Annotated in this window: 56 protein-coding genes and 1 pseudogene (2 of these 57 running past the window's edge); 25 read left to right on the plus strand and 32 right to left on the minus strand. The window is 70.0% G+C overall.

The genetic code is table 11. From position 1 onward, the window contains the following. Together ACIBB8_RS08845 and ACIBB8_RS08850 are read left to right on the plus strand one after the other, a co-directional pair. Positions 1-1,221 carry the 3' portion of a sugar ABC transporter ATP-binding protein gene (locus ACIBB8_RS08845; RefSeq protein WP_398949884.1) on the plus strand. Its footprint begins 351 nt before the window's first position, so 1,221 of the gene's 1,572 nt are visible here — the last part of the coding sequence; the start codon falls outside the window, past its left edge; the stop codon is at positions 1,219-1,221. Next, positions 1,218-2,258, plus strand: a complete 1,041-nt coding sequence (locus tag ACIBB8_RS08850) for an ABC transporter permease (protein ID WP_398949887.1) — start codon at positions 1,218-1,220, stop codon at positions 2,256-2,258. The genes ACIBB8_RS08845 and ACIBB8_RS08850 overlap by 4 nt, the downstream gene beginning before the upstream one ends. A gap of 176 nt (positions 2,259-2,434) precedes the next feature. Here ACIBB8_RS08850 and ACIBB8_RS08855 read toward each other — a convergent pair whose 3' ends face one another. Continuing rightward, positions 2,435-3,244 carry a DeoR/GlpR family DNA-binding transcription regulator gene (locus ACIBB8_RS08855; RefSeq protein WP_398949889.1) on the minus strand — a complete coding sequence of 270 codons (810 nt, stop codon included), beginning with the start codon at positions 3,242-3,244 and terminating at the stop codon, positions 2,435-2,437. Between the two features lie 308 nt (positions 3,245-3,552). On the opposite strand from ACIBB8_RS08855, the gene ACIBB8_RS08860 reads away from it, so the two are divergent. Beyond that, positions 3,553-3,789, plus strand: a complete 237-nt coding sequence (locus ACIBB8_RS08860; protein ID WP_398949891.1) for a hypothetical protein — start codon at positions 3,553-3,555, stop codon at positions 3,787-3,789. Here ACIBB8_RS08860 and ACIBB8_RS08865 read toward each other — a convergent pair. After that, positions 3,786-4,196, minus strand: coding sequence for a (2Fe-2S) ferredoxin domain-containing protein (locus ACIBB8_RS08865; protein WP_398949893.1), 411 nt, complete (start codon positions 4,194-4,196; stop codon positions 3,786-3,788). The two genes, ACIBB8_RS08860 and ACIBB8_RS08865, sit on opposite strands and share 4 nt — an antisense overlap. A 350-nt stretch (positions 4,197-4,546) precedes the next feature. On the opposite strand from ACIBB8_RS08865, the gene ACIBB8_RS08870 reads away from it, so the two are divergent. Then, positions 4,547-5,131 (plus strand): TMEM165/GDT1 family protein, encoded by a 585-nt coding sequence (locus ACIBB8_RS08870; protein ID WP_398949895.1) that lies wholly within the window; start codon positions 4,547-4,549, stop codon positions 5,129-5,131. 318 nt (positions 5,132-5,449) lie between these two features. On the opposite strand, the gene ACIBB8_RS08875 is transcribed toward ACIBB8_RS08870, so the two are convergent. Genes ACIBB8_RS08875 through ACIBB8_RS08885 form a run of 3 tightly spaced genes read right to left on the minus strand, consistent with a single transcriptional unit; the run spans position 5,450 to position 7,979 of the window. Next, positions 5,450-5,968, minus strand: coding sequence for a methylated-DNA--[protein]-cysteine S-methyltransferase (locus ACIBB8_RS08875; protein ID WP_398949897.1), 519 nt, complete (start codon positions 5,966-5,968; stop codon positions 5,450-5,452). A gap of 12 nt (positions 5,969-5,980) precedes the next feature. Continuing rightward, positions 5,981-7,453: an AlkA N-terminal domain-containing protein gene (locus tag ACIBB8_RS08880; RefSeq protein ID WP_398949900.1), complete on the minus strand. Its 1,473-nt coding sequence runs from the start codon at positions 7,451-7,453 to the stop codon at positions 5,981-5,983. A 49-nt stretch (positions 7,454-7,502) separates the two neighbouring features. Next, the gene (locus ACIBB8_RS08885) at positions 7,503-7,979 is read right to left on the minus strand and encodes a macro domain-containing protein (protein ID WP_398949902.1); all 477 of its coding nucleotides are present in this window, start codon (positions 7,977-7,979) and stop codon (positions 7,503-7,505) included. On the opposite strand from ACIBB8_RS08885, the gene ACIBB8_RS08890 reads away from it, so the two are divergent. Continuing rightward, positions 7,933-8,118 (plus strand): winged helix-turn-helix transcriptional regulator, encoded by a 186-nt coding sequence (locus ACIBB8_RS08890; RefSeq protein ID WP_398950102.1) that lies wholly within the window; start codon positions 7,933-7,935, stop codon positions 8,116-8,118. The genes ACIBB8_RS08885 and ACIBB8_RS08890 overlap by 47 nt on opposite strands. Before the next feature lie 22 nt (positions 8,119-8,140). Here the strand turns inward: ACIBB8_RS08890 and ACIBB8_RS08895 are convergent, their stop codons facing one another. Continuing rightward, a complete protein-coding gene (locus ACIBB8_RS08895) occupies positions 8,141-8,476 on the minus strand; it encodes a winged helix-turn-helix transcriptional regulator (RefSeq protein ID WP_398949904.1) in 336 nt (111 codons plus the stop codon). Positions 8,477-8,539: 63 nt separating this feature from the next. Here ACIBB8_RS08895 and ACIBB8_RS08900 point away from each other — a divergent pair, with 63 nt between their 5' ends. Together ACIBB8_RS08900 and ACIBB8_RS08905 are read left to right on the plus strand one after the other, a co-directional pair. Further along, positions 8,540-9,391 (plus strand): SDR family oxidoreductase, encoded by an 852-nt coding sequence (locus tag ACIBB8_RS08900; protein WP_398949906.1) that lies wholly within the window; start codon positions 8,540-8,542, stop codon positions 9,389-9,391. A 193-nt stretch (positions 9,392-9,584) separates the two neighbouring features. Beyond that, entirely contained in the window at positions 9,585-9,710 is a 126-nt protein-coding gene (locus tag ACIBB8_RS08905; protein WP_398949909.1) for a hypothetical protein, read from the plus strand. Positions 9,711-9,734: 24 nt separating this feature from the next. On the opposite strand, the gene ACIBB8_RS08910 is transcribed toward ACIBB8_RS08905, so the two are convergent. After that, positions 9,735-10,628: an NADP-dependent oxidoreductase gene (locus ACIBB8_RS08910; RefSeq protein ID WP_398950104.1), complete on the minus strand. Its 894-nt coding sequence runs from the start codon at positions 10,626-10,628 to the stop codon at positions 9,735-9,737. Between the two features lie 286 nt (positions 10,629-10,914). Here ACIBB8_RS08910 and ACIBB8_RS08915 point away from each other — a divergent pair, with 286 nt between their 5' ends. After that, on the plus strand, positions 10,915-11,328 hold the full coding sequence (locus ACIBB8_RS08915) for a winged helix-turn-helix transcriptional regulator (RefSeq protein WP_398949911.1): 414 nt from the start codon (positions 10,915-10,917) through the stop codon (positions 11,326-11,328). 270 nt (positions 11,329-11,598) lie between these two features. Here the strand turns inward: ACIBB8_RS08915 and ACIBB8_RS08920 are convergent, their stop codons facing one another. Continuing rightward, positions 11,599-12,123 carry an O-acetyl-ADP-ribose deacetylase gene (locus ACIBB8_RS08920; protein ID WP_398949913.1) on the minus strand — a complete coding sequence of 175 codons (525 nt, stop codon included), beginning with the start codon at positions 12,121-12,123 and terminating at the stop codon, positions 11,599-11,601. Between the two features lie 177 nt (positions 12,124-12,300). Next, positions 12,301-13,716, minus strand: coding sequence for a phytoene desaturase family protein (locus ACIBB8_RS08925; protein WP_398949915.1), 1,416 nt, complete (start codon positions 13,714-13,716; stop codon positions 12,301-12,303). An 86-nt stretch (positions 13,717-13,802) separates the two neighbouring features. Here ACIBB8_RS08925 and ACIBB8_RS08930 point away from each other — a divergent pair, with 86 nt between their 5' ends. Together ACIBB8_RS08930 and ACIBB8_RS08935 are read left to right on the plus strand one after the other, a co-directional pair. Then, positions 13,803-14,627, plus strand: a complete 825-nt coding sequence (locus tag ACIBB8_RS08930; protein ID WP_398949917.1) for a DUF4037 domain-containing protein — start codon at positions 13,803-13,805, stop codon at positions 14,625-14,627. Between the two features lie 44 nt (positions 14,628-14,671). Next, positions 14,672-15,076: a VOC family protein gene (locus tag ACIBB8_RS08935; protein WP_398949919.1), complete on the plus strand. Its 405-nt coding sequence runs from the start codon at positions 14,672-14,674 to the stop codon at positions 15,074-15,076. 182 nt (positions 15,077-15,258) lie between these two features. Here the strand turns inward: ACIBB8_RS08935 and ACIBB8_RS08940 are convergent, their stop codons facing one another. The 4 genes from ACIBB8_RS08940 to ACIBB8_RS08955 form a co-directional block, all read right to left on the minus strand. Next, on the minus strand, positions 15,259-16,086 hold the full coding sequence (locus ACIBB8_RS08940) for an inositol monophosphatase family protein (protein WP_398949921.1): 828 nt from the start codon (positions 16,084-16,086) through the stop codon (positions 15,259-15,261). A gap of 63 nt (positions 16,087-16,149) precedes the next feature. Then, positions 16,150-17,991: a gamma-glutamyltransferase family protein gene (locus ACIBB8_RS08945; protein ID WP_398949923.1), complete on the minus strand. Its 1,842-nt coding sequence runs from the start codon at positions 17,989-17,991 to the stop codon at positions 16,150-16,152. Between the two features lie 457 nt (positions 17,992-18,448). After that, positions 18,449-20,314 (minus strand): protein kinase, encoded by a 1,866-nt coding sequence (locus ACIBB8_RS08950; RefSeq protein WP_398949925.1) that lies wholly within the window; start codon positions 20,312-20,314, stop codon positions 18,449-18,451. Between the two features lie 294 nt (positions 20,315-20,608). Next, positions 20,609-20,806 (minus strand): hypothetical protein, encoded by a 198-nt coding sequence (locus tag ACIBB8_RS08955; protein WP_398949928.1) that lies wholly within the window; start codon positions 20,804-20,806, stop codon positions 20,609-20,611. On the opposite strand from ACIBB8_RS08955, the gene ACIBB8_RS08960 reads away from it, so the two are divergent. The 5 genes and pseudogenes from ACIBB8_RS08960 to ACIBB8_RS08980 all read left to right on the plus strand — a co-directional run bounded on the left by ACIBB8_RS08960 (position 20,805) and on the right by ACIBB8_RS08980 (position 24,361). Beyond that, the gene (locus ACIBB8_RS08960; RefSeq protein ID WP_398949930.1) at positions 20,805-21,095 is read left to right on the plus strand and encodes a hypothetical protein; all 291 of its coding nucleotides are present in this window, start codon (positions 20,805-20,807) and stop codon (positions 21,093-21,095) included. The genes ACIBB8_RS08955 and ACIBB8_RS08960 overlap by 2 nt on opposite strands. Before the next feature lie 74 nt (positions 21,096-21,169). After that, positions 21,170-21,382: a DUF4287 domain-containing protein gene (locus ACIBB8_RS08965; RefSeq protein WP_398949932.1), complete on the plus strand. Its 213-nt coding sequence runs from the start codon at positions 21,170-21,172 to the stop codon at positions 21,380-21,382. Positions 21,383-21,697: 315 nt separating this feature from the next. Continuing rightward, positions 21,698-22,813, plus strand: a complete 1,116-nt coding sequence (locus ACIBB8_RS08970) for a hypothetical protein (RefSeq protein ID WP_398950106.1) — start codon at positions 21,698-21,700, stop codon at positions 22,811-22,813. 4 nt (positions 22,814-22,817) lie between these two features. Then, positions 22,818-22,925: pseudogene (locus tag ACIBB8_RS08975) on the plus strand (IS5/IS1182 family transposase); the annotation flags it as partial. Positions 22,926-23,296: 371 nt separating this feature from the next. After that, on the plus strand, positions 23,297-24,361 hold the full coding sequence (locus ACIBB8_RS08980; RefSeq protein WP_398950108.1) for a biotin/lipoate A/B protein ligase family protein: 1,065 nt from the start codon (positions 23,297-23,299) through the stop codon (positions 24,359-24,361). Between the two features lie 195 nt (positions 24,362-24,556). Here ACIBB8_RS08980 and ACIBB8_RS08985 read toward each other — a convergent pair whose 3' ends face one another. Both ACIBB8_RS08985 and ACIBB8_RS08990 read right to left on the minus strand, forming a co-directional pair. Then, a complete protein-coding gene (locus ACIBB8_RS08985) occupies positions 24,557-25,240 on the minus strand; it encodes a response regulator (RefSeq protein WP_398949934.1) in 684 nt (227 codons plus the stop codon). Beyond that, positions 25,237-26,376, minus strand: coding sequence for a sensor histidine kinase (locus ACIBB8_RS08990; protein WP_398949936.1), 1,140 nt, complete (start codon positions 26,374-26,376; stop codon positions 25,237-25,239). The genes ACIBB8_RS08985 and ACIBB8_RS08990 overlap by 4 nt, the downstream gene beginning before the upstream one ends. Positions 26,377-26,544: 168 nt before the next feature. Here ACIBB8_RS08990 and ACIBB8_RS08995 point away from each other — a divergent pair, with 168 nt between their 5' ends. Both ACIBB8_RS08995 and ACIBB8_RS09000 read left to right on the plus strand, forming a co-directional pair. Further along, on the plus strand, positions 26,545-27,528 hold the full coding sequence (locus ACIBB8_RS08995; RefSeq protein ID WP_398949939.1) for a carboxymuconolactone decarboxylase family protein: 984 nt from the start codon (positions 26,545-26,547) through the stop codon (positions 27,526-27,528). After that, the gene (locus tag ACIBB8_RS09000; RefSeq protein WP_398949941.1) at positions 27,525-27,872 is read left to right on the plus strand and encodes a hypothetical protein; all 348 of its coding nucleotides are present in this window, start codon (positions 27,525-27,527) and stop codon (positions 27,870-27,872) included. Before ACIBB8_RS08995 ends, ACIBB8_RS09000 begins: the two co-directional genes overlap by 4 nt. Positions 27,873-27,883: 11 nt before the next feature. On the opposite strand, the gene ACIBB8_RS09005 is transcribed toward ACIBB8_RS09000, so the two are convergent. Further along, the gene (locus tag ACIBB8_RS09005; protein WP_398949943.1) at positions 27,884-29,320 is read right to left on the minus strand and encodes an amidase; all 1,437 of its coding nucleotides are present in this window, start codon (positions 29,318-29,320) and stop codon (positions 27,884-27,886) included. A 185-nt stretch (positions 29,321-29,505) separates the two neighbouring features. Between ACIBB8_RS09005 and ACIBB8_RS09010 the strand changes: the two genes are divergently transcribed. Next, positions 29,506-29,838, plus strand: a complete 333-nt coding sequence (locus tag ACIBB8_RS09010) for a hypothetical protein (protein WP_398949946.1) — start codon at positions 29,506-29,508, stop codon at positions 29,836-29,838. A 68-nt stretch (positions 29,839-29,906) separates the two neighbouring features. On the opposite strand, the gene ACIBB8_RS09015 is transcribed toward ACIBB8_RS09010, so the two are convergent. The 4 genes from ACIBB8_RS09015 to hydA form a co-directional block, all read right to left on the minus strand. After that, positions 29,907-30,260 carry a hypothetical protein gene (locus ACIBB8_RS09015; protein WP_398950110.1) on the minus strand — a complete coding sequence of 118 codons (354 nt, stop codon included), beginning with the start codon at positions 30,258-30,260 and terminating at the stop codon, positions 29,907-29,909. 278 nt (positions 30,261-30,538) lie between these two features. Then, positions 30,539-32,098: an NCS1 family nucleobase:cation symporter-1 gene (locus ACIBB8_RS09020; RefSeq protein WP_398949948.1), complete on the minus strand. Its 1,560-nt coding sequence runs from the start codon at positions 32,096-32,098 to the stop codon at positions 30,539-30,541. Between the two features lie 80 nt (positions 32,099-32,178). Beyond that, on the minus strand, positions 32,179-33,180 hold the full coding sequence (locus ACIBB8_RS09025) for a TIGR03842 family LLM class F420-dependent oxidoreductase (protein WP_398949950.1): 1,002 nt from the start codon (positions 33,178-33,180) through the stop codon (positions 32,179-32,181). 187 nt (positions 33,181-33,367) lie between these two features. Further along, complete coding sequence (gene hydA / locus ACIBB8_RS09030) at positions 33,368-34,768, minus strand: dihydropyrimidinase (RefSeq protein WP_398949952.1); 1,401 nt, start codon at positions 34,766-34,768, stop codon at positions 33,368-33,370. A gap of 606 nt (positions 34,769-35,374) precedes the next feature. Between hydA and ACIBB8_RS09035 the strand changes: the two genes are divergently transcribed. Continuing rightward, positions 35,375-36,454, plus strand: a complete 1,080-nt coding sequence (locus ACIBB8_RS09035) for a mechanosensitive ion channel family protein (protein ID WP_398949955.1) — start codon at positions 35,375-35,377, stop codon at positions 36,452-36,454. A gap of 245 nt (positions 36,455-36,699) precedes the next feature. Continuing rightward, the gene (locus ACIBB8_RS09040) at positions 36,700-38,376 is read left to right on the plus strand and encodes an alkaline phosphatase family protein (RefSeq protein ID WP_398950112.1); all 1,677 of its coding nucleotides are present in this window, start codon (positions 36,700-36,702) and stop codon (positions 38,374-38,376) included. Between the two features lie 26 nt (positions 38,377-38,402). On the opposite strand, the gene ACIBB8_RS09045 is transcribed toward ACIBB8_RS09040, so the two are convergent. From ACIBB8_RS09045 to ACIBB8_RS09060, 4 genes are all read right to left on the minus strand, one after another. Continuing rightward, positions 38,403-39,686, minus strand: a complete 1,284-nt coding sequence (locus ACIBB8_RS09045) for an aspartate aminotransferase family protein (protein WP_398949957.1) — start codon at positions 39,684-39,686, stop codon at positions 38,403-38,405. After that, the gene (locus tag ACIBB8_RS09050) at positions 39,683-40,525 is read right to left on the minus strand and encodes a nitrilase-related carbon-nitrogen hydrolase (RefSeq protein ID WP_398949959.1); all 843 of its coding nucleotides are present in this window, start codon (positions 40,523-40,525) and stop codon (positions 39,683-39,685) included. Before ACIBB8_RS09050 ends, ACIBB8_RS09045 begins: the two co-directional genes overlap by 4 nt. 322 nt (positions 40,526-40,847) lie before the next feature. After that, on the minus strand, positions 40,848-41,237 hold the full coding sequence (locus ACIBB8_RS09055) for a PPOX class F420-dependent oxidoreductase (protein ID WP_398949961.1): 390 nt from the start codon (positions 41,235-41,237) through the stop codon (positions 40,848-40,850). 10 nt (positions 41,238-41,247) lie between these two features. After that, complete coding sequence (locus tag ACIBB8_RS09060) at positions 41,248-41,628, minus strand: winged helix-turn-helix transcriptional regulator (RefSeq protein WP_398949963.1); 381 nt, start codon at positions 41,626-41,628, stop codon at positions 41,248-41,250. A gap of 132 nt (positions 41,629-41,760) precedes the next feature. Here ACIBB8_RS09060 and ACIBB8_RS09065 point away from each other — a divergent pair, with 132 nt between their 5' ends. Beyond that, complete coding sequence (locus tag ACIBB8_RS09065; RefSeq protein WP_398949965.1) at positions 41,761-42,405, plus strand: NAD(P)-dependent oxidoreductase; 645 nt, start codon at positions 41,761-41,763, stop codon at positions 42,403-42,405. A 22-nt stretch (positions 42,406-42,427) separates the two neighbouring features. On the opposite strand, the gene ACIBB8_RS09070 is transcribed toward ACIBB8_RS09065, so the two are convergent. Beyond that, a complete protein-coding gene (locus ACIBB8_RS09070; protein ID WP_398949967.1) occupies positions 42,428-42,700 on the minus strand; it encodes a helix-turn-helix domain-containing protein in 273 nt (90 codons plus the stop codon). A gap of 75 nt (positions 42,701-42,775) precedes the next feature. Here ACIBB8_RS09070 and map point away from each other — a divergent pair, with 75 nt between their 5' ends. Further along, positions 42,776-43,543 (plus strand): type I methionyl aminopeptidase, encoded by a 768-nt coding sequence (gene map, locus ACIBB8_RS09075; RefSeq protein WP_398949969.1) that lies wholly within the window; start codon positions 42,776-42,778, stop codon positions 43,541-43,543. A 102-nt stretch (positions 43,544-43,645) separates the two neighbouring features. Here the strand turns inward: map and ggt are convergent, their stop codons facing one another. Further along, positions 43,646-45,448, minus strand: a complete 1,803-nt coding sequence (ggt, locus tag ACIBB8_RS09080) for a gamma-glutamyltransferase (RefSeq protein ID WP_398949971.1) — start codon at positions 45,446-45,448, stop codon at positions 43,646-43,648. 104 nt (positions 45,449-45,552) lie between these two features. Here ggt and ACIBB8_RS09085 point away from each other — a divergent pair, with 104 nt between their 5' ends. Continuing rightward, positions 45,553-46,296 (plus strand): hypothetical protein, encoded by a 744-nt coding sequence (locus ACIBB8_RS09085; protein WP_398949973.1) that lies wholly within the window; start codon positions 45,553-45,555, stop codon positions 46,294-46,296. A gap of 235 nt (positions 46,297-46,531) precedes the next feature. On the opposite strand, the gene ACIBB8_RS09090 is transcribed toward ACIBB8_RS09085, so the two are convergent. The 5 genes from ACIBB8_RS09090 to ACIBB8_RS09110 all read right to left on the minus strand — a co-directional run bounded on the left by ACIBB8_RS09090 (position 46,532) and on the right by ACIBB8_RS09110 (position 52,309). Next, positions 46,532-47,029: a hypothetical protein gene (locus ACIBB8_RS09090; protein ID WP_398950114.1), complete on the minus strand. Its 498-nt coding sequence runs from the start codon at positions 47,027-47,029 to the stop codon at positions 46,532-46,534. Between the two features lie 203 nt (positions 47,030-47,232). Next, positions 47,233-48,669, minus strand: a complete 1,437-nt coding sequence (locus ACIBB8_RS09095; protein WP_398949975.1) for an ATP-binding protein — start codon at positions 48,667-48,669, stop codon at positions 47,233-47,235. Beyond that, positions 48,666-49,349, minus strand: a complete 684-nt coding sequence (locus ACIBB8_RS09100) for a response regulator (protein WP_398949977.1) — start codon at positions 49,347-49,349, stop codon at positions 48,666-48,668. Before ACIBB8_RS09100 ends, ACIBB8_RS09095 begins: the two co-directional genes overlap by 4 nt. A 102-nt stretch (positions 49,350-49,451) precedes the next feature. After that, on the minus strand, positions 49,452-51,140 hold the full coding sequence (murJ, locus tag ACIBB8_RS09105; protein WP_398949979.1) for a murein biosynthesis integral membrane protein MurJ: 1,689 nt from the start codon (positions 51,138-51,140) through the stop codon (positions 49,452-49,454). Continuing rightward, complete coding sequence (locus ACIBB8_RS09110; RefSeq protein ID WP_398949981.1) at positions 51,137-52,309, minus strand: lipid II:glycine glycyltransferase FemX; 1,173 nt, start codon at positions 52,307-52,309, stop codon at positions 51,137-51,139. Before ACIBB8_RS09110 ends, murJ begins: the two co-directional genes overlap by 4 nt. A 226-nt stretch (positions 52,310-52,535) precedes the next feature. Between ACIBB8_RS09110 and ACIBB8_RS09115 the strand changes: the two genes are divergently transcribed. Both ACIBB8_RS09115 and ACIBB8_RS09120 read left to right on the plus strand, forming a co-directional pair. Next, positions 52,536-53,756, plus strand: a complete 1,221-nt coding sequence (locus ACIBB8_RS09115; RefSeq protein WP_398949983.1) for an Ig-like domain-containing protein — start codon at positions 52,536-52,538, stop codon at positions 53,754-53,756. Positions 53,757-53,919: 163 nt separating this feature from the next. Next, on the plus strand, positions 53,920-54,798 hold the full coding sequence (locus ACIBB8_RS09120; protein ID WP_398949985.1) for a methyltransferase domain-containing protein: 879 nt from the start codon (positions 53,920-53,922) through the stop codon (positions 54,796-54,798). An 83-nt stretch (positions 54,799-54,881) separates the two neighbouring features. Here ACIBB8_RS09120 and ACIBB8_RS09125 read toward each other — a convergent pair whose 3' ends face one another. After that, on the minus strand, positions 54,882-54,883 hold a 2-nt sliver of the coding sequence (locus ACIBB8_RS09125) for a DUF6191 domain-containing protein (RefSeq protein ID WP_398950116.1). Its footprint extends 361 nt past the window's final position; just 2 of its 363 coding nucleotides fall inside the window; its start codon lies off the right edge, out of view; only part of the stop codon is in view: it crosses the right edge, with 2 bases visible at positions 54,882-54,883.

Here is a 54,883-nt window from a genome sequence, read left to right on the forward strand (position 1 = left end):
TACGCGGGCTCCCTGCCCCGCAAGGCCGGACGCCGCCTGGACCGCACGGAACTCCGTCGCCGGATCACCTCCGACCTCGCCCGCCTGGGCTTCGACAAGGTCATCGACCCCGATGCGCTCGGCTCCGAACTCACCCCCGCCCAGCGGCAGTTGGTGGAGATCCTGCGTGCGCTGACCGGTGAGGCCAAGGTCATCGCTTTCGACGAGCCCACCTCTTCACTGTCCGAACACGAAGTGGAAGCGCTGTTCGCGCTCATCGGCCGGCTCCGGGATCAAGGCATCGCCGTCATCTACGTCTCGCACAGGATGAAGGAGATCTTCCAGCTCGCCGACCGCGTCGCCGTACTGCGCGACGGCACGGTGGCCGGGGTGCTGGACGCCGCGCAGACGAACGAGGAGGAGGTCGTCCGGCTCATGGTGGGACGCGATCTGTCCTCCCTCTTCGTCCGCCAGGACGTCGCCGGGGACGAGGTCGTGCTCGATCTGAAGGACGTCACCACCGACGACGTGAGCGGCATCAGCCTTCAGGTACGTGCCGGAGAGGTCGTCGCCCTCGCGGGTCTCATCGGCGCCGGACGCTCGGAACTGGCCCGCGCGATCGCAGGAGACCTCCCGATCCGCTCCGGCAGCATCAGCATGAACGGCCGGAAACTGCTCCTGCGCAGTCCGAAGGACGCCATCAAGGCCGGCATCGGGCTCGCCCCCGAGGAACGCAAGGCCCAGGCACTGTTCCTCCAGCGCTCCATCCGGGACAACACCTCCCTGGTCAGCCTCGAAAGCCTGCGCCGGCTACGGTTTGTGAACAGCCGTCAAGAACGCGCCATGGCACAGGAGTACACCGACCGGCTTCGGGTGCGCACCCCCTCCATCGAGCACGAGATCGGCAAGCTCTCCGGCGGAAACCAGCAGAAGGTGGTCCTCGCGCGCTGGCTGGCCAGAAAGCCCAGGCTGCTGATCCTCGACGAGCCGACCCGCGGCATCGACATCGGCGCCAAGGCCGAGATCTACCAGATCATCGCGGACCTCGCCCGCCAAGGTGTCGCCCTGCTGGTGATCTCCTCGGAACTGCCAGAAGTGCTCGGCCTCGCAGACCGCATCGCCGTCATGCAGAACGGCCGGATCACCGGCGAACTCAGCCGAGCCGAGGCCACCGAGGAAGCCATCCTCAGCCTGGCCATGGCCGACGACCTCACCACCACCGCCCCTGGAGCCCTTCGATGACCGACACCACCGTCACCAGTACCCCGGACCGGACGGAGGATGCTCCGGCGCCGGCCGCGTCCGGCAGGCGTTTCCGGCTCGCCGTGGTCGGCGGGCAGAACCTCAGCCTGATCGGCGCTCTCGTCGTGGTGCTCGCGCTGTTCGGTTCACTCAACGACAACTACCTCAGCTGGTCGAACATGCAGGTCATCGGCGAGGCAGCAACCATCGTCGGACTCCTCGCCATCGTCCAGACCGTTGTCATCATCTGCGGCGCACTGGACATCTCGGTCGGCTCGCAGGCCGGTCTCGCCTCCGTCGTCAGCGCCATGGTCTTCACCTCCATGGGCTCCAGTGCGGTGATCGGCATCGCCGTGGCGCTCGGTATCGGCGTCCTCGCCGGCGTGCTGAACGGCGTGATCATCGTTTACGGCCGCGTCAACCCGACCATCGCCACGCTGGCCGGACTCGCCGCGTACAAGGGCATCGCCCAACTCGTCTCGGACGGCCGCGCACAGGGCTATGTCCTCAACGACAGCATCTTCGTCTTCCTCGGCCGCGGCAAGATCGCCGGTCTGCCGGTGATGATCTGGATGCTGGCCGTCGTCGCGCTCACCGTGCACATCCTCCTCAAGTACACGGACATCGGGCGCAACCTCTACGCCATCGGCGGCAACGACACCGCAGCCCGCCTCGCCGGCATCTCCATCAACAAGTACCTGATCGCCGCCTACGCCCTCTGCGGCGTCGTCGCAGCGGTCGCCGGCATCCTGCTCACTGCACGCACCGGATCGGGACAGCCCGTCTCCGGCAGCGAGGGCCTGGAGCTCAAGGCCATCACCGCCGCCGCACTCGGCGGATGCGCCCTGAAGGGTGGCAAGGGCGGCATCGGCGGCACCCTGCTCGCAGTGGCCCTGCTCGGCGCCCTCGAGAACGGTCTCACCGTCCAGGGCATCAACACCTTCTGGCAGAACGTCGCCCAGGGCGCGCTGCTGGTCATCGCCGTCGTCATCCAGCAGCGCCGCAGCAAGGAACGCCGCATAGGTCTCCCCACCTAGAAGACTGATGACAACCTTGTTGGGGCTGTCCGGCCGTGGCCCGGGCAGCCCTTGGCGTTCTGTGGTGGCCGGTGTGAGGTGCCAGGTGGTGCCGGACCGGGTGTATCCGAGGCTGATCAGTCGGCGGAGACCGAGGACGGCGGCCGATCTCTTCGGTGGTCGGAGCGGAGGAGTGGTCAGGGCCTGCTGGTGTCCGCGAGGATCAGCTCGCCCACGGACTCGGTGAGCACTGACCGCGCCTGTTCGTCGAGGCCGTCGTCCGAGACGAAGTAGTCGATCTCGGCCAGGGCGGCGAACCGGCTGAGGCCCACGACGCCCCACTTGCTGTGATCCGCGACCGCGGCGACCCGCCTGGCGGAGGAGATCAAGGCCTGGTTGGTCTGTGCCTCGGCGAGGTTCGGAGTCGTCAGGCCCGCGTGCTCGGACACGCCGTGGGCCCCGATGACCAGCAGATCCACATGCAAGGAGCGGATGGCCTGGTCGGCCAGCGGGCCGACCAGGGCGGCCGACCTGGTGGGGGCGCCGCCCGTCAGCAGCAGTGTCGGAGCAGCGGCGCCCTGTTCCCGGCCTGCGGCCCGCAGGAGATCGGCGACGGGCAGTGAGTTGGTCACCACCGTGAGACGGGGGACGTGCAGGAGTCGCTCCGCCACGGCGTAGGTCGTCGTCCCCGCGGAGATTGCGACCACGCTTCCCGGTTCCACGAGGGCGGCCGCGGCCGTGGCCACGGCCGCCTTGGCCGTGGATTCGAGTCTGGACTTGGCCTCGAACCCCGGCTCGTCGGCGGTGGTCCCGGATGTCGCCACGGCGCCGCCGTACACCTTCTCCACGGAGCCGGCGCGGGCCAGGGCGTCCAGGTCGCGGCGGATGGTCATGTCCGAGACCCCGAGCTGGTCGACGAGGTCGGCCACACGCACGGCTCCGTCGCGGCGCACGATGTCGAGAATCAGTGCCCTGCGCTGGGGTGCGAGCAGTCCTGCGTCCGTCACAAGCCCATCCCTGATCGTCTGTGTGTCGACCCCACCATGAACGTCATGATAGACACACGGAAAGCATCACAATTCAACAAATGCAGACTACCGCAAGGCAGGGCAACGTGACCCCGGCCGTCCGGTGCGGACCTCGTCAGCCGATCCGGCCGGCACCCGCCGCGGGCATTGCGCCGAAGCAGCGTGGTGCAAGGAATCCCGGGGCACTGAACACGCGCGTGAGGTCGTCCTGGATCCGCGGCGGCATCGCGGTCTCCACAAGGTGATCACGGACCCGCCGAAGCCGCCTCCGGTCATGTGCGCACCCAGTGCGCAGGCCTGGCTGCGCAAGCACACACCACCGGCACTCGTCGTCCGGGGCCATAACGACATGCTCTTCTGCCGAACCCGGCGCCCGCGCCTATCTGCGCGGTCTGCCCGACGCCGAACCGCACCTCTTCGACACCGGGCACTTCGCGCTGGAGGACCACCTCCCGGAGATCGCCCCGCTTGCGGCGGACTTCCCCGACCGCACCTGGGAGAAGGAGCTTCGGGTCGGCCCTTAGGCCCTGTCCAGTTCCTGCGCGATGCGGCGCGAGGGCCGGAACATGTAGAGGTCGAGAATGTCGGGGGCGTCCGCGAGGCCGGGGCCGCCCGCCTCGACCCAGGTGACGATGTCGGCGACGGCATCCGGGTCGTTGACCAGCCCGAGCCAGACCGGGCGGCCACCCGCCCGCCTGCCCTCGGCCGACGGCTGCACGACCATCACATTGGCCTGCTCGCACGCGTCCAGACATTCGACGGCCCGCACCGTGGCGACCTCGCCGAGCGACCGGCGCAGCGTGGCGAGCTGTCCGGCATGGTCCACGTCCGGGATCTTCGGCGTACCACAGCAGCAGCCGCGGCAGACGCTGACGGTGGGGCGGGGCGCGCCCTGGGCGGGCGCGGCGGCCTTGCGCGTGCGGCGGCTCATGCGGGAACGCTCCAGGTGGTGGCGCGGATGATCACCGTGGGACCCTATCGAGTACTCTCCGCAATCGAACACCTGCACCCCCTCTCTCGGCGGCCGAGTGAACCGGTGCGGTAAGGTGGGGGACTGCGAAGGGGAGTAGCCCCGCAAACCGGTCGTCGACACACTGGAACCCCCGGGTTCCCGGCGGCCGGGCTCGTAGATCATTACGGGCGGGCGAGACCTTCGGTCAGGTATGACACGCCCACACCCTGTGGGCGCTGCGGTCATGCCGGGCCGAGTGGTCCTCCGAAAAGCCCGAGTGGCGCTTCGCGGAAAGGCCCGGGCCCGGCTCTCACAGAAAGCCATCCGGAATGCATCTCGACCCCCTGGCGATCGTCACCGCCTTCGGGCTGATCTTCCTCGCGGAACTCCCCGACAAGACCATGTTCGCGTCGCTGGCCATGGGCACGCGCATGCGGCCGCTCTACGTCTGGTTCGGTACCTCGTCCGCGTTCCTCGTGCATGTCGCGATCGCCGTCGGCGCGGGCGGTCTGATCGGGCTGCTGCCCGACTGGATCGTCAAGCTCGTCTCGGCCGCCCTCTTCGGCTTCGGCGCGTTCATGCTGCTGCGCGACGGGGGCGGCGACGGCGACGAGGAAAGCGAAACCAGGACCGTGACCGGCTTCTGGCCGGTCTACTCGACCGCGTTCATGGCGGTGTTCATCAGCGAATGGGGTGACCTCACCCAGATCACCACCGCCAACCTGGCCGCCAGCAACGGCACCTGGTCCACGGCCATCGGGTCCGCGGCCGCTCTGATGTCCGTCTCGGCGCTGGCGCTGGTCGCCGGGCGCTTCATCGCCAAGCGGGTGCCGCTCAAGACGGTGCAGCGCATCGGTGGCCTGTGCATGCTGGGGCTGGCGATCTGGTCGGTCGTCGAGATATTCATGGCCTGAGAGCCTGTCGGGTGACCTTCGATCGGAAAGCGGACGCGGTCTGGTGCGTGCGGTTCCAAGGCGCTGGAAGGTCCTCGTAGCGGAGCTACTAGGGCATTTCGGCAACGCGGGAAGCGTGCGTGCCAGGGCGTGGCCGCCCGATCAGAGGTCACCCGACAGGCTCTGAGCCGGTTCCATGACGCAGCCACCACGAAGCCCGACGGCCGCCCCGTGCGTCCGCCGGGCTTCGGCGTGTCCAGGGCGTGTTTCGGAAGTCCCGCCTGCCAGGCGACGCCTGGGCCGCCCTACGGGCGGGCGACGCCGCTTCCGAAACACACCCTAGAAGAGTGCCGGTGCGTCGGCCTCCGTTCCGTTCTCGAAGGCCAGCAGTCGCTGCTTGCGGTCGAGTCCGCCGCCGTAGCCGGTGAGACTGCCCGACGCTCCGATGACCCGGTGGCAGGGGACGATGATCCCGACCGGGTTCTTGCCGTTGGCCAGGCCCACAGCGCGGGAAGCACCCGGCTTGCCCAGGTTTTCGGCGAGTTCCCCGTACGAGCGTGTCTCGCCGTACGGGATCGACCGGAGCTGTTCCCAGACGCTGCGCTGGAACGGGGTGCCGTCCAGCTGCAGGGGCAGGTCGAACTCCCGCAGCTCGCCCGCGAAGTAGGCGTCCAGCTGGCGGATCGTCTCCGTGAAGGGACGCGGGTCCGGGTCGCCGAAGGTTTCCTCGGGCGGGCGGTGTCGCTGCCCGGTCATATAGAGGCCCGAGAGGACGCCGTCGGTGGCGACGAGGGTCAATGGACCGTACGGGCTGTCGACGACCGTGTGCTGCCGGGTCGCGGCGCGTGTCGCAGTCATGAGTGAACTCCCTTATACGGGAAGGTGATTGATGGGGTGATCGTCGACGGTCCAAAGGTACTGGACCGCGTACGCCCGCCAGGGACGCCAGGCCGCCGCGCGTGCGGTCAGCGCCGCGGGGGTCGACGGGAGACCGAGTTCCTCCGCGGCCCGTCGGATGCCGAGGTCGGTGGGGAGGAAGGCGTCCGGGTCGCCGAGCGCTCGCATCGCGATGACCTCGACGGTCCAGGGGCCGAAACCTGGCAGGGTGATGAGTTCGGTCCGGGTCCTCTCCCAGTCGGTGTCGGTGCCGAGTTGCAGCGAGCCGTCGGCGAGAGCGCCGACGAGGGTCGTGAGGGTGGTGCGACGGCTGCGCGGCAGCGCGAGCTGCTCGGTGTCGAGCCCGGCGAGCGCTTCCGGAGTCGGGAAGAGGTGGGTGAGACCGCCCTCGGGGTCGTCGACGGGGACGCCGTGGGCGGTGACCAGGCGGGCCGCGTGGGTGCGGGCGGCAGCGGTCGAGACCTGCTGGCCGAGCACCGCTCGTACGGCGAACTCCGCCCCGTCGACGGTACGCGGCACCCGCCGCCCCGGCTCCTTGTCGACCAGCGGAGCAAGCAGCGGATCGGCCCGCAGCTGATCGTCGACGGCCACCGGGTCGGCGTCCAGGTCGAGCAGCCAGCGGCAGCGGCTGATGGCGAGGGTGAGATCGCGCGGGTCGGTGAGCGAGAGCCGGCACGCGATGTGGTCGGGGCGCGGAGTGAGGGCGACGATGCCGTGCCCGTACGGGAGAGCGAGCGTCCGGCGGTAGGCGCCGTCGCGCCACTCCTCGACGCCGGGGACCGCGGTCGCGGCGAGATGACCGAAGAGGTTGGAGGGAGTGAGCGGGGCCCGGTACGGCAGCCGAAGCGTGATCACTCCCGGCGTCGCCGGCGGTTTCGCGGACCGGGCGGCGCGGGTGCGCAGCTCACTCGGCGCGAGCGCGAAGACCTCGCGGACGGTGTCGTTGAAGGTACGGACGGACGAGAAACCGGCCGCGAACGCCACGTCGGCCATGGGGAGTTCAGTCGTCTCGATGAGCAGCCGGGCGGTCTGGGCGCGCTGGGCGCGGGCCAGGGCGAGCGGACCGGCACCCAGCTCGGCGAGCAGCTGCCGCTCGATCTGCCGGGCGGAGTAGCCGAGCCGGGCGGCCAGCCCCGGCACACCCTCGCGGTCGACGACCCCGTCCCCGATGAGTCGCATCGCACGGGCGACGGAGTCGGCGCGGGCGTTCCACTCCGGGGAACCGGGGCTGGTGTCGGGCCGGCACCGTTTGCACGCCCGGAAACCGGCCTGCTGGCAGGCGGCGGCACTGGGGTAGAAGGTCATGTTCTCGACCTTGGGCGGTACGACAGGGCAGCTCGGACGGCAGTAGATCCTGGTGGTCAGGACCGCCGTGAAGAACCAGCCGTCGAAGCGGGCGTCCTTGGACTGGACGGCCCGTACGCAGCGCTCGGTGTCGGTGTACATGGCTCAAGCATGAGCCACCCGACAGTGCCGGGCTGGCGGAAATCCGACATCAGCCTTCCGCTGCCAGGGCCTGTTCGAACTCCGTGTACGCATGTGCGTCGAACAGAGCGAACCGCACCTCCTCCACCGGAGCTCCCGCCTCCGCCAGGACCGTGCGAACGGCGATCCGCGCGCCGTCGTCCAGGGGCCAGCCGTAGATGCCGGTCGAGATCGTGGGGAAGGCAACGGTCCCCGCACCCAGCTCGGCGGCCACCCGCATTGCTTCCCGGTAACAGGAGGCCAGCAGCGCGGAACGGTCCTCGGCGCTGCTCCATACCGGCCCGACGGTGTGAACGAGCCGGGAACTCCTCTCCGTACTCGAAGCGAACTGAACCGCTCCGGATTTGTCAGAGGCGCGGAGCTGTGTCTGTGACCCGGGATTCTCGAGTGTGGCCAGGTGCGGGACCTTCTTGCCGGACTCGTCCTCGATCTCCACGGTGGTGATCTTGGCGTCGTGCCGCTGGCGGACACGCGACGGCCTCGTCACACGCAATGTGTACGCCGAGGCGCCGCCCAGAGGCGAGTACGAGCTGCCCCCGCTCGGGCACACGCTGCCGTCGCTGATTCATCGAAGCCGCGCCCGGATCCCGCCCGCCAGGACGGTCGGCACTGCGGTCCTGCCCTGAGGAATGCTGCCGGGCCCGTGCGTCACACAGCGACGTCGGCTTCGGCATCCGGGATCGACAGGGCCCAGGCGGCCATGGCCTCGAGGACGTCGCGCAGTCCCTCACCGACGGGGGTGAGGCGGTATTCGACGCGTGGGGGGATCTCCGCGTAGGTGGTGCGGGTGACGATGCCATAGGCCTCGAACTGGCGCAGTCGGCTCGTGAGGGTGTGCGGGCTGATGCCGGGCAGGGCATTGCGCAGTTCGGTGAAGCGGTGAGGGCCGTGCAGGAGTTCGCGCACGATGAGGGTGGCCCAGGGCCCGCTGAGCAGGTTGAGGAACCGGGCGACACCGCAGTCGGGCGGATGGGGGTGGGACATTTTTGGAGCATAGTCCATTAGTGCAGTTGATGTAACTGGCGCATTGCATGCACTAATGGGGACATGACCTACGTGATTCATGGCGCCACCGGCGCCCAAGGTGCTCCTGTCGTTGCCGCCCTCACTGCCGCGGGCAAGTCCGTCATTGCCTTGACCCGAAACGCGGCCGCTGCTGTACCCGGCGCGCAGGTGGTGGCCGTCGACTACTCCTCCACCGCGGACCTGACCCGGGCCTACCGCGACGCCGAGGGAGTGTTCGTCCACCTGCCCCTGGCCTCGGAAGAGGACCGCCTGGCTTATGCGCGCAACATCGTCGCCGCCGTCCGCGAGGCTCGGCCGGCCCGCGTGGTGTTCTCCACCAGCGGCGTCGACGTCCCCGAGACCGGTGATCCGGCCGAGAGCGCGGTCTCGACGCTGATCAACGGGCTGGCGGACAGCAAGGTGTCCTATGCGGTGATCGAGCCCCGGCTGTTCTTCGAGAACCTGCTCCTGCCGCCGGTGTTCGAAGCGGTCCGCGAGCAGGGCGTGCTGCGCTACCCGCTGCCCGCCGGCTTCCGCGTCTCCTGGTCCTCGCACCTGGACATCGCCGACGTCGCCGCCGCGCTGTTCGAGCGCCCGGATGTCACTGGTGTTGTCTCCGTCGGGCAGTACCCGGCGATCACGGGAGAGGAACTGGCCGGGGCATTCGCCAGCTGGCTCGGGCGGGACGTGGCCTACGAGGCGCTCACTCCCGACGCCTTCGGCGCATCCATCGCGCCCCTGATCGGGGAGGGCCCCGCCGCCGGCGTCGCCGCCAGCTACAAGGCCAAGAGTGCGCTGCCGGACCACTCGATCACAGCCGAACGCTCCGCCCAGGAGCTCCTCGGCATGACACCTCGGACCGCGAGCCAGTGGTTGGCTGACATCGGGCTCTGACCAAAATCGCCGACCGCACACCAGGTCAGAGAGACGAAAGGCCCAGGTCACGGAGCATGAACTCCGGTCCTGGGTCTTCGTTTTCCGATCGGCGCGGGCTCGCCGGCATGCAGCTCGTCGGCGCCGTGGTCGGCCTGGCACTAATGGCACTCAGCTTCATGCCCGGCCGGACGGCCGAAGAGCAACCGACCGCATGACACCGGCCTCGCAGGTGGTGGTGATCGGCGGCGGCCAGGCCGGCCTCGCCGCCGGCTACCGCCTGCGCGCCTCGATGATCTGGGTCAAAGACTTCACTCGGACCGTCGCGGCGCACAGGTGAAGGCAGGCGAGGCGGCTGAACGCCTCAGGGGATGAGGACGATCCGTCCGCGCAGGCCGCCTTCGGCCAGCCGTGCATGGGCCTCGACTGCGGCGTGGAGAGGGTAGGTCTGTGCGACGCGGGCCAGCAGCACGCCCTGGTCGGCGAGGCGGGACAGTTCGGTCAGCAGGGCGCCGTCGGCCTGCACGCTGAGGGCACCGACGCGGATGCCACGCTCGGAGCGGGGCTCCTGACCGGGCCACAGACCGGCGTAGGCACCGCCGTCACGGACGGCGGCGAGCGCGTCGGACCCCAGCCCCGCGGCGTCGAGGACACCGTCGAAGCCGGCCGGTGCGAGGGCCTGTCCGCGGGCCAGGAAGTGGTCGGCGCCACGGGAGATGAGGAATTCCTTGTAGTCGGCGGAGGCGAGCCCGGTGACCTCCAGTCCCTGCTGGTGGGCAAGTTCCACGGTGTGGGCGCCGACGCCGCCACCTGCTCCGGTGACCAGCAGGCTCTGCCCGGGGACGAGGGCGAGCAGGCGCAGCGCCTGGGCGGCGGTCGTCGTGTTCAGGGGCAGCGTCGCGGCGTGGGTGTCGTCGAGGGTCGTGGGAGCCGGCGCGAGGGTGTCGGCGTCCAGGACGACATAGTCGGCGTGGGTGCCGAGCGGCGTGTGGTGGCCGGTGGCCAGGGCGATGACGCGGTCGTCGGCCGACCAGGTGACGCCGGGTCCGACGGCGTCGACGGTTCCGGCGACGTCCCAGCCCAGGCCGATGCGCTCCTCGCCGCCGAAGACGCCGGAACGCATGGCCGCGTCCACCGGATTCAGCGCGGCTGCCGCCACCTTGATCCGCACCTGCCCAGGGCCTGGCATGGGTACCGGGTGCTCGGTGATCTCAACTGCGTCGGGCCCGCCGAAGCGGGAAACGGTTGCAGCGCGCATGGACATGGTTTTCCTCCTGAAGCGGCCGGAGCGCCGCCGAATATCTGGTGGTCACGTCTCGCTGGCGGGCGACAGCTTCGATCCTGCTGCCGGCGGGCCCTTTGAAGGAGCCGGGGCGGCATGCACAGGGCTGCTTGGGGTGCGCAGCGTGGTCGAGCCAGGGGCCTTCCCTATCGCACGCCCGTGACGTGGTTTCTTACCGTTGGTGCGTAACGCCATGATGAGTCAGAATGGAAATGCCCGCAAAAGGCACACGCGTGTGCGGAACGGGAAGGACAGGTGCGTCATGCACGACACGGCGATGGACGGGCGGGCCGCCGCATTGTCGGGCCCCTGCGCTCGCTGGCCGGTGGAGCAAGGCGAGACCATCCGGCAGATCGTGGAACGAGCCGGCGACAAGTGGACCGTGCTCGTGATCGGCACCCTGGAACACGGGCCCCTGCGCTACACCGACCTGCAGCGTTCCATCGCGGGGATCTCCCAGCGCATGCTCACGCACACCCTGCGCCAACTGCGACGCGATGGTCTGGTCACCCGAACCGCCTACCCTGAGGTGCCGCCGCGGGTGGAGTATGCACTGACCGATCTGGGCGCCACCTTGCTCGACGCCGTCACCGCGCTGATCGACTGGGCCGGCACCCACCACGACGAGATCTGCCAGAACCGCTCCCACTTCGACGAGGCAGCCGTGACAGGCTGACACGACAGCCGTGGGACGGCCCCCAAGAACCTGCGCGGTGCGGATAAAGATCTTGCCCGATCCTCCACCCGAGATTTCCGGGAGGGCTCTCGGTGCGGTGATGGGCAGCCAACGTTAACAACGCGGTAACGGCCTGGTGCACGATAGGGAGCCCGCTCGCTATCGTGCACCAGGCCGTAAAGGCCGACGCCCCCGCTTGGGACTCCGCCCTTACCGAACCCGTCTGACAGGGGGCTCAGGCGCGGTGGGTCAATCCGACCATGGTTTCCGTTAGCCGAGTTGCCGAACGAACGCCTCGTACGCACGGTCGTCGAAGAGGACGAACCGCACCTCTTCGACCGCTGTCGGTGTGTTCCGCACCGTCTCCACTGCAATACGAGCCGCATCGTCCATGGGCCACCGGTACACACCGGTGGAGATCGCCGGGAACGCGACCGTCCGGGCGCCCAGCTCGTCGGCTACGCGAAGCGACTCCCGGTAGCAGGAGGCAAGAAGCGAAGGATCATTGCCTGAAACCTGGTATATCGGGCCGACCGTATGGATCACCCATCGGGCGTCGAGCTTCCCTGCCGTGGTCGCTACCGCCTGGCCGGTCGGTAGCCCTTTTCCGTACTGCGAGGCGCGCAGCTCGTGGCAGGCGGCGAGGATCTCCGGGCCGCCACGCCGGTGGATCGCGCCGTCGACTCCGCCGCCGCCGAGCAGCGAGGAGTTCGCGGCATTGACGATGGCATCGACGGACTGCAGGGTGATGTCGCCGCGGACCAGGGTCACCGTGACATGCGGGGGTCTACGCATGCTCCCATCATGCCGTTCCCGGGGCTGCTTCGCGGGACGGGAGCTGCGCCGTACCGCGCGTTCACCTGCAGGGCGCCAGGTGTGCCGCATGACCGGCCGGGCAGGACGCCGGTGGCAGCCGAGGTTCGCGGGGCGGTGTGGTCGGGCGCCTTGCCGCGCAGCCTGTTCGGCCTGCCCTCAGGTCGCGCGGAGCCTGCGCCACACCGCCTTGGCCGCGTGGTGGCCGGACATCCCGTGCACGCCGGGCCCGGGCGGGGTGGCCGAGGAGCACAGGAACACCGCCGGGTGCGCCGTCGCGTACGGCACGCGGGCGAGCTTGGGCCGGATCACCGTCTGCAGACCGGCGAACGCACCGCACGCGATGTCACCGCCGACGTAATTGGCGTTGCGCGCGGCGAGTTGGGGAGGGCCTGCGACGGCGCGGGCGAGGACCAGATCACGGAAGTCGGGGGCGAACCGCTCCAACTGCCTCTCGATGACCTCGGTGGCGTCGCCCTCCCAGCCCGCCGGGACATGTCCGTACACCCAGAAGACGTGACGGCCCTCGGGCGCGCGGGACGGGTCGACCAGGCTGGGCTGTGCGGTGATCAGGAACGGCACGCTCGGGTCGCGGCCTGCCACGGCTGCCCGCATCGCGCTGTCGATCTCGCCTGCCGTGGGCCCGATATGGACCGTGCCGGCCCGCCGGGCCTCCTCCGCGGTCCAGGGGACGGGGCCCGACAGCGCATAGTCGATCTTGAAGCAGGAGGCGCCGTACCGGTAGTCGCGGTAGGCGCGGCCCAGTCCGGCGATCCGCGCGAGGGCGGTCGGCGAGGTGTCGAAGACATAGGCGCGGGCGGGCGGGAGTTCGTCGAGGCGCTTGACCTCCGTGCCGGTACGGATCGTGCCGCCCAGTTCACCTACGTACGAGGCGAGGGCGTCGGAAATGGCCTGTGAGCCGCCGCGCGGCACCGGCCAGCCGTTCTCATGGGCGGCGACGGCGAAGAGCAGCGCGATGCCGCCGGTCGCAAGGCCGCTGGTGGGGGCTATGGCGTGGGCGGCGAGCCCGGCGAACAGGCCGCGCGCCTTCGCACCCCGGAACCGGCGGGCGAGGAGCGTGGCGGGCTGGATCGCATCCAGCCCGAACCGGACCCAGCGGTACGGGTCGCGCGGCAGCCCGATCCACGGCGTGCGCAGGAAGTCCTCCGCGAGCGTGTCCCAGTGGCCGAGGTACGGGGCAAGCAGCCTTCGGTACGCCCCCGCGTCCTGCGGTCCGAGTGACATGGCGCTCTCCCCCACCGAACCGGTGAGCACGGCGGCGGAGCCGTCCGGGAAAGGGTGAGCGAGCGACAGCTCGGGCTGGAGCCACTCCAGGCCGTGCCGACCGAGCGGCATTCGGGCGAACGCGGGAGAGCCGATGCCCAGCGGATGCACGGCTGAACACGGGTCGTGGCGGAAGCCGGGGAGTGTGAGCTCCTCGGTACGGGCGCCGCCCCCGACCGTCTCCTGCGCCTCGAACACTTCCACGGAGAAGCCCCGGCGGGCCAGTTCGGCTGCGGCGGTCAGTCCGTTGGGGCCCGCCCCCACGACGACGGCATCGAGCATCGATGGCACCTTCGGACTCCTTCGTCAGCCGACGGCAAGAAACTCCAGGATATTCCGCTGCGCCGACAGCCGAACCGCGGGTACCGTCCGGGCCGATGAATACGGAATCGGCAGCGGAACGAACTCGCGCATCGATGGTCGACGACATGGCGGCCCGGCTGACCACGGTGTCCGGCATCCGGGCCGTCGCCCTCGGCGGCAGCCGCGCCCGTTCGACGCATCGCCCGGACTCCGACTGGGATCTCGGCGTCTACTACCGCGGGACACTCGACCTGGTCGCCCTGACCGCACTCGCCTCTCAGGCGCAGGGCTCCCCGGTGGAGGTGGCCGGTCCGGGCGGCTGGGGTCCATGGGTCAACGGCGGCGCCTGGCTGCGGGTGGACGGCACGGCGGTGGACTGGATCCTGCGCGACCTGGACCGGGTCGAGAGCGTCTGGTCCGACTGCGGTGAGGGCCGCTTCGAGGTGGGCGTCCAGCCCGGCCATCCGCTGGGCTTCTGGTCGCCCTGCTATCCCGGCGAGGTCGCCCTGGGCCGCGTACTGGCCGACCCCTACGGCGAATTGACGGAACTTCAGCAGCAGACGCGCGACTATCCAGAACCCCTGCGCAGGGCGCTCTGCGACGCCGCGTGGGAGGCGGACTTTTCCGTCATGGCGGCACGCAAGTCGGCGTCCTCCGGGGACACGCTCCATGTCGCGCTCTGTCTGTCACGGGCATTCGGGATTCTGGCCCAGGCCCTCCACGCCCACCACCGCACCTGGTGCCTGAACGAGAAGGGGGCGCTGGCCGCGGCCGCGCTGCTGCCGCAGACTCCGGCGGACTTCGCCGAGCGGGTCGGTGGGGCGCTGCGCGGCCTGGACTCGGCCGCGGTGGAGACGGCGGCGTCCGTGGTCCGCGACGTGCGGGCGGTTCTCGGGTGAAAAAGGGGTTCTGCCGGGGACCGGGCCCATTTTAGGATCCCAGCATGATCGCCGAACTTCAGTGCGTGGTGCTCGACTGCCCCGATCCCGTACGCCTGGCCGAGTTCTACCGGTCGATCCTCGGCGGCCGGGTGAACGAGCCGGACCGACGGTGGGCACTCGACGAGAACTGGGCGACGCTGCACACCGACGCCGGTCTCGTCCTGGCGTTCCAGCGGGTGGCGGACCACCGCCCGCCGCAGTGGCCGGACCCTGCGCGGCCCCAGCAGTTCCACTTGGACTTCGGTGTGCCCGATCTGGACGCGGCGCAGGCGGAGGTCGTCGCGGCGGGCGCGACCGTGCTCGACGACGGGGGCGGGGGCGGGGAGGCGGACGCGGAGCGGCCGTGGCGGATCTATGCCGACCCGGCTGGGCACCCGTTCTGCCTGGTGCTGCACCGGGTGGCGTAGCCGCTGCGGCCTCTTCTGGTGCCGCGGGTGTGCCGACCGGGCCACCGGACCCCGTTCCGGGCGGTACGTCGACCGGTTCACGGACACCACCGCCCATGAGCAGGCGCACGACCCGGTGGCCCGGGCCCGGCCCGCCGCGGTGACCCTCGCGCTCATCGCCTGACCGGGGCCGCCTGGGCAGGTCAGCCCCCGGCGCGCAGCGCCGCCAGGATCCGTTCGGCCGTCGCCTTGTCGCGCGCGGCCGTGAACGGCAGCTCGTTGCCCCCGGCGATGCGGAACGGGGCACCCGAGAGCGTGGCCTGGGCGCCGCCCGCCTCGGTGACCAGGAGCAGGCCCGCCGCATGGTCCCAGGCGTACTCCCAGCTGAAGGCGACCGCGTCCTGGTCGCCGCGGGCGACGGCCAGGTATTCGAGGCCCGCGGAGCCGCACGGACGGGCGTGGATGCCCTCGACGAACAGGCCCAGCAGGGCCCGCTTCTGGGCGTCGGTGGTGTAGTCGGGGTGCGACATCGCGACTTCAAGTGCGGCGCCGGGCGCGGGCGATCCGGAGCGTATCGGCTCACCGTTGAGCACGGCTCCCCGGCCGCGTACCGCGACCGCCATCTCGTTCAGGGCCGCGGCGTACGTCCAGGAGGCAAGGAGTTCGCCGCGGTGGGCGAGGGCGACGAGGGTGCAGAAGCCGGGCTCGCCGCGGACGAACTGGCGGGTCCCGTCGACCGGATCGACGATCCAGACCGGTGCGTCGCCACCCAGGGCGTCGTACACCTTCGGATCGGCGTGGACCGCCTCCTCACCGACGACCACCGAACCGGGGAGCAGCCGCGTCAGGGACGCGGTGAGGTGTTCCTCGGCAAGGCGGTCGGCGGTGGTGACGAGGTCGTGCGGACCGCTCTTCTCGACGATCTCGTGTGCGGCGAGCTGTCGGTAGCGCGGCATGATCTCGGCGGCGGCCGCTGCGCGGACCGCCTCCTCGACCTCGGTCAGGTCCCCGGCAAGGAAGTCATCGATCATGGCTCCAGCTAAGCACGGTCCACCGGGAACCCGACGACCTGGTCATGACGTGGAGGTGGCCGGTCAGCGACCGACGGCGTATCCCTGCATGCCGCGGGCGTTCGCGGCGGCGGAGAGCACCCCGGTCTCCGGATCGCGGGCGACGGCGCACATCCGCCCTTCCGACCACGGGTCGCCCACGGTGACGTCATGGCCCCGGCGGCGGAGCTCCTCGACGACCACCGGATCCATGCGCTCTTCGACGGTGACGCTGCCGGGCCGCATGCCACGCGGGAAGAACGAGCCGGGGAAGCTGTCGTTGTGCCAGTTCGGGGCGTCGATGGCACCCTGCAGGTCGAGTCCACCGCGTACGTCGGCGCGCAGGGCGACAGCGAGGAAGAAGTGCAGTTGCCACTGGTCCTGCTGGTCGCCTCCGGGGGTACCGAAGGCCATCACCGGGACGCCGTCGCGCAGGGCGAGGGACGGGGTGAGGGTGGTGCGGGGGCGGCGGCCGGGGGTGAGGGAGTTCGGCAGGCCCTCATCGAGCCACGCCATCTGGAGGCGGGTGCCGAGCGGGAAGCCGAGCTCCGGCACGATTGGGTTGGACTGCAGCCAGCCGCCGCTGGGGGTGGCGGAGACCATGTTGCCCCAGCGGTCGACGACATCGATGTGGCAGGTGTCGCCGCGGGTCGCGCCGTCCGCTGCGACGGTCGGCTCACCGGCAGCGGCGCCGCCCTTGGCCACGGTCGGCTCGCCGGCGCCCGCAGCCGGGATACCCATGGCGTCGAAGCCTGCCTCGCCCGCGGCGACGGCGTGCGCGTGGCCGCTGAGGACGGGGGTGCGGCCCCCGGGGCTGCCGGGGCGCAGCTCGTACGATGCCTCGTCGGTGATGAGCGCGCGCCGCTCCGCGTTGTACGGCTCCGAGAGCAGGATGTCGAGGGGGACCTCGGCGGCGTCGCCGTACCAGGCCTCACGGTCGGCCATGGCGAGCTTGCAGCCCTCGATGAGCAGATGCACGTACTCCGCGGAGCCGTACCGCGGAAGCTCGGCGGGGAGCAGGGCGAGCTGCTGCAGGAAGGCGGGGCCCTGGCTCCAGCCGCCGGCCTTGGCGAGCGTCCAGCCGTTCCAGTCGTACGTGGCGGGCGCCTCGTACGACGCGGACCAGCCGGCCAGGTCGGCGGCGGTGAGGGTGCCGGTGTGGCGGGCGCCACTGGTGTCCACGGTGGGCCGGGCGGCCTGGCGGACCAGGGCCTCGGCTATGAAGCCCTCGCGCCAGATCTTCCGGGCGGCGTCGATCCGGGCGGTGCGGTCGTCGCCGCCCGACTTCTCGGCCTCGGCGATCAGGCGGCGCCAGGTCGCGGCGAGTGCGGGGTTGCGGAACAGCTCCCCCGGCTTCGGGGACGTGCCGCCAGGGAGGTAGACGTCGGCGGAGGACTGCCATTCGGTCTCGAAGAGCTCGCGGACGCTCTCGACGGTCTGACCGATCTGCTCGACTGGTGCGTGGCCGTCCTCCGCGTATCCGATCGCGTACCGCAGCACCTCGGCAACCGACTTGGTGCCGTAGTCGCGCAGCAGCAGCATCCAGGCGTCGAACGCGCCGGGGACCGCGGCGGCGAGCGGTCCCGTGCCGGGGACGAGGTCGAGACCGAGGGAGCGGTAGTAAGCGACGGTGGCACCCGCGGGGGCCGGGCCCTGACCGCAGAGCACCTGCACGTCGCCGTCCTGGGGCGCCAGGATCATCGGCACTTCACCGGCCGGGCCGTTGAGGTGCGGTTCGACGACGTGCAGGACGAATCCGGCGGCGACGGCGGCGTCGTAGGCGTTGCCGCCGTCCTCCAGGACGGCCATCGCGGACTGTGAGGCGAGCCAGTGAGTGGAGGACACCATGCCGAAGGTGCCCTGGAGGGTGGGTCGGGTCGTGAACACAGGGCCTCTCACCTCGCTGTTTCCGGGCCTCGGCCAGTCCGCTTGGCGCTCAGGATCGACCCTGGGGAGAATCTGGGCATTCGGGCCAGAACCCTCCTCCATGTGCTCCCCAGCAGGCTATCAATCGCCCTGCGCCCCTTCTTCCCCACCTCTGACACGAAGGGGCCTGATACACGATCGGGTGACAAGGGAAGTTGTACCTGTGCGCGATCAGGGATGCCTTCAGCAGGAGGATCGTCGGCCACTCCATCGAAACAATCAGTTACGGCCTGGTGCACGATAGAGAGTGGATCAGCGAGCGGCGTCATGCGGCTTCGAATCCAAGGCGGAGGAGGGAGGCGACGCGAAGGGGGCCCTCCCATGCCTTCAAGGCCATGGGGGAGTCGTCGACCGATGACAACGCCGGAGGCGGAGTCGCATGACGCCGGGAGCCCGCTCGCTATCGTGCACCAGGCCGTTAGTAAGGCACCGTGTCACACAAGGTCTCAGCCCAGGCAGAGGCACCATACTTGTTCGCCGCGCGCACCGTGACGCAGATCTCGTCACCGGAGTACGGTCCCTTGATCGTGTAGCTGGTGCTGCCGGTTGAGTAGGTGACGTCGACGTTCTTCTTGGTGAAGTTGCTGCCCGTGTTGGTGTAGTGGATGTCGTACCTGGTCGCTCCGGAGATCGCCGACCAGCTCACCTTGATTGGCATGTCACACGCGCCAACGCAGGAGTTGGTGTACACGGCCTTGTAGCTCTTCATGGCGGGCGGCCGCGAGCCGGAGGACGAGCCGCCGGAGCCTGACGAGTTTCCGCCGTCCGAGCCCGTAGAGCCAGACGACCCCGTAGATCCGGACGCGCCGCTGGTTGCGGTGCCGCCGCTGACAGATCCGGTGTTGCCACCGGATGAACTGCCGCCACTGCCGGATCCGGCGTTGCCATCAGATGAACTGCCGCCGCTCTCCAAGACGTTCGGCCTACCCGGCCGCTTCTCGCCGCCCTGCCCCTTCTCGCCGTCCTCACCCTTGCCGTCGCCCCCGTCCTTCCGGTTTCCTCCCTTGGAAGGTGAACTGCTCGGGGCGCTCGGCAAGTTGCTTCCATCAGGAGTGGCGCTCGCGCTGCTGCCCGGTGACTGAGCTTGTGTTCCGTCCCCGCCGCCGCCCCAGAAGGGCTGGATCAGGAGGGTCGTGCCGCCGCCGACGGTAATGACGGCAACGATGGGCAGAACGATGAGCCTGTGGCGCCGGCGGGGCCGCTGTTCGTGCTCCCGCCGTCGCGTCGTGGTGTCGTTGTCCGCCGGGACGACTTCGGGAGGCCCGTCCTTCGGCCGCAGCCCGACGGTCGCCAGGTCCACGGGCTCCTCCCGCAGGGGCGCCGCCTCGGCGTCGAGCAGCCGCGCGGACTGCTGCGCGAGGTGCGCAACGACACCGGCAGGCAGCCAGGCACTGCGCGTAGCGCGGGGACGCGGCCGCCCGGCGTCATCCAACAGCTCGTCGACGTCAGGCCGTTGGTCGATGCCCTTCGTCAGGCACCGGGCGATGAGCGCCCGCAGCGCGGCGTCCTCGACACGCGTCAGGTCGGGCTCGCCCTCCACGATCTGGAACATCACCGCGTGCTGATTGCTTGCCCCCTGCCCGAACGGCAGCTGCCCCGTAGCCGCATACGTCAGCACGCACCCGAGGGTGAACACGTCGCTCTTGACCCCCGCGCGCTGCCCGCGAACCTGCTCCGGCGACATGAACCCTGGTGAGCCGATGACCATGCCCGTACTGGTCAACAAGGACTCGACGGACGTCTCGAGCGCCCGCGCGATCCCGAAGTCGATGACCTTCGTGCCGTCCACGGTGAGCATCACGTTGGAGGGCTTCAGGTCACGGTGCACGATCCCGGCGCCGTGAATGTCTTTGAGCGCCTTCAGCAACCCGTCGGCGAGGAAGTGCAGGGACGCGGTCGGTAACGGCCCATACAGCCGGACGACTTGCTCAAGCGAGAGACCGGGAACGTACCCCGTGGCGACCCACGGCGATTCGTCGCCCGGACCCGCGTCGAGCACCGGCGCCGTGTACCGCTCATCAACCCTTCGCGCCGCCTCGATCTCCCGCCGGAACCGCGCCCTGAACTGCTCGTCGGACACGTGCTCTTCGTGCACCACCTTCACGGCTACGGTCCGCCCGCTGTCCGACCGCGCGAGGAACACCCGCCCCATGCCACCGGCACCAAGCCGCCCGAGCAGCAGATACGGCCCGATGCGCGCGGGATCGCTCACGGCGAGCGGCTTGATACCTCCGTCGACGCTGTCGTCCCGCTCGTCGCGTCCGTCCCCGTTCGTACCGCTCATGATGGTGTGACTCCCCCGCTCTTCCCGCCTGGTCAACGGCGCATCTCGGTGAGAATAGACGCTGTTGATGTACCTGGTGAAGTTGAAGGACGCGTTGTACGAGCGAGGCGATTGTTACTTATCGTTTCATAATGAGGTTCAAAGTCTTCTCAAGCAGATAATGCTGCAGGCGAGTTGGAGCAGGCCGGGACGGAGGTCGAAGCGCGGCGAGCCCCTCGGCGCGACGGGCGAGCATATCGTGCGCTCGACCGGCGTACGAGGACCCGCCTCACACCGGCCACGTGCCGCCGGGAATCACGGCACGAGCGCCACCAGGTGTCCGCTGCCGCTGAGCGACGTCAGGTCGATGTCGGCCACGCAGCGGACCTGCACGTAGTTGAGCGTCAGTATCCCTTCCACGTGCACACTGCCGGTTCCCTCCACGAAGTCCCGCACCGACGACCCGCCGACCCGGGCGCTCGCCACCCGGCAGCGCCGGCTCACCGCGCTCATGACGCATCGCACGCCCGACACGCCCGAAGGGCTCGGCGTGCTGCTGCGCGGGCTGCGGGAGTGCGCGTCGCCCCTCTCCTGCGGTGGCCCGACGGATGACCTGGCGCTCGCCGCCCGCGCTCTGCGCACCGCGCTGAGCGGCGCCGACCAGGCCGCCGCGGTCGCCGACGCCCATCAGGTCCTGCGAATCGGGCGGCCGCGCGCCGCGTGGGCACGGCGCGGCCCGCACCATACAGGTACCGCCGACCGGGCCGAACGGGGAAGTACCGCTCCGGCGAGAGGCAGTTGACGGGACGGCGCCCCGCCCGCCGACCCCCTTCCCTGCACCCGGATGTGGCCGGTGCGCCGTGGCAGACTACGATCATGACTGAAGCAGTGAAGGGCCCCGCCAGCTACTTTCCGTCGATCGAGAAGACGTACGGTCGGCCGATCTCGGAGTGGAAGGACCTCATCGGGTCCTCGCCCCTGACCAAGCACATGGAGCTGGTCTCCTGGCTCAAGGCCGAGCACGGCCTCGGCCACGGCCACGCCAACGCCCTCGTCGCGCACACCCTCGCGGAGGGCAAGGGCAAGTAACAGCGCCGTGATCGCCGGAACGGCTCGACACTTGCCGTAGGCGAGCATGGCGCGGTTCGCCAGGGCACGGCGGGCGGTGGGCCGGGTTCATCGAGGGCATGCGGACGTCGTGCGGCCCGCGCAAGGCGATGAAGTGACGCACAGTGTGGTGTAGTTGGGCCGCCCGTCGATCCTCTGAGCTTGATTCGAACCAGCGGTGTTCAAGCGTGGTCATGCGGGACTTGGGTTCGTGAGGTGCGCTTGAGCTGTGTGATGATGCACCAACAACGACCTGCCTGGGTGGGACGGGTGCGTCAGAAGGGACGAGAACGCGTCGTGGGCAAGGACGGGGCGTCCATACCGGACGAGGAGTGGGAGCGCTTCCTGCGGGAGGCCGAGGCCGGGACGCAGGGCGCGCCGGAGGAGCCGTCGGCGCGGGCCCGGATGGTGGCGCGGCGGATGCGGGAGGAGACCGGCCCGCCGGAGGGGTGGCGGATTCACCAACCGGTCCGGCGGCGACAGGGCAAGGGCTGGTACGTGGTCGGTCTGCTGGTCGTGGTCGGCTTGCTGGTCGTGGCGCTGGATCCGGGGCGGGTGGCTGGATGGTTCGGAGGCGGAGGCGGCGGCGGCGAGAGTGGCCCCCTCGCCGCTGAGTCGGAGCGCCCGGATCACCCGCCGGCGACAGTGGCGGCAGCTCAACTGCCCACGTTGGAAGAGCCGTTCAGGGGGTCGCCAGCGGCGCGGTGGGCCGACGGGACGGCGGGGATCAGCCTTCCTGCGGCACGGGCGGCCGGCTGGATGAGCAAGGAGCAGGTCGCGCAGGCGCTCGACGGGACCCGGGACTTCCTTGTCGCGTCCAGCCTGGATCCTGATGTGCTGCGCGGGGAGCGGCCCACGAAGGCGATCGCGTTGATCAATCCGCATCAGCAGGATGTCCAGGACTACCTGTCGACCACGTTCCGCGCGCCCAGCCGGGAGAACGATCCTCTGCTGCTGTTCAGCCGATTCGCGAAATCGAAGGTGCGGCTCGTCGGGAACGTGGTCAAGGCACGAGGACGGATCACGTACCGGGAAGGTAGGCGCGGTGCGGTCGAGGTGACCACCGATGTCACGTACGTCTATCCGGTCGTACGTGCCGCATCGGGAAGCGATGAAGTCGCGCGCACCATCGTGCGCCGCGAGGTCGTGATGAGCTGGGACGACCCGGCGAAGGTGGTCATCGAGCCGGGGACGTTCTCCCTCGTCTCCTACAATGTGGACACCACCAACGGAGGCTGTGACACCTTCACCGGCTACTTCACCCCCGAGTTCAGCGCCGAGTTCAGCGCCGAGCGCGCAGTCACGGGCTCGGGAGACGGCCCCGAGGTCGACCCGTACGACCGGAGCACGTCGATGGACGCGCGCATGCGGGAGGCCGCGGAAGCGGGGTGCGGGACCGCCACACGGACTTAGCTGACTGGCCTTCGTTCTTACCGCCGGACAGGCTGGCGACGCACCCGCCTTCATGCACGTGATGGCCCGCCTGCGCGTTCCTCGATGGCGAGGACGGCGGCCGGGGCCTGTGCCAGAACGTCCTCCGGCCACTTCAGGGTTTCGTCCTCCAGGAAGCCCTCGTCCTTGCCCGGCACCGAGGAGTCGCACAGCGCGGTGACGAGCCCGGAGGTGCGGTGCACCAGGTTCACAGGCGCTGCCCGAGGACGGCCGAGCAGTCCTGGCCTGCGCGCCCAGCGCGCTCGGCGTCGGCGAGCCAGTCCCGGGTCGGAGCGGTCAGGCCAAGGTCGGTCCCACTTCCGATGCCGCTTCAGCGGCATCGGAGCTGCGTAGCCGCTCGTCACGAGCGAGCATTAAAGTGCGATGCGAGGTATGTGCGCGTCCATCCGGATGTCGGAGCAGCAGGCTCAGGGTCCACGCCGCGCGCTGGAAGGGAACGAAGCCGTGCATGGCGAGTACAAGGTGCCCGGCGGCAAGCTTGTCGTCGTAGATCTGGACGTCGAGGAAGGCGTACTGCGCAACGTGCGCGTCGCCGGGGACTTCTTCCTGGAGCCCGACGAGGCGATCCTCTCGATCAACAGGGCCCTGGAGGGCTCCCCTTCTTCGACGGACGCCGCAGGCCTGGCGGCCCGGATCACGGCGGCATTGCCGGAGTCGACCGTCATGCTTGGACTGTCCGCGGAGGGCGTCGGCATCGCCGTTCGGCGAGCCTTGGCCCACGCGACCGAGTGGAGCGACTACGACTGGCAGCTGGTGCACATGGAGCCGCAGGCTCCGGCCCTGCACATGGCGCTGGACGAGGTCCTCACCGCCGAGGTGGCTGCCGGGCGACGGGCCCCCACGTTGCGGGTCTGGGAATGGGCCTCGCCTGCTGTGGTCATCGGCAGCTTCCAGTCGCTGCGGAACGAGGTGGACCCCGGAGGCGCGGCGAAACACGGAATGACCGTGGTACGCCGTATTTCTGGTGGCGGGGCCATGTTTGTAGAGCCCATGAGTACGATCACCTACTCTCTGTCCGTGCCGGAGTCGCTGGTGTCGGGCCTCTCCTTTGCCGACAGTTACGCGTACCTCGACGACTGGGTCCTGGGCGCACTCGGCGACATGGGCATCAAGGCCTGGTACCAGCCCCTCAACGACATCGCCACCGACGCCGGCAAGATCGCTGGTGCCGCCCAGAAGCGGATGGTCGGCCCTGACGGTGGTCCTGGAGCCGTCCTGCACCACGTGACCATGTCGTACGACATCGACGCCGACAAGATGCTTGAGGTCCTGCGTATCGGCAAGGAGAAGATGTCCGACAAGGGCACCAAGAGCGCCAAGAAGCGCGTCGACCCGCTCCGCCGCCAGACCGGCCTCGCCCGGGAGCAGGTGATCGAGAACATGATCGCCTCCTTCCGTAACCGCTACGGGCTGACCACCGGCGACGTCACAGCGGAAGAGATGGCCCGGGCGGAGGAGCTGGTGCGGACGAAGTTCGCCACCGAGGAGTGGACCGCGCGAGTGCCGTAAACACCCCGCCGGGTGCCATGTGGCACCCGGCGGGAGCAGGCGCTTGCCCATGATCACGCAGACTCGTCGTGTCTTCCTCGTCCGACCTTGGTGGAACCGCGCAACACCATCACGTACTCGGCACTGCTTCGTGAGATCGGCCCCCGGCCGCGGGAGCTTCCGGGCCGGTGATTCCGTCGGGCGACCCGGAACGTCTCAGAGGTGCGGGTCCCGCGGCGCGACGAGACCCGACTCGTAGGCGAAGACGACGAGTTGGGCCCGGTCACGGGCGCCCAGCTTCGTCATCGCCCGGCTGACATGAGTCTTCGCGGTGAACGGACTGATCACCATGTGCGCGGCGATCTCCTCGTTGGTCAGCCCCCGTGCGGCCAGCGCACTGACCTCGCGTTCGCGCCGGGTCAGGGTCTCGAAGCCGGGGGCCGTGGCCCGGTCGGGCGGCCGGGAGACGAACTCGCCGATCAGCCGGCGGGTGATGGCGGGCGACAGCAGCGCGTCGCCGCGGGCCGCGACACGGATGGCCTGGAGGAGTTCGGCGGGCTCGGTGTCCTTGAGAAGGAACCCGGCGGCCCCGGCGCGCAGCGCGTCGAAGACGTACTCGTCGAGCCCGTAATTGGTGAGGATGACGACGTGGACACCGGCCAGCAGCGGGTCGGCGGCGATCTCGCGGGTGGCCTCGATGCCGCCCATCACCGGCATCTGTACATCGACGAGGGCAACGTCCGGGGTGTGGTGGCGAGCGAGTTCCACTCCCTGACGGCCGTCGGACGCCTCACCGACCACTTCGATGCCGTCCTCGGCGTCCAGCAGGGCGCGGAATCCGGCCCGCATCAAGGCCTGGTCGTCGACGATCAGCACCCGGATCGTGTCGTGGTGGTTCATAGTGCGGTTCCCGTTGTCCGCAGGGGCAGTTCGGCACGTACGGAGAAGCCGCCGTCCGGGCGTGGTGCGGCGGCGAGGGTGCCACCGAGTGCCCTGACACGCTCGCCCATGCCGGTGAGGCCGGTGCCCGGGGTGACGGAATCGCCGGGGGCGCAGGGACCCTGATCGTCCACGCTCACGGTCAACACGTGCTCCCCGTAGAGGAGTTCGACGGTCGTCCGGGCGCGGTCGGCGTGCCGGGCCACATTGGTGAGTGCTTCCTGCACGATGCGGTAGGCGGCCCGGTCGACGTCCGACGGCAGGGTGCGTTCGACGCCGGTGACGGTGACAGACAGTGCGATGCCCGCGGTGCGGGCCCGCTCGGCCAGCTCGTCCATGCGGTCCAGCCCCGTACCCGGCTCGACCACATCGGTTCGAAGCACCTCCAGGGTCGCTCGCAGCTCCCGCATCGCTTCGCCGCTCGCCTCCTGGATCGCGAGCAGCGCGGGCTCCACCTCGCTGCCCCGCTTGCGGGCCAGGTGAACGGCAACCCCGGCCTGGAGCTTGACGATCGAGATGGAGTGGGTCAGCGAGTCGTGCAGTTCCCGGGCGATCCGCAGCCGCTCCTCCCCTGCCCGGCGCAGCGCCGCCTCGTCGCGGCTGCGTTCGGCGTCGAGCGCCCGCTGCTCGGTCTGGCGGAGGTACGCCTGCCAGTTCTTGTCGATGAGTCCGGTGACCCCGGCGCAGAGGAACCAGCCGAGCAGCAGCAGGGTGCGCTCGACGGTGTCCTGTGCGCCTGGTGCCGCGACGATCAGGACCGTGAAATACCCGGCGAGGAAGAGGGCGCCGGCGGCGATGCCCCACAGGCGGTGTCCACTGCGTGCCGCCGCATGCACGGCGGCCAGCACGGGGAACGCCGCCCAGCTTCCGGGGTGGGCGTGCACGACGTACCCCAGCATGGAGACGGTGGTGACGGCGAGCACGGCGCGCGGCGCCCGCCGGTGCCCGGCGAGTGCCAGGGCGCCGCCTGCGACGAGCAGCAGGTCGAGCGTGTCCGGCCTCGAGGCGGCGCAGGCAGCGGCGAGGACCGCCGCGCCGATCGCGACGGCGAGTGCGGTGTCCAGCAGGTGAGTCCGCCGGTCGATGTCCCCCTGCATGAGCCGCACCCTAACTCCGCCCCGACAGCGTGGTCATCATCCTGCGGGACGGACTCCGCGCTACTCCCGGGGCAGTAGTCGCGGCCACCGCCGGTCGGCCGGGACCATCCTCAACTGCCTTCGGGTGTACGACGACCGGGCACCGTTCGACGGGTGAGCATCGTCTCCATGACCGGACCCTTTCGATACACCTCACCCGCACCACCGAAGTCGGCAGCCGGAGTCGTCGCCGATGTGTACGCACAGCTGGCCACCGACTTCGGTATCGACCGCGCCGCTACCTTTGTCGTGCTGTCCGCCGCGCCGCCCCTGCTGGCCGGCACCTGGGCCGTCATGCGGGAGTCCCTGCTGGCTGGGCAGGCGTCGCGCACCGGAAAGGAGGTAGTGGCCGCAGGGGTTTCGCTCGCCAACCGGTGCCCGTTCTGCGTCACCGCGCACACGGTGCTCCTGCATGCCACCGGCGACCACGCCCTGGCCGAGAGAATCGCCCGCGGCGAGCAGCCCGAAGACCCAGGACACCGTCAACTGCTGGCGTGGGGAAAGGACATGAGCACGCCGCAGCCTTTCCCGTCCGGGCAGGCGCCGGAGTACATCGGCACCGCGCTCGTGTTCCACTTCATCAACCGGATCGTGTCCTCCCTGCTGACCGAGGACATGCTGCCCGGGGGCGCCGAGAAGTACCGCCTGGTACGGAGCGTGGCGGGCCGCTCGCTGGCCCGTACGGTCCGCCGCGAACTTGTCCCCGGCAAGAGCCTGGCCCTGCTCGAGACAGAGGGGCCGGCGCCCGAGTGGGCGGCGGAGACCCCGATCGGCACCGCGTTCGGCGCGCTGCGCGCGGCGGCGCACCTGGGCGCGGGGCTGCTCAGCGACGAGGACGCCGCGCTGGTAAGGGCGTCGGTGGCGGCCTGGGACGGCGTCACGCCGTTCCCCCTGCACGGCGAGGAGCTGCCGGACCGGGCGGAGCGGCCGGGGGCACGGCTTGCGCTGCTCGCGGCGCGTGCTCCGTACCGGATCACGGACGAGGACGTGGCGGCCTGGCTGGCTCCCCCGTTCACCGATCACTGTCTGGTTCATCTGATCGCGTTCGGCGCGATCTGCGCCGTCGAACGCATCGAGGCCACCCTGACCACAAGGACCGAGGAGCACGCATGACCGTCACCGACGCGTGGAACGGACCGATCGGCCTGCACTGGGCCGACCATCCGGAGAACGCCGTCGCGGAGGCCATGGCCTCGCTCTCGGACCCGGAGCGCGTCCGCAAGGTGCTGGGCGCGGCGGGCTTCGAGGAGATCGGTATCGCCTCCGTGACGGCCACGACCTGCTGGGGGCGGGACGCGGCGGACGCGGTGGACTTCTTCGTCTCCCGTACGCCGGGGCTCGCCGTCTCCGACACCACTCGGGCCTCGATGACAAAGACCCTGCAGCCGTACGAGACGGGGGAGGGCGTGCTGCTGAGGTCGGGGGTGTGGGTGGTCGGCGCCCGCCGCCCGCTCTGACCGGCGGTGCGTCAGGCGCCCTCGGAGGCCGGAGGCCGGTGCTCGTACCAGCGCTGATCGGCCTCCAGCTGGGCGGCGAGGGAGATCAGCAGCTCCTCGCTGCGGGAGGGGCCGAGCAGCTGGGCACCGAGGGGGAGCCCGTCGGCGGTGAAGCCGGCCGGCACATTGATGCCGGGCCAGCCCAGCACGTTCCACGGCCAGGCGTACGGGCACGCCTCGGTGATCGCCACATCGGTGCGCCAGGCGCTCAGACCGTCGAATGTGCCGATCCGGGGCGGGGGCGCGGCGGTCGTGGGGGTGAGCAGTACGTCGAACCGGGCTCCCACCCGGGGCGCGTGGAAGAGCGCACCGATCCTGCGCTGCTGGCGCACCTCCCGGGCCCGGGCCGCCCGCACCACCCGGCCCCCGAGCCGGGTGCCGGTGCGCAGCGCGCTGCGGGTGCGCGGGTCGAGGAGGGCCGGTTCGGGGTGGAGTGCGGCAAGTTCGGCGATCCCGGCCGTGGCACGGGGGACGAAGCCGAGACCGATCAGCCCGTAACGTGGCCTGGCCTCCTCGACCTGATGGCCGAGCCGGGCGAGCGCCTCGGCGAGTGCGGTGACAGCCCGTCGCACGTCGGGGTGGGGGGCGGTACGGGTGAGGGTGAGCGGGGGCTGCCACGCGAGGGCGATCCGCAGCCGGCCGGGGTCGCGGCCGGCTGCGGCGGAGGCCGCGACGGGCGGGGGCCGGTGCAGGTCGTCGGGGTGAGGTCCGGCGGCCGCGTCGAGCAGCAGAGCGGCGTCGGCGACGGTGCGGGCCAGCGGTCCGTTGACGGTGAGCCCCTGGAAGGCGTCGTGGTGCGGGTGGACCGAGATGCGGCCGCGCTGCGGTTTGATGCCGACGAGATGGGTCCAGGCGGCGGGGATACGGACGGACCCGGCGCCGTCCGAGCCGAGGGCGGCGGGCACCAGCCCGGCGGCCACGGCCGCGGCGGAACCACCGGACGAGCCGCCGGGGGTGTGGTCGGTGTTCCACGGGTTACGGGTGGCACCGAAGGCGGGTCCTTCGGTGAAGGGCCACTGTCCGAGCTCGCAGGAATTGGTCTTCCCGACGATCACGGCCCCGGCGGCGCGGAGCCGCCGGACGGCCTCGCTGTCGGTGGTGGCCGCGGGCAGGTCGCCGCGGCAGCCGAAGTAGGTGGGCATTCCGGCGACATCGGTGTCGTCCTTGACCGCGACAGGCACCCCGAGCAGGGGCAGCCGCTCCCCCGCGGCGAGGCGCCGGTCGGCTTCGGCGGCCTCCGCGAGCGCTTCGGTGGCACGCAGGTGCCGGAAGGCGTTGAGAGTGCTCTGGCTCGCTTCGATGCGTTCGAGGGCGGCGGACACCTGCTGGGTCGAGGTGGTCCGGCCGTCGGCCAGCTCGCGTGCGCTGTCCGCCAGTCCGGTCGAATCCGTGAACTCTGCTGAGGACATGGGCTGTACGCCTCCCGGATTTCGGCGCATGCCTGCGCCTTCCGAATCTGTCCGCCCAAGCGAACTTACTGGAGGGTAACGAGTAGTGGCCAGTCCACTCAACCGTTCAACGGGTGGGAGTGTCAGTTCCGCTTGATGGTTTCTCCGGCAGGAGTGGACAGAACCGAACAGCTGAGGTGGGGCCTGTGGAAGCAGAGTTCGCGGGAGAGTCCGGGACGCACCCCACGGTGCGACTCGGTGCCGCGGCGGGCGGCATGGAAGCGCGTGCACGCCCGGAACACCGGGCGGGCCGGATCGGGCTGAGGCTCACCCGCATCGTCCTGGACCGCGGTTCCCCGCCCGACCGGCCCGTGCTGACCGAGACCGGGCGCGGCACCCTCTCCGAGCGGCGGGCCACCGCCCTGCTCCGTTCGGCCGAACCACGGGCGGCGGGCTTCCCCGTCATACGGGTGAACATCAAGGCCTCCCTCTGGACGCGGACATACCGCAGACGGCGGATACGGGCAGCCGCGCGGTGACGGACCGGTCGGCCGAGGACTGTCGACACCGCCACCGCGCTCGCACACGCCGGCTCCCGCGGGCTGCCCTACGGCCGGACGCCGATCTCGCCGATCCCGGTGCCGATGCCCGCGCAGTGTGCGGTGGACTGGCCGGACTGGCCCGGATTGAGGGTGACGTGTTCACCGTCCACGTCCGGCGACCAGCCGCAGACCAGGTACACCCAGAAGGTCTGCGCCGTGGTGCCGTTGTTCCGGCACAGCGCGTATCCCGTGTGGTCGTCGATCTGGTGCTTTCCCGTGTCGCAGGACAGGCCGCGCGGCGTCGCCATGGGTGTCACGGCGGTGGCGGCCGTCGCGGGTGCCGCAAGCGCGGCGGTCATTCCTACGACCACGGCGCCCCGCAGCACGGCCCCGGACAGACTCCCCATGCACAGCTTCATCGTTCGCATTTCCTCTTCCTGGTGCCGGACTCGGTGCCCCCGACACCGTCCCCCGCCGCCCGTGACAGAAGACAGGACTCGACCTCACCCTGTGTACGCAGGTGGGCATCCGTTCCGGCCCGGGCGCTGACGACGTACGCCGCGGCCACGGGCAGGCCGTATCCGCTGAGGATCGACGTGCGGAGCGATTCGCCGGAGGCGGACGCGACCGTGGGCTTCTCGGCATTCGACAAGCCGGTGCCCACGGCCGCGCCGCCGGCCGGCCGAAACGCTGGACATCAGCGCGCTGCTGAGCCGTTCCCAGCAGCCGTCGTGACCCCGGACCGGCCGCTGAGCAGCACGTACAGCAGCAGCGAGGAGACCAGACCGACCGCCCAGCCGTAGTCCGCGAGCGGCTTCAGGAACGGAATCAGGCCGTCAGTCGGGAACGGGCCCTTGCCGGGGGCGGAATGGGAACCGCCGATGGCCAGGACGCCGCCGACCGCGAAGGCACCGACGGCGCGCCAGTTCCAGCCGTCCGTGTACCAGTAGCGGCCGCCGGGGCGGTAGAGGTCAGCGAGGTCGAGGACGGTGCGTCGGACGATCCAGTAGTCGGCGATCAGGATGCCGGCCACCGTACCGAGCAGACCGCCGACCAGGCCGAGCCAGGTGAAGATGTACAGCTCCGGGGTCTCGGTGAGCTTCCACGGCATGATCAGCACACCGACGACACCCGTGATCAGCGCGCCCGTACGGAAGTTGATGATTTTGGGTGCGAGATTGGCCAGGTCGTAGGCGGGTGATACGACGTTCGCCGCGATGTTCACGGAGATCGTCGCGATCAGCACGGTCACCAGGGCGTAGAGCAGTCCGAAGGCGTTGTCCGTCCTGGCGACGAGCTGGACCGGATCCCAGATCGCCACTCCGTAGACGGCCTGCGAGCCGGAGGTGACCAGGACCGACAGGAGCGCGAAGAGCGTCATCGTGGTGGGCAGGCCCAGCGTCTGGCCCCAGATCTGGGCGCGCTGGCCGGCGCCGAAGCGGGTGAAGTCGGGGATGTTCAGGGAGAGCGTGGCCCAGAAGGCGATCATGCCCATCAATGAGGGGAAGAAGACCGGCCAGAAGTCCGTGCCCCAGCCGAGCTTCGAGGGCTGGTCGAGCAGCGGGCCGAAGCCGCCTGCCTTGACGGCGACCCAGACCAGCAGCACCAGGGCGCCGACGATGACGAACGGCGCCGCCCAGTTCTCGAACCGCCGCAGGGTGTCCATCCCCCGATAGATGATGGCGAGTTCGAGCGCCCAGAAGAGGGCGAAGCAGAGCCAGAGCGTCCAGGGCTGCCCGCCGATCTCGGAGGCGTTCGCCCAGCCACCGAAGATCTTCCCAAGCAGGGTGAAGATGCCGACACCGCCGATCCAGGTCTGGATGCCGAACCAGGCGCAGGCCACCGCGGCCCGGATCAGCGCGGGCAGGTTGGCGCCGCGCAGACCGAAGGAGGCGCGGGCCAGCACGGGGAACGGGATGCCGTACTTGGGTCCGGCGTGGCCGGTCAGCAGCATCGGGCCGAGCACGATCAGGTTGGCCAGCGCGATGGTGAAGACGGCTTGCTTCCAGTCCATGCCGAGGGCGACGAGACCGGAGGCGAGCAGCCACGACGGGATGTTGTGTGCCATCCCGACCCAAAGAGCGGCGAAGTTGTACGTGGTCCAGTTTCGCCGCTCCAGGGGAACGGGCAGCAGGTCCTCGTTGATGAAACGGTTGTCGGCGGGGACGGCTCCGCGGGCGAGCTCCACCCGGTCCGGCGGCGCGGATATGCGGTCCTGAGGTGGAATCGGTGGAGTGGGCGGGACGGTGGACGTCATGGCGGCTGGACCCTTCGCTCGGGAGCGGTGCCGTGCGGGGCTGGGGAGGGCGCGCGTACAGCCGTGGGGGGAGGCGCGGGTCAGGCGGACAGGGCGGGGATGATCTCGGAGCCGTACGCGTCGATCGTCGCTTCGCGCGCATCGTGCATGTTGTAGACCGCGAACTGGTCGACGCCCAGGTCGCGCAGCGCCCGGAGCTTCTCGATGTGCGCCTCGGCGGGGCCGAGGAGGCAGAACCGGTCGACGATCTCGTCGGGGACGAAGGCGGTGTCCGGATTTCCGGCGCGCCCGTGGTGGCTGTAGTCGTATCCGGCACGCCCCGCGATGTACTCGGTCAGCGCCTCGGGTACCAGGCCGGAGTGTTCGCCGTACCGGGACACGAGGTCCGCCACATGGTTGCCGACCATGCCGCCGAACCAGCGGCACTGCTCGCGGGCGTGGTCGAGGTCGTCGCCCACGTAGGCGGGGGCGGCGACGCAGATGGTCACGGAGTCCGGGTCGCGGCCCGCCTCCGCCGCCGCGTCCCGGACGGCCTTGATCATCCACTCGGTGAGGAACGGGTCGGCGAGTTGCAGGATGAATCCGTCGGCCTTCTGTCCGGCGAGGGCGAGCGCTTTCGGACCGTACGCGGCCATCCAGACAGGCAGTCTGCCGCCCTTCACCCACGGAATCTGGACCGGCTGCCCGTCGACGGTCGCCTCCCGGCCCTCGGCGAGGTCGCGGATGACGTCGATGGCCTCGCCGAGGCGGGCCAGGGTGTTGGGCTTACGTCCGGCGACGCGCATCGCGGAGTCGCCGCGGCCGATGCCGCAGACGGTGCGGTTGCCGTACATGTCGTTGAGGGTGGCGAAGGTGGAGGCGGTGACCTCCCAGGTGCGGGTGCCCGGGTTGGTGACCATCGGGCCGACGATGAGGCGTTCGGTGTGTTCGAGGATCTGGCTGTAGATGACGAACGGTTCCTGCCAGAGCACCGCCGAGTCGAAGGTCCAGCCGTAGCGGAACCCGTTGCGTTCGGCGCGGCGCATCAGGCCCACGACGGCCGATGCGGGCGGGTCGGTCTGGAGGACGAGTCCGAAGTCCATGGCAGGTGCTCCTAGGGCGTGTCTCGAATGTAGCGTCGTCCGCCCGTAGGGCGGGCCAGGCGGCATCTGGTGCGTGCGATCGCAAGACGGAGGGGTGCCCCGATACCGGTCGTATCGGGGCGAGCCCGACAACGCAGCGAGCGTGCGTGCCAGGCGCACCTGGCAGGCGGGACGTTCGAAACACTCCCTAGTCCAGGTACTGACTGGTGGCGCGCGGGGTGTACATGCCGTGACCGGCGCGCCCGGTGAACGTCCGCCGGTCGATGACGACTTCGCCGCGTGAGAGGACGGTCTCGACCTGTCCGGTGATCCGCTTTCCCTCGTACGCCGAGTAGTCGACGTTCATGTGGTGGGTCTCGGCGGAGAGGGTCTGCTCGGCGTGCGGGTCGTAGATGACGACATCGGCGTCGGCGCCCGGGGCGATGGTGCCCTTCTTCGGGTAGAGGCCGAACATCCGGGCCGGGGAGGCACAGGCGATCTCGATCCAGCGGCGGCGGGAGATGTGGCCGTCCACGACCGCCTGATGGAGGAGGTCCATCCGGTTCTCCACGCCGGGCATGCCGTTCGGGATCTTTGAGAAGTCGCCGCGCCCCATCTCCTTCTGGCCGGAGAAGCAGAACGGGCAGTGGTCGGTGGAGACGACCTGGAGCTCGTTGTTCCGCAGGCCGCGCCAGAGCGCCTCCTGGTGCTCCTTGGGTCGCAGCGGGGTGGAGCAGACGTACTTCGCGCCCTCGAAGTCCGGCTCGGCGAGGTTGTCGGTGGAGAGGAAGAGGTACTGCGGGCAGGTCTCACCGAAAACCGGAAGTCCCTTGTGGCGGGCCGCCGCCAGCTCGGCGACGGCCTCGTCGGCGGAGACGTGCACGACGTACAGCGGGGATCCGGCGACACGGGCGAGCTGGATGGCACGGTGGGTGGCCTCGGCCTCCAGCGCCACCTTGCGGACGTCGCCGTGGTAGCGCGGGTCGGTGCGGCCCGCGGCCAGTGCCTGTTCGACGAGGACGTCGATCGCGATGCCGTTCTCGGCGTGCATCATGATCAGCCCGCCGTTTCCTGCGGCCCGTTGCATGGCGCGCAGGATCTGGCCGTCGTCGCTGTAGAAGACACCGGGATACGCCATGAACAGCTTGAAGGACGTGACGCCCTCCGAGACGAGGAGGTCCATCTCCTTGAGCGAGGACTCGTTCACATCGGAGAGGATCATGTGGAAGGCGTAGTCGATGGCACAGTTGCCGTCGGCCTTCGCATACCAGGCGTCGAGTCCTTCGCGGACCGCGCGCCCCACGGTCTGGATGGCGAAGTCGACGATCGTGGTGGTGCCGCCCCAGGCGGCAGCCCTGGTCCCGGTCTCGAAGGTGTCGGCGGCGTAGGTGCCGCCGAATGGCATCTCCATGTGCGTGTGCGCGTCGACACCGCCCGGGATGACGTACTTGCCGGTGGCGTCGATGGTCCGGTCGGCGGTCCAGCTCGCGGCCGCGTCGGTGCCGTGCGCGGCGAGCGCGGCGATGCGGCCGCCCTCGATGAGTACGTCGGCGTGGAGTTCGTCGGACGCGGTGACGACGAGGCCGCCGTGGATGACGGTGCGGCTCATGTACCCCTCCTCACTCTGGCGGAACGGGTCTACGCACGTAGACATGGTGCGTGGTGAAGAACGTAGAAGTGGGTTACCCACTGTGGCAATACCGCTGCGGCTAACCGCTGAAGACGTTTCCGTTTCCGGGCATGCCGTACACCGTCGGCCCAAGGCCGGCGCCGCCGCACGACCGGACCACCGCGGGAAGACCCCCGCACTCTGATCTGCCACCGGTAAGACCGACTGGCACATGGGGGGTGGGAGAAGGAGCGGGGCTGGATGTGTGCAGCTGCAAGGCGGAGGAGGGAGGCAACGCGGAGCATTGGTGACTGACGACAACGCCGCAGATGTGGCGTGCCCAGCCCCGCGACGCCGCCCCCCTGTGCCGGTCGGTCTGAGTCCGCCCTGCGTGAGCCGACGCAGGGTCAGCCGCAGCACGTGCGAACGCGTACGGCAGGATGAGCGATCGCGTCGGATCCCGATCCGCACATCCGTGGGTCCCGACGCGAACCGCACCCCCCAGAATCGAACAGGTAAAACGGTGACGAAGCATCCCGTCCGGCGCCCGGAAACGGCGGCGGTTCCCCCCATCAGTCGTGTTCCCCGGAGAGTGGGGGTGCAGCGGTGAACCGGGCCCTCACTCTGCACGACTTGATCGTCGCCGGTATTGCGGTGGCTGCAGGCATCGCGGCGGGCCTCCTGCTGCGCGTGATTCTGCGATGGCTGGGTGAACGAGCCAGCAGGACGCGATGGAGTGGTGACGACGTCATCGTCGACGCCTTGCGGACTCTGGTTCCCTGGGCCGCGCTGGCCGCCGGCGTGGCGGCGGCAGCCACGGCCCTTCCGCTGACCGCCAGGGTCGGGCACCACGTCAATATGACGCTGACCGCTCTGCTCATCCTGGCCGCGACGCTCACGGCGGCCCGAGTGATCACCGGTCTGGTGCGGTCCGTGGCACAGTCCAGGTCGGGGGTGGCCGGATCGGCCACGATCTTCGTCAACATCACGCGCGTCGTGGTGCTGGCGATGGGCTTCCTCGTCATGCTCCAGACGCTGGGCGTCTCCATCGCGCCTATGCTCACCGCGCTGGGCGTGGGCGGTCTGGCGGTCGCACTGGCGCTGCAGGACACGCTGGCCAATCTGTTCGCGGGTGTGCACATCCTCGCTTCGAAGACGGTGCAGCCCGGCGACTACATCCGGCTCAGCAGCGGCGAGGAGGGCTATGTCGTCGACATCAACTGGCGGAACACCGTGGTGCGTCAGCTTTCGAACAATCTTGTGATCATCCCGAACGCCCGGCTCGCGGGCACCAACATGACCAACTTCAACCGGCCGGAACAGCAACTTTCGATCATGGTCCAGGTGGGTGTCGGCTACGACAGTGACCTCGAACATGTCGAGCGCGTCACGGCCGAGGTCGTCGAGAACGTGATGACCGACATCACCGGCGCCGTACCCGACCACGAACCGGCCATCCGGTTCCACACGTTCGGGGACTCCAGGATCAACTTCACGGTCATTCTGGGGGTCGGCGAGTTCAGTGACCAGTACCGGATCAAGCACGAGTTCATCAAGCGCCTGCACGCACGATTCCGGGCCGAGGGCATCGCGGTCCCCGCTCCGACGCGCACCGTGACCGTGCAGCCGCGAACGACGCCGGTCACGATCCCCCACCAGCGCGAGGCAACGCAGTCGATGTCGTAGCCGTAGTCGCGTCGCTTGTCACCGTCGTGCGGCTGATCGCGACTGTCTGGTCACACCTCGCCCGCCCTCGGCCTTCGGGTGGTGAAGGACGACATCCACGTCGGCGCCGGGGGCGATGGCGTCCTCCTTCGGGTGGAGGCCGAACATCCGGGCCGGGGAGGCACAGGCGACCTCTCCGGGGAGGCGGGAGCACCGCCGTCGCCGAAGGCGCCCCGGCCGGGCGGTCCCCGGACTACGCGACCCGGCTGGAGACCGCCGACCCGACCACGTCCACCCTGGTCGTCGGCACCTGGAGCCCGGTCCCCCAGATCATCTTCGGGTCGGCAACGGATCTGCGGATCGCCGGCGGCAACGACGAGAACACCACCGCGAAGGCCGCGGACTATCTCGCCCACGGCAACCCCGACTCCACCTTCGTCCACCTCGACGAGGTCGACGGCGCCGGGCATGCCTCCGGCAGCGCGAGCGACGCCTACCTCAAGGCTCTCAACACCGTGGACGGACAGGTCGGCCGGCTGCTCGACGCCGTCGCCTCCCGGCCGACGTACGCCAAGGAGAACTGGCTTGTCGTCATCACCGCCGACCACGGACACACCCCGACCGGCGGCTACGGCGGCAACACACCGCTGGAGCGCGGCACCTTCGTGATCGCCCGCGGCCAGGGCATCGAGCCTGGTTCCGTACGCAACGATGTCAAGATCACCGACATCGCGCTGACCGTACTGCGCCACGAGGGCGTCGCCACCGACCCGGCCTGGAACCTCGACGGCACCGCGCTCTCCGAGCTGAAGCCGGACGCATTCGACGCGCTGCGCGACTCGCTCCGTGCCCCCGTCGACGAGACAAAGCTCCCCGCCGGCACCAAGGGCTGGACCAACACCACCCCCGAGGGCTGGACCATCGACAACTCGAATATGCCTGCCGGTGGCGTCACCGAGTGGCATGGCTGGTCCTTCGCCACCGACGAGTTCTGGACCAATGCCGAGCGTGGCCAGGGCCGCGAGAGCAACGTCCGCGCCCGCAATGTGTTCGCCGTCGCCGACTCCGACGAGTGGGACGACAAGGCACACGACGCCGGACAGTTCGACTCCACGCTCGTCAGCCCCGCGTTCCCGTTGAACGGTGCGGCCACGGCGAACGTCTCGTACGCCACGAACTACCTCATCGACGGCCCGCAGACCGGTGACGTCTACGTCTCGTACGACGGTGGCGCACCGCAGCTCGTGAAGTCGTACCGGGCGAACACCAACACGGTCGAGCACCTGAAGCTGGACGTTCCGGCGGGCGCGCAGTCGGCGAAGCTGAGCTTCCGCTACACCGGTACGAACAGCGCCTTCTGGACCGTCGACCAGGTCGCGTTCGGCCAGCCCAACCCGCCGTCGCAGCTCGCCGTCGCGTCCCTGAGGGCCGACACCGAGCTGCTCGGCCGGCCGGGCACCGACGCCCCGTGGAAGGTCACCGCGGACGGCGTGGTGAGGACCGTGCAGGGCGTGCCGGTGCGGGGCGCGGAGGTCGTCGCCGAGCTGCGGTACGGCAATCAGGTGCAGATGCTGACCGGCACGACGAAGACGGACGGCTCCGTCCACTTCAGGCGACCGTGCAGCAGGGCAATGCCGAGGCCACCCTCACCGTCACCGACGTGCGCTACCAGCACCTCGCGTACTACGGCGAGCTCGACCCGGTCCGCAGGCTGGAGCTCACCCGACCCACCGGCCACAAGGGCTGACCGAGCCACTCCGACCTGCCGACCGGCCGGACCCCGCGCCTCCGTGGGGTCCGACCGCGCTCCTCCCCCGCCGGTTTACCGTGTCGGTGGCCATCGACAGGCCCGCATCTGCTGCCGGGGCACTCAGCACAACGCATCCCGTGGAGCTCCTGACCGGGTGAATGGGGGTGATGGCGACCAAGCCACACAGGCATGACCGGCCCGCCGGAACACCCAGTCGCCTCACCCCACCGTCCGCAGTGCGGCGGCGAGGATCTTCGCGCCCTCCTCCGCCTCGGCGATGGACAGCGACAGCGGCGGGGCGATCCGGAGCACGCTGGTGTTGTGCGCGCCGCCCTTGCCGATGAGCAGCCCGCCCTCGCGGGCCGCTTCGAGCACAGCGGTTGCCGCCTCTGGGTTGGCCTCGTCGGTGCCAGGTTTCACCAGCTCAATGCCGATCATCAGGCCCCGGCCGCGCACTTCACGCACGCACTCCGAGCCCGCGCCGATCGCCCGCAGCCGCTCGATGAGCAGCCCGCCGACGCGTCGGGCGTTGCCCTGGAGGTCGTGATCCAGCAGGTACGACAGGTTGGCGAGGCCCGCCGCCATGGTGACCGGGGAGCCGCCGAACGTCGAAATGGAGTTGGCGTCCAGGCAGTTCATGACGTCGGCGCGGGCGACGACGCCACCGATCGACATGCCGTTGCCGATGCCCTTGGCGAAGGTGAGGATGTCCGGCGGGCCGTTCCGGGAGTGCGCCTGCCAGCCCCAGAAGTGTTCGCCGGTACGGCCCCAGCCGGTCTGCACCTCGTCGGAGATCCACAGGATGCCGTGCCGGTTCAGGACTTCACGGAATGCCGCGAACAGGCCGTCGGGCGGGGAGGTGAACCCGCCGACACCCTGGACGGGTTCGGCGATCAGCGCGGCGGCGCCGCGGGTGTGCCCGAGCAGGTCCTCCAGATCGGCCACGCACGCCTTGATGAACTGTGCGTCGCCGAGTTCCGCGTACGGGCCCCGGGTCCGGACCCCGCCGTGGACGTACAGCGTCTGCAGCGGTGACAGACTCGTCGGCGACCAGGCCTTGTTGCCGGTGATGGCGACGGCCGAGAACGACCTGCCGTGGTAGCTGTTGCGCATCGCGAGGATCTGGTTCGACCTGCGGTACGTGGTGGCGAGCAGCAGCGCCGTGTCGTTGGCCTCGGTGCCCGAGGTGGTGAAGAAGACCCGGGCGTCGGGGATGCCGGAGAGTGTGGCGATGCGCTCGGCCAGTTCGACCATCGGCCGGTTGAGGTACAGCGTCGAGGTGTGGATGATCCGCCCGGCCTGCTCGGTGACCGCCTTCGTCACTTCGGGCAGCGCGTGAGCGGTCATCGTGGTGAGGATGCCGCCGAAGAAGTCGAGGTAGCGCTTGCCGTCCGCGTCCCAGACATGTCGGCCCTCACCGTGGGTGATCTCCAGCGGATGCCGGTAGTAGAGCGCGAGCCATTCAGGGCTGACGGCGAGGTGGCGGTGGTGCAGACTGCTCACGGCTCCACCAGTCCCTGGTACGCGTCGGGGCGGCGGTCACGGTAGAACGCCCACTGCTGGCGCACTTCCTCGATGAGACCGAAGTCGAGGTCGCGGACGAGGAGTTCCTCCTCCTTGTCGCTGGCCACCTCCCCGACGAACTGGCCGCGCGGGTCGACGAAGTAACTGGTGCCGTAGAAGTCGTTGTCGCCGTACTCCTCCTGGCCGACGCGGTTGATCGCGGCGACGAAGTACTCGTTCGCCACAGCGGACGCGGGCTGTTCCAGCTGCCAGAGGTAGCTGGAGAGGCCGCGCGAGGTCGCGGACGGGTTGTACACCAACTGGGCTCCGTTGAGTCCGAGTTGACGCCAGCCCTCGGGAAAGTGCCGGTCGTAGCAGATATAGACACCGACCTTGCCGACGGCGGTGTCGAAGACCGGCCAGCCGGCGTTTCCGGGCTTGAAGTAGTACTTCTCCCAGAACCCCTTGACCTGCGGGATGTGGTGCTTTCGGTACTTGCCGAGGTACGAACCGTCGGCGTCGATCACCGCGGCGGTGTTGAAGTAGAAGCCGGACTGCTCGATCTCGAAGACCGGCACGACGATCACCATGCCCGTCTCGCGGGCGAGCTCCTGCATCCGCCGGGCGGTCGGCCCGTCCGGGACGGCCTCGGCCCAGCGGTAGTGCTCGGGCTCCTGCACCTGGCAGAAGTAGGGCGCGTTGAACACCTCCTGGAAACCGATGATCTTCGCCCCCTGCCGGGCGGCCTCGCGAGCATGTTCCTCATGCTTGGCGATCATGGATTCGGTGTCGCCGGTCCAGGTCGCCTGGACGAGTGCGGCGCGTACGACGTGGGACATGAGCTGCTCCTTCGACGCGGCGTCAGAGAGCCTCTACGCGTTTTCTACGCACGTAGATTCGGTGCACAGGAGGAGAACGTAAGCCCCGCCACACGGCGGGGCAAGACCGTCGTCGTGAACCGGCCGAGTCGATCATGTTTCGTACCCGTGCGGTTCACACTCTCTCTTCCTTCCCCTGGGGAGAGCAGATGCCACGCCGACAGGCCAACCCGGCACGGAAGCAGGTACGGGTGACCGGCTCGTGGACCGTGCTCCACACCGCGCCACCGGCGCTCGCCGTAGCGGCGTTCCAGGACAGCGCCCCGCCGGCCGTCGTCGCCGTTCAGAAGGTGACGGCGATCCCGGTGTGCGGCCGCCTGCCGAGGCGTACGACCATGGCCGGCCAGTCGACCAGCCAGAACTTCCAGGTGTACTTGCGGGCCAGAAACCGGCGTACGGCACGCGTCCCCGCCTCGTCGAGCAGCCGCGCCGTACCCTCGGCGCTCGGCGCGCCGTCGGCGATCCGGCCGCGCACGTCGCAGACGGTCACCATGACCCGGCTGTTGTTCCGGATCCTTTTGACCTTCCACGAGTCGCTCCGGGTCCAGATGAACAGCTCCTCGCCGTCGGCCGCCGCCCACACGGGCGTGGCGACGGGCGTGCCGTCCTTCCGGTACGTGGTCAGGCTGACGTACTCGCCGCGGTCGAAGTCCTGGAGTGTCTGAGGAGTCACGGGCGTGACCCTACGCGTCCTGCCTGCCGGACACGTATGCCGCACGCGCACTCACCAGCTCCGGAAGATGCTCCCGGGTCCACGCGCAGGCCATGTCGAGCGGACCGAGCAGGGAGCGGCCCAGCGCCGTCAGTTCGTACTCGACCCGCGGCGGCCGCTCGTCGTGGACAGTGCGGATGAGGAAGCCGTCCCGCTCCATGGCCCGCAGCGTTTCGGTGAGGACCTTCGGAGTAACCCGGTGCAGCGGCACCCGCAGCTCCGAGAAGCGGCGCGGGCCGTCCTGCAGGCAGCGCAGCACCATGCCGGTCCATTTGTCGCCGACCCGGAGCGGCTGCACCCGTTGCACGCAGTCGGGGTCGTCGAACAGGTCGGCGGCCAGAGGTTCCCTCATCCTCCCGACGCTAACGCACTCCCCCGCGGGGCGGCCGTAACCGAGTTCCCTTGAAGTAACCGAGGGGTCAGGTCCTACGGTCATCCCAGCACCGCAGAGACCGTACGCAGCAGCAGAGAGCAGGGGACTTCCATGAGCAGCAGGATCGCCGTCTTCGGGGCCGGTGGCCGGGTCGGTCGCGCGGCGGTCGCGGAGGCCGTCCGTCGTGGGCACACCGTGACGGCCGTGGTCCGCGACCCGGCCCGCTGTCCGGACCTGGCCTGTCCCGGCATCAAGGTCGTACGGGGAGACGCCACCGATCCCGGGTCGGTGGCGGCCGTCACGGCCGGCCACGACGCGGCGGTCAACGCCTCGGCGCGGCTGGACATCCCGTCCGAGGAGTACTTCGTCGCGGCGGCCCAGGCGCTGGTCGCGGGACTGGGATCGGCCGGGGTGCGGCGACTCGTGGCCGTCGGAATCGCGTCGACGCTGGAGACCGCGCCAGGGGTACGGGTGATGGACGCACCGGATTTCCCGGAGGCGTACCGGGCCTTCTCACAGGGCCATGTCGCCGAGTTCGAGACCCTGACCGCGGCGGGCGAGGAGCTGGACTGGGTCATGGTGGTGCCGCCGATGGACCTGGACGTGGCGGGTCCCCGCACCGGCAGATATCGCAGCGCGGTGGGCACGGTGCTCGACGGCACCGGGCACATCTCGCACCCGGACCTGGCGATTGCATTGCTCGACGAGATCGACACACCGCGCCACCATCGCATTCAGCTGGCGGTCGCCGACTGAGCAGGCCCGGGACCGCCCGGCGCTACCCGGCCAGCCGGACGGCCGTGTCCGGTTCCCCGGCGCAGCGGATCAGCAGATCGTCCATGGAGAGACCGAGTGCGCCGGCCAGTGCCGCAACGGTGAAGAACGCGGGGGTCGGGGCGCGGCCGGTCTCGATCTTACGCAGCGTCTCGGCGGAGATTCCGGCGTTCGCGGCGATCTCGACCATGCTGCGCGTGCCTCGCGCCTCCCGGAGCAGGCGGCCGAGCCGTTCGCCGCGAAGGCGTTCTTCCGGGGTGAGAGGCGTTCGTACCATGCCCGCATTCTAGTGCCGCCGGTATTCTCATGCCGCCGTTATTCTCATACCGCTTCGACCGGTATAGTAATGGGCATGGTGCAGCTCAAGACGGATACATCCATAGAGGCGATGCGCGAGGCCGGGCGGGTCGTGGCCCAGGTCCTGACAGCCGTACGGGAAGCGGCGGCGGTCGGCGTCTCGCTGCGCGAACTCGACGAGGTGGCGCGCGGAGTACTGCGCGAGGCGGGCGCCGGGTCGCCGTTCCTGAACTACAGGCCACACTTCGCACCCACTCCCTTCCCCGCGGTGATCTGCACGTCCGTCAACGACGCGATCGTGCACGGCGTCCCGACCGACCAGCGGCTGCGCGACGGCGATCTCGTGAGCATCGACGCGGGCGCGACGCTCGACGGCTGGGTCGGCGATTCGGCCGTCAGCTTCACCGTCGGCCGCGCCCGGCCCGCGGACAGCCGGCTGATCGACACGGCGTTCGCCGCACTGGACGCGGGGATCACGGCGGCGGTAGTCGGCAACCGGATCGGAGACATCGCACACGCGATCGGAACGGTCTGCCGGACCGCCGGATACGGCATTCCGGAAGGGTTCGGCGGCCACGGCGTGGGCCGCTCCATGCACGAGGACCCGGCCGTCCCCAACGAGGGACGACCGGGCCGCGGCATGCCGTTGCGGCACGGAATGGTGCTGGCGATCGAACCGATGCTGATCGGCGGCGGGCACGACGCGTTCCATGCGGACCGGGACGGCTGGACACTGCGCACCTCCGACGGCAGCCGGGCGGCGCACGCCGAGCACACGGTGGCGATCACGGACGAGGGGCCCCGCGTCCTCACCGCCCTCTGAACAACCCGGCCCCATGCGCCCGTCACGGCCACGGGGCCGGTCCTGGCCGCCAGAAAGCCCCGAACCAGCCCCGTGGGTCGTTTTATTGACGCATGATCACATTCAGCCGCTCGGCGTCACGACCATGGCGGATCCACCGCCGCGCCGCACCTTCTCCGCTGCCGCGAGCCACCTCCCGTCCGGCAGCCGCCGCACACCGGTGGCCGCACCGATCTCCGGGTTCAGCTTGAAGGCGTGGCCGAGCGACTCCAGTTCCGTCCGCAGCGGACTGTTCCACAGCGCGGGTTCGAGCTCGGTCGTCGGCGAGTTGCGCTGACTGGCGCGTGGCGCCGCGATCGCTTCGACGAGCGGAAGACCGCGGTCGACCGTGCCGATGAGCGACTGCAGCACCGTGGTGATGATCGTCGCGCCGCCCGGCGAGCCCAGGGCCAGTACCGGCTGCCCGTGCTTCAGCACGATCGTCGGCGAGATCGACGACCGCGGCCGCTTGCCCGGACCGGGCAGATTCGGGTCGTGCACCGCCGGGTTGGCGGGCGCGAACGAGAAGTCCGTCAGCTCGTTGTTGAGCAGATAACCGCGCCCCGGAACCGTGATGGCGCTGCCGCCGGTCTGCTCGATGGTCAGGGTGTACGCGACGACGTTGCCCCATTTGTCGGCGGCCGTCAGATGGGTGGTGTTCTCCCCCTCGTACGTCGTCGGGGCGGCGGTTCCACGGTTCGCGCAGTCGGCCGGACGGTGCGGGTCGCCGGGCGCGAGCGGGCTGGCCAGCACCGCGTCGTCCTTGATCAGGCACTCCCTCGAGTCGGCGAACCGCTGGCTCAGCAGTCCGCGCGTCGGTACGTCTTCGAAGGCCGGGTCGCCGACCCACCGCCCGCGGTCGGCGAACGCGATCCGGCTCGCCTCGATGTAACGGTGCAGATACTGGGATTCGCTCGCCCGCGAAAGGTCGGTGTTCTCAAGGATGTTGAGCGCCTCGCCCACGCTCGTACCACCGGACGAGGACGGCGCCATGCCGTACACGTCGAGCCCCCGGTAGCCGACCTTGGTCGGCGCCTGCCGCAGGGCACGGTAGGAGCGCAGGTCCTTCGCCGTGAGGTCGCCGGGGCGCACCACCCGGCTCGCCTTCGGGTCGACGGGCGGGTTGCGGACGGTCCGGACGACGTCGTCGGCCAGGTCGCCGCGGTACAGCTCGTCGATGCCGTCGCGGCCCACCTTCTCGTACGTACGCGCAAGGTCGGGGTTCTTGAAGACGGAGCCGACCACGGGCAGTTGCCCGCCGGGCAGGAAGAGCTTCGCGGTGTCCGGGAAGTCGGCGAACCGGGCCTGGTTCCCCTCGGTCTGCGAACGGAAGGTGGAGTCGACGACGAACCCATCCCTGGCGAGCCGCTCGGCCGGCTTCAGCAGCGCGCTCAGTGGCTTGCTGCCCCAGGCGTCGAGCGCGGTGGCCCAGGTGGCCGGGGTGCCGGGCGTGCCGACGGCCAGACCGCTGGTGACGGCGTCCGCGAAGGCGAGGGGCTTGCCGTCCTCCAGGAAAAGGGAGGAGTCCGCGCTTCGCGGCGCGGTCTCGCGGCCGTCGATGGTCTCCACGGTGTGCTTCTTGGCGTTGTAGTAGACGAAGTAGCCGCCCCCGCCCAGGCCCGACGAGTACGGCTCCGTCACACCGAGCGCGGCCGCGGTCGCCACGGCGGCGTCCACGGCGTTGCCGCCCTTGCGAAGCACCTCGATCCCGGCGGCCGTGGCATCCGCGTCGACGCTGGCTACGGCGCCGCCGTAGCCCACGGCGACGGGCGACTTGGGGGGCGGCGATATCGGCGGTGCGGACGAGGGCGGTGCAGCCGCCCCGACCGAGACGACAGCGGCGAGAACACCCAACAACGACACATTCCGCGCGACGGAACGTCGCATGCGCACCTCCAGTGAAGGATCGTCCGCGCAGGGTAACTCCGCCTCCTACGTCTCGTCAGGACCGCAGTGAACATTGATCCGAATCACCGCTAACATGCCCGCCCATGACTGACGACGTACGCAACATCGTGCTCGGCGTGATAGCCGCCGGCATCAGCGCCGCCCTCGGCTGGATCGCCCGTACCTACCTCTGGCGCCGCAAGCTCCGTCGCAAGCAGGCGTTCTTCGGACTGTCCGGGAACTCCGAGTGCCTGCTCGTCGTCAACCGCGACGCGGGCGGCGACGGCGCCGTCCACCGCCGCGACGTCTTCGCCCTGCTCGAACTCTCCGCGCTGATCAAGGACTGCTCGGCGCACGCGCAAATCCTCTCGCACGACGTCACCCAGCAGGGCTTCGGCGAGCGCACCGAGTTCTGCGTCGGCGGTCCGGGCTCCAATCGCCGGATGGCCGCCCATCTGCATTCGCTGCTGCCGGGCGTGAAGGTGAACACGGATCCGGAGCCGGGCCCGGATCGCGGCGCCTTCCAGATCGGCTCCGAGTGCTACCGGGCGGAGAAGGGTGTCACCGAGTACGTAGTGCTCGCCAGGCTGACGGTCAGTCACGAGACGTGTCCGGTCTTCCTGTTCTGCGGGCAGCGGGCGATCACCAATCAGGCGGCCACACGCTACCTGGCCCGCCATTACGAGAAGCTGTCGCGCAAGCACGGCAACAACACGTTCTGCCTGCTGCTGAAGGTGGTCAACTCGCAGGCGTACGGCCCCGATGTGGTGGAACTGGTCGCGGATGTGACACGGGCGGCGCAGACCCCCGTACCCGAGCCGCGGACCTCACACCGCGCGTCGAGCTGATTCGCGGCGGCTCCGGCCCGACCGCCCCGGCCCACACCGGGGCGGGCTGCACCGGGGCGGGTTCGAGCCCCGACATCTGGGAGACTCGCCGTCCAAGGTCAGTCACCGGCCCACCGCCCCCGGAAAACGTCCCGATCAGCGTGATCGCCTCGTCGAGCGCCCGGGTCGGCAGCTCCGGGCCCCGGCCGTGGGCACCCGGTCCGACGGTCTCGTCCCCGAGTCCGCCCACGGACGGTCAGACGGTGCAGTGGGTGGGCCCGACGGAGCCGTCGGTGCCGGACAGCGTCACCGCCGCACCCGGATCGGCCACGCTGGAGTGGACTGCCGTGCAGATCAGCTGCTGCTGGGCGAGTCCGGAAAGTCCGGTGACAGGGATGTCCAGTCGGACCAGCACCCCGCTGCGAGTCACGGTCATACTCAACCCGACATGGCCCTGGGGGAGTTCCGTCGTCAGTCCGGCATCCAGCTCCGCTCTGGAGGGGCCGCCGAACAGCAGGACGAGCGGCTTGCCCGCCGAGCTCTTCAGATCTCCCATGCCCGAGGAAGCACCCTGCACCGGTATGCCGATCTGCCGTACGACGGGCAGCAGCGTGCCCGGAGAGGACGAGGAGATGAAGTACAGCAGCGTGCCCTGCCGGCTCCCCGGGGCCACCTCCACCGTCGCCGGATCGCCGACCTCGACCACGTCCGAGGCCCGGATGCCGCACCCGGTCGCCAACAGCACGAACGCCATCATCGCGACCAGGGCGCGTTTCGACAGTAGCGTCGTCCGCCCGTAGGGCGGGCCTGGCGGCGTCTGGTGCGTGCGATCGCAAGGCGGAGGGTCACCCCGATACCGGTCGTATCGGGGCGAGCCCGACAACGCAGCGGGCGTGCGTGCCAGACGCCGCCAGGCAGGCGGGACTTTCGAAACACGCCCTGGGGCGCGCAGCCGCCTCACACCCCCTCCCGTGGCAGCTCGACGGTGAACACCGCACCGCCGGACGGGTTGTCGCCGGCGTGAACCGTGCCACCGTGCAGCCGTACGTTCTCCTGCGTGATCGCCAGACCGAGTCCGCTCCCCGCCGACCGGGTTCGTGCCGCGTCGGCCTTGTAGAACCGGTCGAAGATGTGCGGCAGCACGGCTGTGTCGATCCCGGGGCCGCTGTCCGCGACCTCGGTCACCAGCAGGTCCTTCCCGTCCCGCCGCTCGGTCCACACCCGTACGGCGACCGGCTCGGCGCCGTGCCGCAGTGCGTTGCCGACCAGATTGGCAACGATCACGTCGAAACGGCGCGGATCGAGCACCGCCCTTATACCGTGCGGGAGTTCGGTGTCGACCCGGTCCTCCCAGCGTCTGCTCTGGAGGGTCTTGCGGATCATCTCGGCGACATCGACCTCGTCGGGATGGAGATCCGCGGCCTTCGCGTCGAAGCGGGAGATCTCCATCAGGTCCTCGACCAGTGTGGCCAGCTTCCCGGTCTCCGCGCTGATCAGCCGCACGGCTGCCGCGGTATCGGCGTTCAGGTGTGCGGCGTCCTCGTCCAGGACCTCGGTGACGGCGAGCATCCCGGCGAGCGGGGTGCGCATCTCGTGCGAGACATCGGAGGCGAAGCGTCTGGCCCGTTCCTCCGCCCGCCGGAGCTCCGCCACGGACTGCTGGAGCTTGGTCGACGACTCGTTGAACGTCCAGGCCAGATCGGCGAGTTCGTCCGAACCTTTCACCTCGATTCGGGTGTCGAGCTCGCCGCGGCCGATACCGGCGGCGGCCCGCCGCAGATCGCGTACCGGACGCAGCACACTGCGGGCGGCAAGCAGTGCGGGCACCAGCGCGATGAGGAGGGCGGGCAGGGCACCGTCGCGGGCCGCGGTGACCATGGCGCTGACATTGGCCTCCTCAGGGGCGAGCGGCATCACGGCGTAGAGGACAAGCCCGGTGGGCTGACGCCCCTGGCCCCGGTCGAACATCACGGGCATCCCGATCGTCAGCCAGGGCTTACCGTCCTTGACGACACGCTGGAACGAGGCGTGCGCGGTGTTCCGTGCCGCATCGCGCAGTTCGCTTGTGATCACGTTGGAGACGGGCCGGTCCGAGGACGAGACCTTCAGGTCCGCGTATTCGGCGAAGACGATCCAGGTGTGCGGCTTGCCCTCTCGGGCCAGGGTCTGGCACATCGTCTGCAGCCGGCTCGCGTCGACCGGCAGGGACACCGCCTGTGCGGTGATCCGGTCCCGGAACTGGGCGACCGCCGTGTCCTGCGCCTGCTGAAGGATCGCGGACCGGGCCTCGCGGTAGGTCAGGGTCGCGGTGGTGGCCGCGCTGATCGCCGCGACCAGCAGAAAAGCGGATATGAGGCGGATGCGCAGGCCGAACCGGGCGGCCAGAAGTCTCATGCGAGCGGTCCGAATCGGTAGCCGAAGCCGCGGACGGTCTGGATGTAGCGGGGGCTGCCCGCCACGTCCTCGATCTTCTGCCGCAGCCGCCGCACACAGGCGTCGACGAGCCTCGCGTCGCCGTGGTAACTGTGCTCCCACACGTATTCGAGGAGTTGCTGCCTGCTGAAGACCTGCTCGGGCGAGGCCGACAGGTACAGCAGCAGCTTCAGTTCGGAGGGGGCGAGCAGAAGGCGCTCCCCCGCCTTGGCGACGGACAGCCCGGCGCGGTCGACGGCGAGTTCGCCGTGGAATTCGATGCCGCTGCGCCCGACCGGCTCGGCGAGCCGGCGCAGCACGGCCCGGATCCTGGCCTCGATCACCTCGGTACGGGCGGGTTTGACGATGTAGTCGTCGGCCCCGGCCTCCAGCCCGACGACCACGTCGAAGTCGTCGCCGCGTGCCGTGAGCATGATGATCGGCAGCTGGCTGGTCTCCCTTATGCGACGGCAGACCTGGACGCCGTTCATGCCGGGCAGCATCAGATCCAGCAGGACGAGATCCGGCCGGAACTCCGCCAGCGCACCGAGTCCCGCCTCCCCGCTCTCCACGGCCCGGAGTTCATGCCCGCGCCGACGCAGCCCGAGCTCGACCCCTTCCCGTACGGAGGGGTCGTCCTCGATCAGGAGCACACGCGGCATGGCACCAGTATCCCAACGATCATGATCGAAACTGTCCTGCACCTCATCAAGCCCGTCCGGCCAAGGAGAACGGATCGTCGGCCGGACGCGAACGGCGCCCTCTCACCGGCCCCAGGCCCCGCGGATCCGCGCGCGCCCCGCACCCAGCATCGCGCTGACCTCGCTCAACCGCAGCGGCCGGGCCAGCACCCCCACCACGCCAAGCAGCACTGCCGTACCCGCCCCGGCGGCCGCGAAATCCCCGAATCCGTCGCACGCCCGGGCCACCCCGTACGCCAGCGCCCCTGCCGGCACACACGCCACCACCAGCCGCGCATGCGCCCACAGCCCGGCCGAGCGCCACAGCACCGACCTCGGTCCCCGGGCGCTTTGAGACACCCTGCGATGCAGCACATACCCGGTGACCGCGAACCCCGCGAAGAGCGCCACCGAGTACGCCCCCGCCATCCCCGTCACCGCCCACCGCGCAGGCAGCATCAGATAGGCGAGCGCCGACAGTCCGGCGTTGAGCGCCGCGATCACCAGGTTCAGGAAGAACGGCGTACGGGTGTCGCTCATCGCGTAGAACCCACGGGACAGCACGTACTGCCCGGAGTACGCGATGAGCCCCGGCGCGAACGCCATCATCATCCCCGCCATCACCGCGATATCGGCGTCGCCGGTCCGGCCGTACCCGAACACGGCCCCCATCACCCACGGCGCCAGCGCGAAAAACACACCCGCTGCGGGCACCACCACCGCGGCCGTGGTCCGCAGCGCGTACGAGACATCGCGGCGCACCCCCGCGAGGTCGCCGTCGGCCGCCGCCCGGCTCATCCGCGGCATCAGCGCCGTGACGAGCGAGACGGTCACGATGCCCTGCGGCACCACCCACAGCTGAAAGGCGTAGCTGTACGCGGTGTAGCCCGCGCCGCCCACCACACCCTCCTCGACGGCGTGCTGTCCGGTGATGGTGGAGAGCCGGGTCACCACCCAGTAGGCGCCCTGGTTCGCCAGTACCAGCATGACGAGCCATCCGGCCGACCGCAGCGGGCGGGTCAGGCCGCTCCCCCGCCAGTCGAACCGGGGCCGCCAGCGGAACTTCGCGGCGCGGAGCGCGGGCACCAGGGCCAGCGTCTGTACGACGATCCCGGCGGTCGTCCCCCAGCCCAGCAGCCGGGCATGGGTGGCGGTCAACTCCCCTCCGGAACTGGACGCGACCACCAGATAGAGCCCGAACACCGCAATGATGACTACGTTGTTGAGGACAGGGGTCCACATCATTGCGCCGAACCGGTTCCGGGCGTTGAGTACTTGGCCGAGGACGGTGAAGAGCCCGTAGAAAAGGATCTGCGGCAGGCAGTAGCGGGCCAGCGCGATCGTGAGCTCCGCCTGCTCCCCGGAGTAGTCCGTGTAGGCGCCGACGATCAGCGGGGCGCCGACGACCGCGAGCGCGGTGAGGGCGACGAGGCCGACCGTGCAGACGGTGAGCAGCCGGTCGGTGTACGCGGCGCCGCCGTCGCTGTGTTCCCTGGCGGCCCGCACCAGCTCCGGGACGAACACGGCGTTGAGGGCTCCGCCGATCAGGAGCATGTAGAGGATGTTGGGGACGGTGTTGGCGACCGTGTAGCCGTCGGCCGTGAGTCCGGTACCGAGGGCGGCGACGACGACCGCCGAGCGAATGAACCCGGTCGCCCGCGAGACGACCGACCCCGCGGCCATGACGGCGCCGCTGCGCAGCACCGAGCCCGGCTTCTGCCGTCCGTCCGGCCCCTCCTGCACGACCGTCCCGGTCGTCCGCGCGGCGGTCACCGGCGGGCCAGGTACGCTTGGAACGCCCTGTACAGCGTGTTGTTGGCTGCTCCGCCCACCGATGTCTCCCACTCCCCGAGGGTCTCGACGACCTGCCCACCGGTGCCGAGCTTCCAGCGCAGCAGTCCGAAGGAGCGGTCGTCGGGGTCAAGGGTGGAGGGTACCCCCCGCATGTCGTACAGCTCGGCGCCGAGGGCGTGCGCATCGAGCATCATCCGCCACTGGAGGGCGTTGCTGGGGCGGACCTCGCGCCGGTGGTCGGCGGACGCGCCCGTCTGGTACCAGACCCGCCGACCGGCGCTGATCATGGTGTGCGCGGCAAGGATCTCGCCCTCGTGGACGGCGAGATAGAGCTGCATCCGGCCGGGCTGTTCGGCGTTGAGCACAGCGTACTGACGCTGGAAGTAAGCGAGGGAGCGGCCGAGCCGGAAGCCGTCGCGCTCCTCGGTGATCCGCAGCAGCCGGTGGAACTCGGGCAGCTCCGCCGCGCCACCGACGACGATCCGGACACCGGACTTCTCCGCCTTGCGGATGTTGCGACGCCACTCCTGGTTGAGCCCCGTCCACAGATCGTCAGCGGTGCGTCCGGCGAGCGGCACCTGGAAGACGTAGCGCGGCTGTGCGTCGGCGTCGTTACCGGCGTCGCCGTCCCCGCCGCACCGCCGCCAGCCGCGCGCCCGGAGCCGGTCGGCGACGGCGGTACCGAGCGGGTCCACCTCGGCCGCCAGCACATCGCGGACCTTCCGGCCCGGCCCGGTGGCCGCCTTGAGCCGGGTGGTGTCCCAGCGCCGGTACGCCGGTGATGGCCCCATGCGTACGGCGAAGGCGCCCGCCTTCCGTAGATGCGCCATCAACGGCCGCAGCCATCGGTCGATCTCCGGATCGGCCCAGTCGGCCACCGGCCCTTCCGGCAGATAGGCAAAGTATTTACGGGTGCCCGGGAATTGCCGGTAGAGGACCAGCGCGCTGCCGGCCAATTCACCGTCGGCGCCGTGCCATCCGACCATTTCCGACGTCCATTGGTCCTTCACTCCGGCCCAGGACGGATACTGCAGAAAGCTCGCCCCCGGCCGCGCGGTCACACCCGTCCGATGCTCGGCTGCGCTCAGGCTGCGTATCCGCATCCCCTGTTCACCTCTTCGGTCACCGGTCGCGAGCAGCGCTGACATGTCCGTGGCCCTCCCTGGTCCCGCCCCTCCATTCGGCTCGGCGGGGCTGCACAGGATGCTCACAGCGGTCCATGACGGGTCCGAGCGGCGCCTGTGACGGGACGATGACCGTTGCGCTCCATTCCTTGTCACACAACGGAATCCATGGCTCGTCAGGGATTTGAGGAACCTAAAGTCGGGTGAATGCCTCTCCACCGGTGAGAAGCACAGCCCTGGAGGTTTTCCGTTGTCCTCTGCACGCCGGCACATACGCCGTACCGCATCCCTGGCCCGCCCGGCCCGGCTCACCCTGATAGCCGGAACGGCGGTGCTCGGCGCCACCCTGACCGCCTGCTCCGGCGGCGCCGCCGCATCGGACACCGGTCCCGGTCACGCCGCCGGGACCTCTCCGGCTCCGGACACCAGGATCTCGGTGAACCTCCAGGGCACGAGCGCCACCGCGGGCAAGCCGGTGAAGGTGACGCTGGCCGACGGAAAGCTGAAGACGGTGAAGGTGACCGCATCCGAGGGTGACGCGCTCACCGGCCGGATATCCGGCGACGGACGCAGCTGGACCTCGGACCGGGTCGCCGCACCCGGCACCGAGTACAGCGTCGAGGCGACGGACACCAGGAGTGGCACGGACCGCGCCGGCTTCTCGACAGCCGAGGCCGACAAGGTCAACAAGCTGACGCTCGCCCCCGGCAAGAACACCACGGTCGGTATCGCCCAGCCGCTGTCGATCGTCTTCGACAACCCGGTGAAGAACAAGGCGGCGGTCGAGAAGGCACTCAAGGTGTCCACGTCGAACAACACCGAGGGTTCCTGGGGCTGGCTGCAGGACTACTCCGGCAAGGAGCGCGTCGACTGGCGGCCCAAGGACTACTGGAAGCCCGGTACCCGCGTCACGCTCGACGCCGATCTCAACGGCATCGACTCGGGAACGGCCGGCGGCTGGTTCGTGCGCGACTACCGGACGACCTTCACCATCGGCCGCAACCAGGTGGTCAAGGTCGACCTCGACCGTCACCGGCTGGCGCTGAACCGGGACGGGAAGACGGTCATGGACGTGCCGATGTCGGCGGGCACCCCGGGCGGCCAGAAGGCGTCCTGGCGCGGCACGGCCGTACTGATGGCGAAGGAGGGCACCATCAACATGCGCTCCGAGACGGTCGGTCTGGGCGATGCGTACGACAAGATGGTCGATTCGTCGATGCGGCTGACCTGGTCGGGGATGTACGCCCATGCCGCGCCGTGGAACGCCGCGTACTTCGGGGTCGCCAACCACAGTTCCGGCTGCGTGGGAATGAGCAATGCGAACGCCGCGGAACTGTACAAGGAGGCGCAGGTCGGCGACCCGTTCGAGATCACCGGCGCTGACGCCAAGGGGACGGTCGCGGAGGGCAACGGCTACGGGGCGTGGAATGTGTCCTGGTCCGACTGGCAGGCGAAGAGCGCGCTCCACTGATCCCTTTCGAGCCGCTGTGGTGCGGGGGCGCACCGAGGTGCGCCGAGCTCTGCCCCACGCGCCCTTCCCTCCAGGTTCACCGGCCCCGCACTCTGAAGGGCGCACGGCGAAAGGAGCCGGGCGCGGCGTATCGGCCCGGACCGGTCCGCGCAGGGAGGATGTCGTGGAACAGGCAGCGGATCAGGCGCCTTCGGTGCAGGAGGTCGGAGCGTGGTACGACCGCTTGGGGGGTCTGTACAGCCTGACGATGGGTGACAGCATGCACCTGGGCATGTGGGACGACGGGGTGCGCCCGAATCCCGGGCGGACGCTGTCGGCGGACGAGGCGTGGCAGGAGCTGACGGCGGCGCAGGACCGGTGGACCGACGAACTGATCGACGAGCTCGCCCTCGGGCCCGGGCAACGTGCGCTGGACATGGGTTGCGGCACCGGACGGCCCACGGTGCGTCTGGCCCACGCCTCCGGCGGGCAGGTCCTCGGTATCACCGCCAGCAGCGCCCAGGTCGAGCAGGCCCGCGACCGCGCCGCCCGCGCCGGCGTCGCCGACCGCACCGAGTTCCTGCAGGCCGACGCGATGAACCTGCCCTTCGAGGACGCGTCGTTCGACGCGGTGTGGGCGATCGAGTCGTTCGCCCACTTCGCCAACCGCCCCCGTGCTCTGCACGAGGCCAAGCGCGTCCTGCGTCCCGGTGGCCGGCTCGTCCTCGCGGACTGCTTCGAACACGTCGCGTTCACCGACCAGGATGTGGCGCTGTTCCGCGCAGGCTTCGCGCTCGCCCGCCTGCCCGGCTCCCTCGACGACTACCCAGCCCTCGCCCGGCAGGCCAGCTTCACCATCGACCGCGTGCGTGACAGGACCGGCGACTTCACACCCACCTACCACCTGATCCCCCAGATCTTCGCGGCACGTCGCCAGCAGATCGAGGAACTCCTGGGCGCCGACATGGCCACGCAACTGGACTCGGCCTATCCGCTGATCCTCGGCCTGTGCCGGGACAAAATGGGCTACGTCATGGTCCGTGCCGGCAAACCTGCCCCGTGACCGCCACGCTCGCCGACCGCCTGTCCTGGCAGCGAGGTGCCGCAGCTGTCGTCGTGCGCCCGCCAGGGATGACGGGACAGCCCTT

The organism is Streptomyces sp. NPDC051286 (assembly GCF_044455345.1).
GTDB lineage: Bacteria > Actinomycetota > Actinomycetes > Streptomycetales > Streptomycetaceae > Streptomyces.

What these genes read in the sequence shown, in the direction of transcription:
- ACIBB8_RS08895 (WP_398949904.1), bottom strand. Translation starts at nt 8,476, where the DNA reads ATGTCCCACCCCCATCCGCCCGACTGCGGTGTCGCCCGGTTCCTCAAC.
- ACIBB8_RS08995 (WP_398949939.1), top strand. Translation starts at nt 26,545, where the DNA reads ATGACCGGACCCTTTCGATACACCTCACCCGCACCACCGAAGTCGGCA.
- ACIBB8_RS08910 (WP_398950104.1), bottom strand. Translation starts at nt 10,628, where the DNA reads ATGCGCGCTGCAACCGTTTCCCGCTTCGGCGGGCCCGACGCAGTTGAG.
- ACIBB8_RS08915 (WP_398949911.1), top strand. Translation starts at nt 10,915, where the DNA reads ATGCACGACACGGCGATGGACGGGCGGGCCGCCGCATTGTCGGGCCCC.
- ACIBB8_RS08950 (WP_398949925.1), bottom strand. Translation starts at nt 20,314, where the DNA reads ATGAGCGGTACGAACGGGGACGGACGCGACGAGCGGGACGACAGCGTC.
- ACIBB8_RS08905 (WP_398949909.1), top strand. Translation starts at nt 9,585, where the DNA reads ATGACACCGGCCTCGCAGGTGGTGGTGATCGGCGGCGGCCAGGCCGGC.
- ACIBB8_RS08880 (WP_398949900.1), bottom strand. Translation starts at nt 7,453, where the DNA reads ATGTACACCGACACCGAGCGCTGCGTACGGGCCGTCCAGTCCAAGGAC.
- ACIBB8_RS09100 (WP_398949977.1), bottom strand. Translation starts at nt 49,349, where the DNA reads ATGCCGCGTGTGCTCCTGATCGAGGACGACCCCTCCGTACGGGAAGGG.
- ACIBB8_RS08955 (WP_398949928.1), bottom strand. Translation starts at nt 20,806, where the DNA reads ATGAGCGCGGTGAGCCGGCGCTGCCGGGTGGCGAGCGCCCGGGTCGGC.
- ACIBB8_RS08940 (WP_398949921.1), bottom strand. Translation starts at nt 16,086, where the DNA reads ATGATCGATGACTTCCTTGCCGGGGACCTGACCGAGGTCGAGGAGGCG.
- ACIBB8_RS08870 (WP_398949895.1), top strand. Translation starts at nt 4,547, where the DNA reads ATGCATCTCGACCCCCTGGCGATCGTCACCGCCTTCGGGCTGATCTTC.
- ACIBB8_RS09090 (WP_398950114.1), bottom strand. Translation starts at nt 47,029, where the DNA reads ATGGCGTTCGTGCTGTTGGCGACCGGGTGCGGCATCCGGGCCTCGGAC.
- ACIBB8_RS08900 (WP_398949906.1), top strand. Translation starts at nt 8,540, where the DNA reads ATGACCTACGTGATTCATGGCGCCACCGGCGCCCAAGGTGCTCCTGTC.
- ACIBB8_RS09005 (WP_398949943.1), bottom strand. Translation starts at nt 29,320, where the DNA reads ATGTCCTCAGCAGAGTTCACGGATTCGACCGGACTGGCGGACAGCGCA.
- ACIBB8_RS09095 (WP_398949975.1), bottom strand. Translation starts at nt 48,669, where the DNA reads ATGAGACTTCTGGCCGCCCGGTTCGGCCTGCGCATCCGCCTCATATCC.
- ACIBB8_RS09025 (WP_398949950.1), bottom strand. Translation starts at nt 33,180, where the DNA reads ATGGACTTCGGACTCGTCCTCCAGACCGACCCGCCCGCATCGGCCGTC.
- ACIBB8_RS09020 (WP_398949948.1), bottom strand. Translation starts at nt 32,098, where the DNA reads ATGACGTCCACCGTCCCGCCCACTCCACCGATTCCACCTCAGGACCGC.
- ACIBB8_RS08865 (WP_398949893.1), bottom strand. Translation starts at nt 4,196, where the DNA reads ATGAGCCGCCGCACGCGCAAGGCCGCCGCGCCCGCCCAGGGCGCGCCC.
- ACIBB8_RS09000 (WP_398949941.1), top strand. Translation starts at nt 27,525, where the DNA reads ATGACCGTCACCGACGCGTGGAACGGACCGATCGGCCTGCACTGGGCC.
- ACIBB8_RS08990 (WP_398949936.1), bottom strand. Translation starts at nt 26,376, where the DNA reads ATGCAGGGGGACATCGACCGGCGGACTCACCTGCTGGACACCGCACTC.
- ACIBB8_RS09110 (WP_398949981.1), bottom strand. Translation starts at nt 52,309, where the DNA reads ATGTCAGCGCTGCTCGCGACCGGTGACCGAAGAGGTGAACAGGGGATG.
- ACIBB8_RS08935 (WP_398949919.1), top strand. Translation starts at nt 14,672, where the DNA reads ATGATCGCCGAACTTCAGTGCGTGGTGCTCGACTGCCCCGATCCCGTA.
- ACIBB8_RS08930 (WP_398949917.1), top strand. Translation starts at nt 13,803, where the DNA reads ATGAATACGGAATCGGCAGCGGAACGAACTCGCGCATCGATGGTCGAC.
- hydA (WP_398949952.1), bottom strand. Translation starts at nt 34,768, where the DNA reads ATGAGCCGCACCGTCATCCACGGCGGCCTCGTCGTCACCGCGTCCGAC.
- map (WP_398949969.1), top strand. Translation starts at nt 42,776, where the DNA reads ATGGTGCAGCTCAAGACGGATACATCCATAGAGGCGATGCGCGAGGCC.
- ACIBB8_RS09060 (WP_398949963.1), bottom strand. Translation starts at nt 41,628, where the DNA reads ATGAGGGAACCTCTGGCCGCCGACCTGTTCGACGACCCCGACTGCGTG.
- ACIBB8_RS09085 (WP_398949973.1), top strand. Translation starts at nt 45,553, where the DNA reads ATGACTGACGACGTACGCAACATCGTGCTCGGCGTGATAGCCGCCGGC.
- ACIBB8_RS08985 (WP_398949934.1), bottom strand. Translation starts at nt 25,240, where the DNA reads ATGAACCACCACGACACGATCCGGGTGCTGATCGTCGACGACCAGGCC.
- ggt (WP_398949971.1), bottom strand. Translation starts at nt 45,448, where the DNA reads ATGCGACGTTCCGTCGCGCGGAATGTGTCGTTGTTGGGTGTTCTCGCC.
- ACIBB8_RS09050 (WP_398949959.1), bottom strand. Translation starts at nt 40,525, where the DNA reads ATGTCCCACGTCGTACGCGCCGCACTCGTCCAGGCGACCTGGACCGGC.
- ACIBB8_RS09070 (WP_398949967.1), bottom strand. Translation starts at nt 42,700, where the DNA reads ATGGTACGAACGCCTCTCACCCCGGAAGAACGCCTTCGCGGCGAACGG.
- ACIBB8_RS08920 (WP_398949913.1), bottom strand. Translation starts at nt 12,123, where the DNA reads ATGCGTAGACCCCCGCATGTCACGGTGACCCTGGTCCGCGGCGACATC.
- ACIBB8_RS08960 (WP_398949930.1), top strand. Translation starts at nt 20,805, where the DNA reads ATGACGCATCGCACGCCCGACACGCCCGAAGGGCTCGGCGTGCTGCTG.
- ACIBB8_RS09065 (WP_398949965.1), top strand. Translation starts at nt 41,761, where the DNA reads ATGAGCAGCAGGATCGCCGTCTTCGGGGCCGGTGGCCGGGTCGGTCGC.
- ACIBB8_RS08850 (WP_398949887.1), top strand. Translation starts at nt 1,218, where the DNA reads ATGACCGACACCACCGTCACCAGTACCCCGGACCGGACGGAGGATGCT.
- ACIBB8_RS08875 (WP_398949897.1), bottom strand. Translation starts at nt 5,968, where the DNA reads ATGACTGCGACACGCGCCGCGACCCGGCAGCACACGGTCGTCGACAGC.
- ACIBB8_RS09015 (WP_398950110.1), bottom strand. Translation starts at nt 30,260, where the DNA reads ATGAAGCTGTGCATGGGGAGTCTGTCCGGGGCCGTGCTGCGGGGCGCC.
- ACIBB8_RS08965 (WP_398949932.1), top strand. Translation starts at nt 21,170, where the DNA reads ATGACTGAAGCAGTGAAGGGCCCCGCCAGCTACTTTCCGTCGATCGAG.